This window comes from Arthrobacter sp. 49Tsu3.1M3 (assembly GCF_900168135.1).
Lineage (GTDB): Bacteria > Actinomycetota > Actinomycetes > Actinomycetales > Micrococcaceae > Arthrobacter.
The window spans coordinates 509596-566412 of the sequence record NZ_FUZD01000001.1; the positions used below are offsets into that span (position 1 = coordinate 509596).

The window sequence follows — 56817 nt, forward strand, 5'->3', positions numbered from 1 at the left end:
GGGCTGGTCAACAATGCAGGCATCACTCAGCGGAGCCGGTTGCTGGATGCCTCTGCGGCTGACCTTCAGCGCGTCTATGAGGTGAACGTTGCCGGAGCCCTGCTCGGCATCCAGGCCCTCGCACCGCTGATGGTCAGTGGCTCTTCGATTGTGAACGTGGGGTCCGTGGCAGGCCTGACCGCGCACTATCCGGTGGCCTACACCGCCAGCAAGTGGGCGTACCGGGGCCTCTCCCAGGTGGCGGCCATGGAACTCGGCCCGCGTGGGATCCGGGTTAATACCGTCCACCCGGGCTTCATCGAAACGCCCATGACGGCGAGCGCTAAGGCCGAGTTCAGGCAGGCGACCATGGCCGAGACCCCGCTGGCGCGCACTGGAAGCGTCGAGGAAGTGGCAGGCGTCGTGTTGTTCTTCCTCAGCCCGCTCTCTTCGTTCGTGACCGGTGCCGAGATTCCGGTGGACGGCGGCCAGTCAGGCCACGGCGGAGCAATGTCGGTCTCCGACGCCATGCGCTGACTTGGTGCACGATTCCAACTAGCCTGGCAGGACGGCCGACCAGCCGCCGTCGACCATCAGGTTGGCGCCCGTCACGTAGGACGCTTCGTCGGAGGCCAGGAACAGCGCACATTTGGCCACTTCTTCCGGCGTGCCGACCCGGCCCAGCGGGATGCTGCCGGCGATGGACCGCATGGGGTGGTCGGCGGCCAGGAGGTTGCCCTCGGTGGCTGCGGTGCGGATCATTCCGGGGCTGAGAGTATTGACGCGCAGTCCATGCGGAGCCCCTTCGGCCGCGAGCTGCCTGGTCATGGCCACCACGGCCCCTTTGGTGGCGGTGTGGGCCAGCCGGCCGTTCGTCATGGATCCGGTAACTCCTGCCGTGGATCCCACCAGCACGATGGCGGCGTTCTGCGCCTGGATCAGCTGCGGCCAGAAGTATTTAACCGGCAGGAACACCACGTCCATCTCATGTTCAACATTCCACTTCCAGTCGGCGAACGTGAGCTGCTCCACCGGGGCGAAGCGGGTGACCGCCGCGTTGGCGTACAGGATGTGGACCTGGCCGTGGTTAGCGGCTACGTCCTGCGCCCATGCCGCCACAGCGGCCTCGTCCGTGAGGTCAACCTGGCTGCTGCTCATCCGGCCCCCGGCTGCGGTGACCTGGCGGACGGTGGCCCCGGCGCCGTCGTCGTCCATGTCGCAGCCGACCACTAAAGCCCCTGCCTCCGCGAAGGCGAGCGCCGCCGCCCTGCCTTGGCCGCTGGCAGTTCCGGTGATGACGGCGGTTTTGCCGGCCAGGCGCTGGCTGGAGACTGGCATAGGGGGATCCTTCCGAAAGTGTGTTTCTTCGACTTTCGCAGGGATGGTCCGGACGGGGAATGGCGCATTAATTCTAGGTGGTATCCGCCGCACGGATAGTCACCGGGTGTGCGCTGACGGGGAAAAGTTCGTGCAGCCGTGAACACGCCCGCTGGACCACGGAACGCAGCCAGACGCTGGCAGGGTCCTCCGCCTGGGACGGGTGCCAGTACATCGCTTCTACCAGGGACGCTTCAGCGTCTTCGGAGAACTCCAGCACGACGATATCCGCGCCGCGCTGGGCCCGCGCTGCCAGCATCCCCGGGACCAGTGCCACGAGGTCTGTCCCCTCCACCAGCAGTGGCAGGGACAGGAACCCGGCCACCACAGCCACCACGCGGCGCTGAATGCCCCGCGACTCGAACAGCTTGTCCGCCGGTGTGCTGATTCCCTCCCCGAAATAGCCGACGGCGTGCGGAACTGTGGCCAGGTCCTCAAGGCTGAGCCGGGGCTGCTGGAGCAGGAGATTCCCGGTGTCAGCCACAGCCACGAAACTGTCCCGGAAGAGCTGCTTGCTCGCGCCCTGCATCTGGTACCCCGTGGGCCCGACGAGCAGGTCGATTTTCGAGTAATCAGCCATCTGGCCCTGGATCCCGGACTTGGCTGTGGGAACGAAATCCACTGACACGCCGGGGGCCTCCTCGCGCAGGATCCCCCGCAGCGGACCGACAATCAGCGCCGCCGCGTAGTCCGAGGCTGCGATGATGAATTCCCGCTCGCTCGTGGCGGCGTCAAAGCCCGACCGCACCCGGGTGGCCCGCTGGATGTGAAGCATGGCTTCATCAACCAGCGGGACCAGGGACTGTGCGAAGGGCGTGAGGTCATAGGTGCGGCCGTTCCGGACCAGGAGTTCGTCGTCGAAATGGCGCCGGAGCCTGGCCATGGCTGCGCTCGTGGCTGGCTGGCTGAGCTGGAGCCGTTCAGCCGCCCTGGAAACGTTCCGCAGTTCAAGCAGGACCTGAAGTTGGGGCAACAGGTTCAGGTCCAGGTTCTTCATACCCATAGGTTATCCGTGCCTAGGTTAGCCGTGAGGCGGGCCCGGACGCCGGGGCAGCGCCTGGCGTCCGATGCGCTGCCGGTTCAGGCGCCCACGGAACCAAGCCTTTCAGTAACCTTCCGGGCGCCGCGGACGGCGATAGCCACGCTCATCAGCGTGGGATTCATGGCCGTTGCCGTCGGAATGAGCGCGTTTCCGCCCACCACCAGGTTGTCGTAGCCCCACACGCGTGACCATGGATCCGCCACCGAGGTGCCGTCGTCGGTTTCACCCATGCGCAGGGTGCCCTGGTAGTGCAGGCTCGAACCGTTGGGCATGAGGCGCGGCTCGGCAACGAAAGCGCCAAGGGCCTTGCCGGCACGCCGCAGCCGCTCAGTGGCTTCGGCGATTTCCGCATCTTCCCGTTCAGTGAGCGCGTACTCGATGCTCATGTTCGGGAAGCCGCGGTAGTCCGGTTCGTTGTCATCAAAAGTGACGGCGTCCTCGTAGCGCGGGTGCTTGCGCATCCCGTAGCCCATGTTGACGTAGCCCCAGCGGTTCTCGGAGTACTGGGCTCCCGGCTCCATCGGAAACGGAGTCGATTCGGAATACATCACCTGGACCGAGAAGGGGTGCTCCGGCTCAGAGAACGGGATGCGGTTCACTGCCGCAACAGGGTCTGCCGGGTTCAGTGCGCGCCGGGCGAGTTCGGCGTCGAGGTCCTCCTCCGTGGCGAAGCGGCGCATCTTTTCGGCGTCCAGCGCCACCGTGGAAATGACCACGGGATGCTCGGTCAGGTAGTGGCCGAGTGCCTTCGGCCGTACACCGGAGGCCCAGAGGAGCTGCGGGGAGCGGAAGGCATCCCCAGCCACCACTACGACGTCCGCGGCCACAAATGACTTCTCTCCCGTGCGCAGGTCCTGGACGGTGACCCCGGTAACCCGGTGTCCGTCCAGCTCCACGCGGCGGACCAGGGTGAGGTCCCGGAGTTCGAACTGCTTTGAGAGCGGGCTGTCCTGATCGAGGAGCGGGCCGAGGACTACGTCGGCGCCCGCCCAGCGTACGGAGCCGTCCGGCTGCGGGTCGCCGGCAACCGGAAGGGTGCCAACGCCGTATCCTTCCGGCAGTTCCGCGCCGAACTCTTCGTCAAGCAGGGACCTGATGGCTTCACCGACGGTGGAGTCTGCGAACGCGGCACTGTGGACGTGCAGCAGCTCCTTTGCCTGGCCGATCAGCTCATCCCACTCCTCGTTGGCGATGAACGGAATTTTCTCGCTGAAAGCCGGAGACGGCGTTGCGCAGGTCCAGTGCGCACCTTGGCCGCCGACGTTGGTGGCCGCAGCCGCTGCGGGAAAAGAGGGGGCGTGGGCCGAGCCGGCTCCACCGAAATCGAGCAGATGCGTGCCCTGGCGGGCGGTGAACATTCCCTCGGTGACCGTCGCCGCCGGGATGCCTAGCGATTCACGGTAGGCGCCTGCCTGCGGTCCCTGCGACATTTCCCGTGCCCGGGCCTTCTCCTCGGGATCGGCGATGTTCCGGACGCTCTCGCCGGGAAGGTCCGTCAGCTGTGGTCCTGCTTCGAACATCACGACGCGGGCATCAGGGACCCGCTCGAGGAGCACCCGAGCATAGGTGGAACCGATGGGCCCGCTGCCGACGATGGCAATGGTGGGATTGGACATGATGTCTCCTTCGAAAAATTCAGGCCGAAAGGGTTTCGGAAGTTTTTTGGGGGGCGGGAACCGGTTCGTCTGAAAGCCGGCCGTGCGGGAGCAGGACCGCTGCGACAATGCCCACGGCGTACGTGGCCGCCAGGGCGATAAAGACGGGGGTGAAGACAGCACCATAGATCTGCGCGACGGTGGCCTGGACGTCCGGGGCCGCCCCGTGGACCAGCTGCGGCGTAAGTGTGGAAGCGTCAAGGCCTGCCGGTAGAAGGGCCGGCACCCCGAAGCCGATCACCCCGCCGATGACCGCGGTTGCCACGGTTGAACCCACCTGCCGCACCAGGTTGACAGTCGCCGTGATGGCACCGGTCTGGCTGGCCGGAGCGGCGCCCTGGACCACGGCGACGATCAGGCTCATGAACGCGCCGGTGCCCATACCAACCACACCCATAACGATCATGGGAACCCACAGCGGAAGCCCGGCAGGCAGCATGGCCATCACAGAAAGTCCGGCCGCTCCCAGCGAGGTGCCCAGGATGGGGAAGATGCGGTATCGCCCGGTCCGGGTGGCCAGCCATCCAGTGAGAAGGTTGCTGATCAGCATGCCGAAAACCGTTGCGATGGGGACGAGCCCGGACACCGTTGCGGTGGTCTGGTAGGCCATTTGGATGTAGGTCGGCATGTAGGCAGTGATGGAGAAAAGCCCGACGCCGATGATCGCCGACAAGGCAGTGCCCGCCGCAATGGTCCGGTTGGTGAAGAAGTGGAACGGCACGATGGGTTCAGGAGTCCGCCGCTCAATAAAGTAGAAGGCGACAAAGCCCAGGACGCTCACTGCGAGCGCCGCCGTGGCAGGGCCGGCGCTCCGTTCAGCAGCCCACGTGACGGCGAGCACGAGGGCCACGAGGGCAGTGGTGAACACAGCCGCCCCGGCGACGTCGAAGTGGCGCGGCATGGGTCCCGGTTCCAGATGCGGAACAGCGACCAACGCGAGGCCCAGCGCCGCTGCGCCGACCGGAATATTGATCCAGAAGACCCACGCCCAGCCCCAGTTATCGGTGATGGCGCCACCAAGGACGGGGCCGACGAGGATCGCGATAGGAAAAGCCGCACCAATGATGGCCATGTAGCGCGGCCGTTCGCGCTGCGTGGTGACCCGGGCAATGATGGTCTGGGACATCAGCTGCAGGCCCGCGGAGCTCATCCCCTGCAGGACACGCGCCGCGATGAGCCATGCCATGTCCTGAGCGAAACCGCAGGCCAGGGAGGCGGCCAGGAACATGACCAGTGAACCGAGGAAGATCCGCCGCGCTCCCAGCACATCCCCCAATTTGCCGAGCACGGGCAGCAGCACGGTGCTGGCGAGGGTATACCCCACAACAACCCAGCTCATCAGGTTCAGTGCGCCCAGCTCACCGGCGATGGTGGCCAGGGATGTGGACACCACAGTATGGTCCAGGGCACCGAGGAAAGAGACCGTGAGGAGGGAGATAACAAGGAGACGGAGCCTCAAAGGCGAAAGTGGCATAGTGATCTACCCGAACGATCGGGCCGTCGACGCGACGTGTTGTGCCTCCGGCGCACCATCACGACGGAGAACGGGTCCGAAGGACCCCGGCGTCGTCACCCACAATACCCTACTTTAGTCGAAAAGCAACTAAAGAATGCTGAAATTAGACATGTTGGTGGCGATTTCCTTTTCATGTGCCGTGCAGAGCCCAAGTGAGGGCGGTGTCCTCGAGCAGGTCATCCAGATCGGTGACGGGCCGGCCCGACGAACACGCAACAAGAGCCCGCCGGAGCGCAAGGCGCGCTGACGATTCAAAGCGCTCCGGCGCCCTCAGTAGCCCGCCCTCGGTGGACGTCTCCACCCGCGTCAGCCCGGCGAGTTGGTCCACTGTTACTTCCGTCCTTACCTCACCGAGCGCCAACAGTTGGAGCAGGCCTCCGGAATGAAGGCCCCCGGCCTCTGCCCCCGCAAGAGTGGTGGGGATAGATCCGCCGGCGGGACCGGCTGAGTCCAGGAGTGCGATGCTGCCATGGGCCGCAGCAGTGCCCGATCGAAGCGTCAACGATCCCTGGACCAGGAACCGCGCCCAGCCGAGGCCGTCGCGGATTACCGCATCAAGGCCCAGCGCGGGGGCGGCGCACTCAACAGTGACGATCCGGGCCGGACTGCCTCGTCGTGCCCGAACCGCATCGGCAACAACGTCGGGGCGCAGGCGGGGGCGCTCAACGATGACCGGGAGGTCGGTTGGCCACGCGTTTGATTCAAGCGCTTCCTGCGGAAGCATTTCCGGGTCTGCAATCAGAACAGCTGCTGCCCCTCCCGCCCGGGCTGCGAGCATGCCCTGCCACCAATCGCCGGATCCAGGCACTACCGCCACCGCGCCGCTGAAATCATTCCTCAGTGCAGCGCTGAGGCGTAGTTCGGCGACAGCGGCAACGTAGGCAGGAAGTGCTGTGCAGACGCCGAACCCTCGATCTGCGGGATTCACTGAGGCACTCCTTCAAGAAATTTCGCGGCGGCAGCGTCGGCGAGGTCAACTGCATACTGCGCGTCGGCCAGCAGTTCGTCGTACTCCACCGGGGCCACACCCTCCAGGAGCGATGCAAGAAGACGCCACTCCGCCGCATAGCCGTCCTCCGGATCCCGCCGGTACTCCGTCCACTGCCCGTCCACGCTTCGCACGCGGGTGGCGGCGCTTCCGGCATGGACAAAGGCGGGTGGGAAGTTCACCTCGATCCGGTCGTGGGAGGTGGCAACGCTCATCCGCCAGAGCGCATCCGGCCCTTGCGGAAGCATGGTCAGCGCCAACTGGACCAGTATCCCGCTCGCCCGGTATCCCACTAAGTAGCCGATCGGCGGTGCGACTCTTGCGTACACCACCTCCTCGAGGTCAGGCGCAATGTCCCTAATGGCGGGAAGATCATGGATCGCGAGACCCGTCAGAAGCTGCCTCAGGACGTCGGCCGCCACTGCAGGATCGTTCAGATCAGGACGCCCCCGGCGCCCAGATTGAAAAGGGCCTCCTTCTGCGACCACGCGGTGGTACCTGTCGTTCGGCGGGAGCGCCAGCGTCACGGAGATTGTCCGCACCCGGCCCTGGAGGGCGACAAGATGATGCTTTGCCCGCCCCCATGCTGCATCAAACAAGTGATTGGTTCCCACCAAGAGGATGGTGCCTGCGGCCCGACATGCGGCAATGACCACTTCGGACTCTTCCACGCTGGTGGCCAACGGCTTTTCGCAGAAGATTGCCCGCTTGCCCGCGGCAATTGCCGCCAGGATCTGGCGGCCATGTTCACCGGGCGGACTGCACACGGCCACCACGTCCACCTCCCCGTCCGTGAGCAGCTCCGCCTCCCCTTCCGACCAGCGGACACCAAGTTGCTCAGCCAGACTCTGGGCGCGCCCGCTTCCCGCATCGGCGATATGCACCACCCTGAACAGCTCGTTCAGCCCACCCAGCACCGGCAGGTGAAGAGCCGCGACACCCGGCCCGGCACCAAGAACACCAACGTTCCAAGGCATCGTTGCCTCCCCTCTTAGGTGCCTATTATTCATAAGTACGGAAAGTTTTAGCTATAGTCACATCAGGCCGCACCTTAGTCGGCTCAAATGTGTGAGAATTGTTGCCATGACGACAGACTCCACCCTCCGCTTTGGAGCACAGACGGATGAACTGACGAGCCTGCTGCGGATCGTCAACCTGGTGCGCACGGGCGAGGCCACCACGCGCCCTGAAATCGGCAAGGTCACCGGCTTGGGCAGGGGCGTTGTTAGTCAGCGTGTGGATCAGGCCATCCAGATGGGCTTCCTCGGTGATGGCGAGTTCGGAGCCTCGTCCGGGGGCCGCGCGCCCCGGACTCTGCGCTTCCGCGCGGAGCAGGGACGGATCGTGATCTGCGCCCTCGGAGCGGCCCATCTGAGGGTTGGCGTAGCGGCCCTCGACGGCGACATCCTGGAACACACGCACCGCACCTGGGATATCGCGCAGGGTCCGGAGAAGACCATCGACGCGGTGATGTCCCTGATCGACGACATCCTGAAGAGAGATGCCAAGGTGCCTGTATGGGGTGTGGTCGTGGGGCTTCCCGGCCCGGTGGACTTTGCCTCCGGGCAGCCCGTGGCGCCTCCGATCATGCCGGGGTGGAACGGTTACGATGTCCGCACGCCTTTCGAGGAACGGTTCAATGCACCGGTATGGGTCGATAACGACTCCAACCTGCTTGCCCTCGGCGAACGTGCCCGGCGGCGCGACTCCCTGGCGGACCTCATCTACTGCAAGATCGGCTCAGGAGTTGGAGCGGGCCTGCTGTCCAAGGGCAGGATTCACCGCGGTGCCAACGGGGCCGCCGGCGACATCGGGCACGTCCGGGTTTCCGATTCCGACGCACAATGCCGCTGCGGCAAGATCGGCTGCCTGGAAGCGGTTGCCGGCGGCTGGGCCCTCGTCCGGGATGCCGAACAGGCCATCAAGGAAGGTGCTGGCAGTTCCCTGGCCCCGAAGGCCAAAAAGGGAGCGCTGACCCTCGAGGACATCACCCTGGCGGCCCACGACGGGGACCCCCTGGCCATCACCCTCATCCAGAAGTCGGCACGGGTGGCAGGCGAGACCATTTCAGCCCTGGTGAACATGTTCAATCCAGGAGTCATTGTGATCGGCGGTGCCATCGCGTCCGCCGGCGAAGTGTTCCTGGCCGAGGTGCGCCAGCGGGTCTATGAACTGTCGCTGCCGCTCGCCACCCGCGACCTTACCATCACGCTCTCGGTCAACGATGAGCGCGAACCGCTGCGCGGCGGAGCTGAACTGGCCCGCGAGCAGCTGTTCGACGTCACCTTTCCCCGCTGGTTCGCGGAAGGCCGGCCGTCCCCGGAACGGGCCGCCGTTCCCGCTTAGAGTCCACTGCGCGGCCTGGGCATTGCTGCTCAGGCCACGTCGCGGGACACGCTGGGCACCGGCGCCCCGTCAAGCTCCAGCCTGGCCTCCAAGTGAAACGGCAGGACCAGCGGCGAGCCGGGACCTGCCTGCAGGTAGGGCACCAGCAATTGGAAGCCGATGGCCAAGGCATGCACACCGCCGCGCAGTTTGCGTCTGCCGGCCAGGACCAGCCGGTCCTGCACGAACCACCAACCGGGCTCGGCCTGCAGCGAATCTGCCGGCACATTGCGGGCACCCAGTACCACCGCCAACTCCCCTGCTGCCAGCGGAACGCCGTCGATCTCAACCCAGAGGCCAGCCACGCCGGACAAGGGCATCGAGCGGATCCAGGGAAGGCCCACGCGAAGCTCAAAGCCTTCGGATGCGGCCGTCAGTGCATCTTCGCGCAAAGCGGTTTGCAACATAGCTTTAGTCCTTTATCCTAAAAGTGACATAAGTTTGGCATTAAGAAGCATAATTGGGAAGGCAGTCTATGGCCCCCGCAATTCCAATGAGCTGGACGCTCTGTGCCAGCTCGTTCAACTGGATTCCGGAAATCACGGCCGCCCGGCGGACGGCCCAGGACATCGTCACAGGCATCGCGGATTCCGTGACGAAGACGATAGAGCTTGAACCGGGACTGCTGTGGCGGTCCTTCCCCGCTCCGGAGGACGCCGAGGTGGACAGACTGCGGGATTCGCTGGCCGCAAAAGGGGGGCGCGTCAGCATAGTCGGCGCCAGCCTGGACGACTTCAGATCGCCAACCGAACGCCGTTCGCTTCAGGAGCGCCTGGACTTCCTGGTCCCCCAGCTGCACGCAGCCCGGCGGGTGCGTGCCGGCGGAGTCCGGTTGCCGATCGGACAGGCGGGCACCGAACTGCTCACGTTGCTGCAGCCGCTGCTGCATGAGCTCGACCTGGTCCTGTACGAAGAGATCCAGGGACAACAGACTCCCAGGAGCCCCGCCGTGGCGCCCGCCCTGGAGGCGATAGCGGAGCTTGCGGATGACCATGTGCGGCTGCTCGTGGATATCAGCATGCTGATGCCGGCTCTTCCCGTGAGCTATCTCGAAGAGCTCAAACGGGGAGGCGTTCCCGCGGGGCTCCTGCTGCGCCTTGACCACGACTGGCGGGACCCAGCCACGCTCGACGCCGTGATGGGCATGCTCCGCTCAGGGAAGGTTCCGCCGCGCATCCATAAGCTCTTCATGAACCTGCTTATCCGGTTCGGCCGCAGCGATGCCGCAGACCTCCAGGGCGTCCTCCCCTTGGTGGGTGCCTTCCATTTAAAGTTCTGGGACCTGGACGACGACGGCGGCCGGGTTTCGCAGCCGCTGCGGGACCTTGGCCGCCTGCTCGGCAGGAACGGTTTCACGGGCACGCTGACCAGCGAATGGGGTGGCCACGAGTGGCTGCAGGATGACCCGACGGAGATGACGCGCAGGCATTTGGCACTGGCGGAGACTTGTCTGGCGGGGTCAGCGCCGGCCGGCCGGGCTGCGGTCTGATCAAAGCTCAAACTACAACTGAACGGCAGAACGGCCGGCCCCGAAGTACCCGGGACCGGCCGTTCTGCTGTGTGCTACTTCGTGCTGAAAGCGGCGTCGAAAGCCGCTGCTGGGGGTTCGTAGCTCGAGAACCGGCGGACAAACGCCAGCGCTTCCGGGGCGCCCTCCAGCCGGTCCATGCCGGCGTCTTCCCACTCCACGGACAGCGGACCGCGGTAGTCGATGGCATTCAGCATCCGGAACGCATCCTCCCACGGCACGTCTCCGTGGCCTGTGGAGATGAAGTCCCAGCCACGGCGCGGATCAGCCCAGGTAAGGTGGGATGACAGGCGGCCATTGCGGCCATTGACCAGCCGTTTCTTCGTGTCCTTGCAGTGCACATGGTAGATGCGTTCCTTGAAGTCCCACAGGAACCCCACCGGATCGATGTCCTGCCACACCATGTGGCTCGGGTCCCAGTTCAGGCCAAAGGCCTCGCGGTGACCGATCGCCTCCAGGGTGCGCTGCGTTGTCCAGTAGTCGTACGCGATCTCGGACGGATGCACCTCGTGGGCGAACCGTACACCGCACTCGTCGAAGACGTCGAGGATAGGATTCCACCGGTCCGCAAAATCCTGGTAGCCGGCCTCGATCATTTTTTCGGAGGCAGGCGGGAACATCGCCACGTACTTCCAGATGGACGATCCCGTGAAACCGGTCACCGTCTTCACGCCGAGCTTGGCGGCGAGCCGCGCGGTGTTCTTCAGTTCCTCGGCAGCACGGCGGCGGACGCCTTCAGGCTCGCCGTCGCCCCAAACGACGTCCGGCAGGATGCCGCGGTGCCGTTCGTCGATCGGGTCGTCGCAGACAGCCTGGCCTTTGAGGTGGTTGGAGATGGTCCACACCTTGAGGCCGTGCCGTTCAAGGATGTCCAGCTTGCCCTGCACGTAGGCGTCGTCATCCCAGCGCCAGGGATCCAGGTGGTCACCCCAGCAGGCGATCTCCAGGCCGTCATAGCCCCACTCGCCGGCGAGCCGGGCCACCTCCTCGAACGGCAAGTCGGCCCACTGGCCGGTAAACAGTGTGATTGGTCGAGCCATCTGCTCCCCCTCCTCAGCCGGCCAGCACGGGAACGCCGGAGGCGACGCGTGTCCAGGCGGAATCATTGTCAGAACTGCGCTCGACGGCGTCGAGCACCCGCTGCACCCCCAGCCCGTCAGCGAACGACGGGTGTGGGTCGGTGCCGGCCACGATGCCTTCCACGAGGTCTTTGACCTGGTGGGAGAATCCGTGCTCGTACCCGAGCATGTGGCCTGCGGGCCACCACGCGGAAACGTAGGGGTGCTCCGCTTCCGTGACCAGGATCTTCCTGAAGCCCTGGCGGTCCGCGGGTGCCGTGCGGTCGTAGAACCGGACGCTGTTGAGGTCTTCAAGGTCGAAGGCCAGGGCGCCCTTGTCGCCCGAGACCTCGATTTCCAGCGCGTTTTTCCGGCCGGTGGCGAATCGTGAGGCCTCAAAAGACGCCAGCGCCCCGGTTTCGAAACGTCCGGTGAAGATGGCGATATCGTCCACGGTCACCTGACCGTAGCCGGTCCCGGCAGTGCCGGGCAGCCCGGAACTTGAGGCCGCAAGAGGCCGTTCCTTCACGATGGTGTCGATGACGCCGGACACCTTGGCCAGGTTCAGCCCGGTGACGAACTGGGCCAGGTCAATGGCATGGGCGCCGATGTCCCCCAGCGCCCCGGAACCGGCGTGTTCCTTCTGCAGGCGCCAGGCCAGCGGCATCTCGGGGTCCACGAGCCAGTCCTGCCGGTAGGAGGCGCGCACGTGGTTGATCGTCCCCACTGCGCCTTCGGCGATGAGGTTGCGGAGGAAGGTGACGGCCGGGACACGGCGGTAGGTGAATCCCACCATCGCCCGGATGCCCCTGGCGGCCGCGCGCTCCGCGGCCTCGGCCATCGCTTCTGCTTCTGCCACCGTGTTGGCCAGCGGTTTTTCGCACAGGACGTGCTTCCCGGCTTCGAGCGCGGCGATCGCGATTTCGGCGTGGGAGTCGCCGGGGGTGACGATGTCGACGACGTCGATGTCGTCCCGGGCGATCACTTCCCGCCAGTCTGTGGCGGATTCGGCCCAGCCCCACTTTTTGGCAGCGGCGGCCACCGCTTCGGCGTTGCGGCCCACGACCACCGCCATTTCCGGCCCGGCGGGGAGGTCGAACATCCGCGGCGCGGTGCGCCAGCCCTGGGAGTGGGCGGCGCCCATGAATCCATGGCCGATCATGGCCACACGCAAGGTGTTCATGCGAGCACTACCTTCCGCTCGACGGCCACGCGGTTGCCGACGTAACGCATGGGTGCGATCTGCATGTAGAGCAGACGGAGGGTGAGGATGACTTCGACCTCGATCTCCTCGCCGGCATCGGGGACGCGGTCCAGCGGGATGATGACGTCGGGCTTGTCCGCAACGAACCACAGGGTTTCCCATTGCTCTGGCAGCTCAGCTATGGAGTAGGACTTCCCCTGCAATTCGAAACGGAGGGACTCTTTTGGTATCTGCACGCCGTTAACTGTTGCGGCGACGTCGTCAACAGCAGACAGCCAGAGGCTGCGGTACCAGGGCAGCTGCACCGACACGGCGATGCCCTCGGGGTGCCTGCGGACGTTGGTGTCCTGGAACAGGGAATTGTGAGTTGCCATGGCTTTCCTTACTTAACAGTCTCGACCAGGGTCGCGTGGGATTCGGGTGCATTTGGGACAACGGCCGCTTCAATGGCACGCCGCATCAGCGTGTGCTGCTTCTTGACGAGGTCGATGGGATCGGATTCGCCGAGGTCCGCGAACGCGTGCCCCTCCCACTCGCTGGACAGGTAGCCCTTGTAGCCGCCCTTGACGAACTGGCGCACAATGCGGGGAATGTCCATTGCGGGTTCGTTGCCGTCCTGGTCGATGTCGTAGAACTTTGCGTGGACATGGAAGATCTGCGGCATGATGTCCAGCCACTCCTCCGGGGGTACCAGGCCGTGCATGTTGAAGGCCAGCCGGGTGAACGGGCCCAGGCGTGCCGGGTCGAAGTTGTTGGCGTTCAGGTAGTCCTCGAACTCCTGGTTGCGCTCCTGCATGGGCAGCGGTTTGCGCCAGATGTCCTGCATGACGGCGAAGTGCTCCTCGGGCAGACCCATCTGCGTCAGCGTGCGGAACAGGGTCGGGGAAAGGCTGTGCATGGTGGAGCTGAAGTCGGCGGTGAAGCCGAGGCGGTCGCTCCCCAGTTCCTCATACATTTCCCGGATCTGCAGGATCTTGGGATCGTTCGGGCCCTGTGGCGCGTGGATTTCGTAGCCGAGCTTCTGATCGTACTTCTCGGCCAGGGGAAGCAGCCGGCGGAGCAGTTCCTTGCCCGCGGAGCGGATCACCACGCGGTGGAAACCGAGCTTGTTGGCCGTGCGCAGCTGCGCGGCGAAAAAGTCGTACTCCTCGTCCGGCGTCATGTCCCGGTCCTTGCGGCGGCCCATGTCCAGATTGGTGCCCACGGCGCTGGGGGTGAGGCCGTAGCGGTCCATGCTGTCGCGCCACAGGCGGATGAAGTCGTCGTCCACCTCGGGGTAGGTGCGCAGCATCTGGGCGATGTTGAACTCGACGCCAGGGCCGAGGCCTTCATCGGCAGCGGCCTTGATCAGCGTCTCAGGCGTGTAAAGCCCGGCGGCGAACTCGGAGGTGAGCGAATAGAGGGTGATACCAAGCTCGATGCCCGAGCCTGCGATGCCTTCTGACATATCTTCTGATTCCTTCGTTTGTCAGCCGCGGACGGGCTGGGCGAGGTGGCTATTGAGGATGCGGCGCGCTTCGGAGGCGTCAGTGATCATGGCCGAACCGGCATTGGCCGCGGCTGAACGCTGGACGGCCTGCTCGCCGCGGATGATGTCGAACGGGTCCTGCCAGTTGTTCCAGTGCCAGCCTTCGTATTCGCTGGAGATGGCACCGGAGTAGCCGTTTTCAACCAGTTGCCGAATGAGGCCCCGGACCGGCACCGAGGGCTCTTCGCCGGTCTCGTCGATGCCGAAGAACTTGCCGTGGACATGGCGGACCCACGGCATGATCTCCAGCCAGGTGTCCAGCGGTGCGGGACCGAACAGCCCGGTTCCGTTGATGGCGAAGTCAATGCCGAGTTCCGGCCGGCCGTTGCGGGCCGCCAGACCGATGAACGCACCGAAGCGCTCACCGTGAACCTTCTGGGTGTTGGGCGGTCCTTCGGCATAGAAGCCGTTCCACAGGTCAACCACCTGCCGGAGCAGATCCTCCGAGGCGCCGCGCCGGCGGTACGCCTCCAGCAGGGAGGGCGCAAAGCCAGTGACGGTGGCACCCCAGTCTGCAGTGAAGCCAAGCAGCGGGGAATTGAGTTTCTCGTAGCGGTCGCGCAGGGCAAGGACACGCTCGTGGGCGCCGTGCTGGTCAGCATGGACTTCGAGGGCCAAAGTAACGCCATACTTTTCGGCCACCGGCAGCAGGCTTTCCATGGCGTCAGGAGTCAGGGAGATCTGCACCCGGGCGATCGGGAAGCCGAGCCTGGCGGCAACCTCGATCTGCTTGCGCATGTATTCGACCAGTTCGTCGTGGTTCATGAGCCTGTCACGGCGGATGCCCGTGTCAACATTGACTGCAAGCGAGGTGGGAACCAGGTCCACCTCGGATACAAGATCCCGGAACTGCCCAACAAAGGCGTCATCGATCCGGTCCGGGAAGCCGCGCAGGCTGGAGAATCCGATGACTTCGAGCCCGGGGCCGAATCCTTCGTCCGCCACCTTGCGGATCAGGCCTTCGAGGTCATACTGCCGGGCGTGGAAGGCCCGGGTGAAGCTGTAGAGAGTGACGCCCTGGATCGGCGTGCCGAGGCTGGTCATCGCTGTGCCACCTTCATGGTCTTGGTGTCGTGCTCTTCGATGTGCAGCACGCCGTGGTCGGTGATGATGTACGGGATATAGAGCTTGAGGTCCACCCGGACCTCGTGCTCGGTCTGGTGGTCCGCTACGGGAAGGTCGCCAGAGAGGACGGCCGAGTCCAGGGGGAACCACCATTCGCCGGTCTCGTCTACGAGTTCCTCGAAGCTGAACGTGCGGTTGTTCATGGTCCAGCGCAGCGAGCCCTCCGGGGCGGCGACGCCGTCCACTGTCAGCGCCGCTCCGGCGATGCAGGAGCCCGGCAGCGCCCGGTACCACGGAATGCGGACTTCGACGGCGGTGCGGCCGTCCTCGATGGTGAGTGTTCCCTGCTCGATAATGCGGTCGGCGATCATCGAGACCTCCTTGTCTGCGGCATGCCTTGCCTGCACTTAGGCGAAGCGGCCGGTAGCCACTTCTTCTTTATTTAGACAGTCTATTGTCTGATTTGGACATAAGTAAAGAATCTGCGAGTTCTTCCGCGATTGTGCGTGCCCCGCGCACTGCGAGCGCCACGGCCGTGAGGGTGGGATTGCATGCGGTGGCCGTGGGGATGACGCCGTTGCCGGCCACGAAGAGGCCAGGGGCCTGCCAGACCTGGCTGTCCGGAGAGCACACGCTCTCGCCGTCGTCCGCTGCGCCCATCCGGGTTGTGCCCTGGTAGTGCAGGGATGCGCCCGGAGGAAGGACGAACGGGCGCTCGTCAAGAGGTTCGCCTACGGCCCTGCCCAGTCGCACAATCTCCTGCTTTGCGCGTTCCAGCACCCCGCGGTCCCGCTCCGTGAGGCGGTAGTGGATGCGCATGGCGGGCATTCCGTACGAGTCGCGGGCGTCGTCGTCGAACGCCACCCGGTCTTCCCGCTGGAGGTCCTTGGCGCAGAACAGACCCAGCCCGACTATCGATCCCGGGACGACAGGGTCATCCTCGGCCAACGGGATAGGGGACGCATCCAGCTGCATAATCTGGCCATGGAAGGGCGCGTCGTCAGTGTACGGAACCCACGCCACCCCGCTTTGCTCGCTGAGCGCGCCGTCCGCAGCTGCCGGGCCGTGCTCGGCCTTGACATCACGCAGCCTGCTCGCGAACACCACCTGCGCCTGGTCGTTGAGATATCGGCCCAGCGCGGCGGGCCTGATGCCGGACGCCCACAGAAGTTGCGGCGTGCGCAGGGCATCCGCCCCCACCACAACGTATCGGGCGGCCACCTGGTGGATTTCTCCGCTGCGCCGGTCCTGGACTTCTATGCCGGCAGCCCTGCCGTGGTCATCGACGAGCACCCGGGTCACCAACGACTCGTCAAAAAGCTCAAACTGCGGGTTTTCCCGGGTCGCGCCTCCCATCACGACGTCGGAACCTGACCATACAAGGCCGCCGTCCTCCCGGCGGTGCACGGCCAGTGGCATGGGCTGGACGCGTTGGGCCCGGTCCCGGCCCTCATCCACAGCTGCCGCGAGGCGTCCGCGGACGAGGTCAGAGAATGGTGCACCGTCAAAGGCGTGGGTGGTCACCCCCAGCAGTCGCTCGGCGTCGTCAAGAAGCTGCTCCAGATCAGGCAGGAACGCGATGCGCTCCTGGCCGCCCGGGCGCGGGCAGGCGGCGGTCCAGTGGGCCGCCATGCCACCCACGTTGCTGGACATGGCGGCAACGGGCATCCCGTCTTCTCCAGGGAAGGCGTAGCCATCCGGCAGCAAGTAGGTGCCGGGCCGGGCTCGGCGCTCCCCGCTTTTGACGGCGCCGGGTGAGTTCACCGTTTCGGCACCGGCGCCCGGGCCCTCCGATGCCCGCTGGGCGAGGCTGCGGCGCTCCGGGTCCTCGATGTTCTTAACGTGAGCCCCGGGCGGGTTGCTGACCGTGGGGCCGACTTCGAACATGGCGATGGTGGCGCCGGGGGCTTCCTCGCTGAGGATCCGCGCGTATGCCGATGCTGTGGGGCCGCTGCCGACGATGGCGACGTCGACTGCAGCGGGATACCGGTTACTCCTCACCGTCCCGCCACCAGTTCCTGGATGCGCCGGACGGACTTCGCCGAGTCGATCGTGGGATAGTACTCGAGCCCGATGGGGCCGGCATACCCGCTGTTCCTCAGGTCCGTGAGCCGGGCGTGCCAGTCGATGGATCCCGAGCCGGGTTCGCCGCGCCCCGGCGCATCAGCGATCTGAACATACTTGATGAGTTCGCCTGCGTTGGCGAGCTCGGCGGTCACGTCCTCGCCCTCGACAGTGGAGTGATAGAGGTCGTAGAGGACGCCGAAGTATGGCGAGGCCACTCCCCGGGCGACATAGACGGCTTCCGAGGTCCGGTCAAGGAGGGCTCCCGGGTGGTCAACCCTGACGTTCACCGGCTCGAGGACCAGGGTGATGCCCGAACCCTCGATGTGCGCTGCGCCCTTGGTGAAGATCTCGATCAGTTCGTCCAGCTGGTCCTGTCGCTTCCGGCCGCCGAAGCCAGTGCCGCTGCCCACGACCATCCGGGGGCAGCCAAGCTGCTGGGCCACTTCGACGCCGGCGTCCAGCCCGGTGTAGAAAGCATCGTGATTGCGGGGCGGGATCATGAACTGCATACGCGGTTCCGCCAGTTGGGAGGTGAGTTGGACTCCGGTTTCCTCGAGTGCGTCCTTCAGGGCCGGAATGTCTTTGCCCGTTGGACCCCACATTTCGACTGCGTCGAAGCCGGCTGCTGCCGCCGCGCGAACCCGGTCAGCAGCACTTTCGCCTGCTTCGGCGAACAAAAGGTCGATATTTGGCGAAAGTTGGAACATGGATGTCTCCTAGAGAATTGAAATGGTGGTTTAAAACATGGGGTGGTCGTGGACCGGATGCTCAGGAACCGGCTGAAGGACGTCCCAATGCTCAACAATCCGCCCGTTTTCGAAGCGGTAAATGTCTGCGACGGCTGCGTCGGGACGCCCGGGCCCTGAGGCGCGTACATGCACCAACGCCAGGTCACCGTCCACCAGGATGCGCTGAACCTCAAACCGGGAGCCCGGCGATCCGTCGAACTTCGGCGTCAGCATTCTTACTGCCGCCTCAGGCCCGTCAGGAATGGTCGGGTTGTGCTGCCGGTAGGTGCCGGCCACAAGGAAGTCGAAGGCTTCACGCACCCGTTTTTGGGTGTAGAAGATCTCCACGAAGCGCTCGAACGCTGCGCGGTTGTCAACCATCGCGGGTCAGCCCTTCAGGCCGCCGGAGAAGCCCTGGATGAACCGCTTCTGCGCGAACAGGAACAGCGCCAGGATGGGAATCATGGAGACGATCACTATCGCGAAGATCGAGTTCCACTGGGAGACCAGGGAGCCGATGTAGTAGTACATGGCCACCGGAAGCGTCTGGTTGGCGGAGCCGCCCAGGAAGATCAGCGACGTGAAGAAGTCGTTCCACACGATGAGCCCGGCGAAGATGGTGACCGTTCCCGTGGCTGGGGCCATCATGGGGAACACCACCTTGGAGAAAATCTGGGATTTGCTGGCGCCGTCGATGGTGGCCGCTTCTTCGTAGTCCGTGCCAAGGCCGCGAAAGAAGTTTGCGTAGAGGAAGATCGACAGCGGCAGGAGCATGCCCGTGTACAGGATGATCAGGCCCCAAGCGGATCCCGTGAGTCCAAGGGCCCGTGCACCCATGTAGAGAGGGACTGCGCCGAGCTGGCCGGGGAGGATGATGGCGATCAGGAAGAGGTAATACGCGCCCTTGCTCCAGCGTCGGGTGCTGCGGGAGATGACGTATCCGGTGATGGAACCGAGTGCGATGAGCCCCACGATGCTGCCCGCGGTAATGATGGCGCTGTTGACCAGGCCCATCACCACGTTGGAGTTGCCGGTGGCAGTGAGGACGTCGACAAAGTTGCTGAAGTCGGGGCTTGTTGGCGGAGCCAGGGCCGAGGTGGTGAACAGCTCACTGTCCGGCTTCAGGGCAGTTGTCACGAGGAAGTAGAACGGCGCGAGGAACAGCAGGGCGAGCGCCCACAGGCTGACTTCGCGGAGCAGGGTGAGTTTGGTGTAGCGGAACATGGCTTAGTCCTCAGGGTTCGAACGCGTCAGCCGCTGCTGGAGAACGGCGAAGATCAGGATGATGGCGGCCAGCACCAGGGCCAGGGCGGCACCGCCCCCGAAGTTCCCGAGCGCAAAGGCCTGCTTGTAAACCAGCGTGGCCAGTGTTTCCGTCGCTCCGGCCGGTCCGCCGCCGGTGAGCGCCATGATGGGATCGAAGACGCGCAGCCCCTGGACGATTCCCAGCGTGGTGGCAATGGCGACGGCGGGGCGGATGGCGGGCAGGGTAACGTTGCGGAACCGCTGCCACAGGTTGGCGCCGTCAATGGCCGCCGCTTCTTCCACTTCCACGGGGACACCGGCCAGGCCGGCCATAAAGATCACCATGGCAAAGCCGGTGGAAGACCAGACCAGCACCACCAGGACAGTCCAGATGGCCCACTGGGGGTCGGCCAGCCACGGCTTGGCCTGGTCGCCCGCGCCTATTGCCGTGAGGAAAGCATTGAGCGGACCCTCGAAGTCGAAGATGTATTTCCAGATGTAGGCCGTGGCTAGCGGGCTGAGCACTACCGGCATGAAGAAGAGGGTTCGGAGGATGTAGCGCGTCTTGAGGACGCGGTTCAGGCCCAGCGCAATGACCAACCCGGCGATGTTGCCCAGGAGCACCGAGCCAAAGGCCAGAAAGAGGGTATTGGAAAGGGCTCCGAGTTTTGTGGGGTCCTTGAAGATGGCCTCAAAGTTTGCCCACCCCGTGATTTTGAACGAGCCGATGCCCGTCCAGTTGGTAAAGGCGAAGAATCCGCCGATACCGGTGGCCACGTAGTGGATGGCAAACACCAAGGCGATCCCGGGCAGCGCCCACCACCAGTGTCCGAACTGCGTAGGCCTCCGCCGGGGACGGGTGTTCTCACCCACCCCCGGCGTACGCTTGCCTCGCCGGGGTGCTTCAGCTGCTTCGCTTTTCGGTTGCATCGTCGCAGTCATTGGTATTCCTTGCTTGTCCCTTTGAGTCGTCGGAACGTTGATGGTGAAGAACGTTACTGTTCCCAGGCAGCGTCCATGGCCTGCAGGACTTGGTCAGGGCTCTTCTGTCCGGTGATGATGCCCTGGACCCCCGTGGCCAGTGCGTCGTAGACGGCGGAATTCGGCCACTGGATGTTGGGCAGGGGGCCGTACTTGCCGTCCTTGATCAGGACGCCGACGTTCTTATAGGCACCGCCGTCGAAATCGTACTTGTCGAGTCCGCTGACCGGCAGGGCACCGTCGATTTCTGCGAAGGCCTTGGTCTGCTCCGGCTGGGCGGCCCAGTCGAGGAAGGCCTTGGCAGCGTCCTTGTTCTTGGAGGCTGCGTTGATGGAATAGGCGTAGTTTGCGCTGGCGAATACGTAGCTCTTACCTGAGCCCTGTTCCGCCGGGAACGGCCGTACGGCGAACTGGGAGCCCCCAGCGGCGGACTGCAGCTGCTTCCAGCTTGGGGCCGGGATGAAGCCGCTCACGGACGTTCCGCTGGCAAGTCCCTTGGTGATGGCGTCGAAGCCGCCGCCGGCAGCACCTTTTTGGAAGCAGCCCGCGTCCTTCAAGGTATTGACTGCCTCGAGGGCTGACTTCCAACCGTCCGAGCCGGCGAAGGTGGTTTCCTTGGCAGCGCGCTTATCGTTCCATTTCGGGTCTTCCGCGTAGACGCGCGAGGCGGCCAGGGACATCGCCATCAGCCCTGTGTTGGGAGGGGCTGCTCCGGCGAGGGCAAAGAGGGATTTACCGGAGGACTCCAGAGCCTTGCACTGCTGCTGGAGGGAGGAAAAGTCGGCAGGGAAGCCACCGGCTGCATCTGCAGCCGTCTCATTACTCACCAGGGCAGAGATCGTAATTTCCGTGGCCTGGCCGTACACCTTGCCGTCGGTTCCAAAGGTGCTGTCGCTTCCCTCGGGGAGTAGATTCTTCGCGGCATCATCAAGCGGTTCAAGGAAACCTGCCTGGACGAGCGGCAGGATGCTGCGGCCGGTGCCGGAGCCGGGCGAGGTCACTACGACGTCTGAGGCGTTTCCGGCCTGGAGCTGTGTGCGCAAGGTCTGGTCGTAGGAGTCGTTCGGTTGGGGATTGAAGGTGATTTTCACGTTCGGGTGAGACTTCATGTAATTTTCTGCCAACACCTGGAAGGGGCTCTCGATGGTGTTGGATGTCGCGAAGGACAGTGAAAATTCCTGGGAACCGCCCGAAGAGGAGCTGCTGCCGGTGGAGGCCGAGCAACCGGTAAGAATGAGTGCTGCGACGGTGGGGACGGCGAGGGCGCCGACCTTCAGGCCCGAATAGCGGCGGTGCTGTGTCATGTCCAGCCTTTCTGACTTCATTGTCCAAAAATCCGGGTGTCGTGACCCCGGTCACTCACAAGTATGCAGGAGATGTGCCTAAAACACACATAAGTCTTCGCTATGACGGACATAAGTTTAACGGAGGTCCGCGGAAGATCTATTCGGATGCCTGATGACTTCGCCTACGTTATAGCCCTCGCTGATAAGGTCACTTGAAACGGTTCCACTTTCAAAGGATCGCTGCGCCGTGACGAAACATGTCCTGCTTTCCCGTCTCGACCTCAACCTGCTGATCTCGCTGGATGCCCTCATTACCGAGCGAAGCGTTACTAGGGCGGCCGAGCGGCTTCACCTAAGCCAGCCTGCGCTCAGCGCCTCGCTGGCCCGGCTCCGGTCCCACTTTGGGGACCCGATCCTGGCCCGCCGCGGTAATGCTTACGAGCTCACGCCCTTCGCCCTCCGGCTCGCGGAGCACACCACCACCGCGCTTGAGGCCGCACGCCGCGTCTTCGAAAGCCAGGCCACCTGGGAGCCCACAGAATCCGAGCGCGAGTTCTCCATCTACGGCTCGGATTATGGCTTCACTACCATTGGCCGGGTTGCGTCCGAGCTTGCAGCCGAGCGCGCCCCCGGGGTCCGGTTCCGGTTCATGCTGCACAATCCGATGGTGGTTGAGGATGCAGCCAACCGCCTTCGATCGGTGGACGGCATGGTGATTCCCCATGGATTCCTCACCGGGCTCCCCTACCTGGACCTGTGGAGGGACGGGTGGGTGGCCGTGGTCTCCACGTCCAATGAAGCCGTCGGCGAGCAAATCACCATGGAAAACATCGCTGAACTTCCCTGGGTGATGACCTATCAGACGCGCTCAGCCTCAACATCGGCGGAACGGCAGATCCAGCAGCTGGGTGTTGAGCCCCGTGTGGACGTAGTCGTTGAAAGTTTCCAGTCCTTACCTCACTTTGTGGTTGGGACCAACCGGATCGCGCTCATCCAGGCGGCACTGGTGCCGTTCGCTCTGCGCGTGGGCGGGGTTCGGATCCTGCCGCTGCCCTTCGATGCCACGCCGCTGGTTAATGCATTGTGGTGGCACCCCGTGCACAACCGCGACTCCGAGCATGAGTGGATGAGGGGCCTCTTCAAAGAGGCTGCTGACATCGTGGCAGCCGCCGCAACCAAGGAAGCCACTTAAACGCCTCGATGCCCGGCCGGCTAAGCGGACGGGCATCGAGGCTACGGGGCTTCGGCTTTGCAGGTCAGGCTGATGCCAGCGCTGTTCGCATGCTCTTGCGGATGAGGTCGTGCTGCTGACGGACGAGCAGCAGCGGATCCACTTCACCGAGCTCGGCGAAGGCATGGCCTTCCCATTCGCTGGACCAGTAGCCGCGGTAGCCGCCTTCGACGAATACGCGGACCAATTCCGGATAGTCAATGGCCGGCTCGTTGCCCTGCTCATCAATATCGTAGAACTTTGCGTGGACGTGCATGATTTGCGGCATGATGTCAGCCCACTCCTTCGGGCTGACGTGGCCGTGCATGTTGAAGGCCAGGTGTGCGAAGGATCCAAGCCGGGCAGGATCAAAGTCGCGTCCCCGCAGGTACGCAATGAACTCCTCCTGCCGCACCCGCATCGGGGCCTCGGTGCCCCAGACAGCCTGCAGCCTTTCCACAGCTTCATCGTCCAGCCCGGCACGGCGAACCGCGCGCAGGAGAGTGGGAGACATGCTGTGCATGGTTGAGGAGAAGTCAGCCACGAAGCCCAACAGCGGTGAATCAAGCTCGGCGTAGACGTCGCGGACCTTCATGATCTCCGGCGAGTTGGGCCCCAGCGGTGCATGGATCTCGTAGGCAAGTTTGAGTTCGAGGTCCTCGGCGAGGGGCAGCAGCCGGCGAAGCAGCTCCGGCTTCGCGCTTTGGATGCGGACGAGCGGGAACCCGAGCTTCTTGGCCCCGTGGAAGAGTGTCTGCGTGAACTCGTACTCCTCATCCGGGGTCATGTCGCGGTCACGGCGGCGTCCCATGTCCAGATTGGCGCCGAAGGAGCTGGCGGTGAAGCCGTGCTTGTCGAAGGCCTCCTGCCAGGAGCGCACGAAGTTATCAGTCACGTTGGGATAGGTAGGCAGGACCTGCGATGCCACAATCTCGATCCCGGGTCCGATGCCCAGCTCGGCCACGCGGTTCAGCAGTCCGTCGAAGTCGTACCAGCCGGCCCGGTATTCGGCACTCGCCGAGTACAGGGTGAGCCCCAGCGAGAACGGATCGTCCTGCGCTTTCGGCGGGGGCGGCGTGACCGCCGTCGTCAGTTCCGGCGCCGCCGCAGCCCTGTCCGTGACGGTCAGCTCCAAAGTCTGGTTCACGAAGTTGGGAACGTACATGCCGGGGCCGCCGTCCTGGCCAGGAGCAATCTGCATGTACGGCAGGCGCAACTCACCGATGAGCCGGACGGTGTGCTGCTCGCCCAAGGCAACAGGGCTCTCCGTTTTGGCGATAAGCAAGGGATGTTCCTGGAGGTACCAGAGAGTTTCGCTTTGGGCGGGCAGGTCCGGGAGCGCATAGCGGACACCACCCAGTTCCAGGGACAAGTTCTCGGCGGGGATATCCTGGCCGTCGACGGTGAGCCGCAGGCTGGAGACCGAGGAGAGCCACAGGCTCCGGTACCACGGAAGCGTCAGGGCCAGCGCGAGGCCCTCGGAATGGGTGCGGAGGCTTGCATCGTCAAGAAGTCCGTTTGGCATTGTTGTTCTCTTTGCTGGGAGGTGGGATGGGTCAGGTGAGTTCGCCGGCGATGCGGCGGATCAGGGCATGCTGGCGGCGCACTTGCTCGATGGCACGCCAGGGAGTGCGTTCGCCTTCGTATTCGCTGGAGAGGTAGCCCGTGTAACCGGAATCCTTGAGGGCCTTGAGCACTGGCAGCCAGGGAATCTGCTGGTCTTCCAGCTGCTCGTTGATGTCGTGGAACTTCGCCTGGACGAACACAACGTACTGTGCGATGTCAGCGAAGTCGGCGGGATCGACGCCAATGCCGTCAAGGAAGGCGGGCCGCGTCTCGCGGGTTTCCCCTTCGCGCAGCGGGATGGGCCGGTCCTGGAAGATCCCGGTGTCGATGAGGAGTCCGAAGTTCTTGGTTCCCGTGCGCTCGATGAGCGCGATGTAGTCCTCGACGACGGGGTGCTTGATGGGCGTGGGCGAGTGGATTTCCGGGCAGATGATGATCCCCAGCTCGTGGGCCAGATCAAGGGAGCGTTCCACTGACCCGGTCCAGATGGGGTCCGGGACCAGGTCGCTGGACACAACGCCGATCTTGGGGCGCACGAACCGGAACCCCAATTGGTTGGCAAGCCGCAGGTCCCGCTGCAGGGCTTCGGCGCCCTCGGCAACAGTCATGGTCCGTCCCGGGTGTAGACGGGTGTCAATCCAGGAGCCGTAGTTCGTGGGCTCCAGCGAGTACTTCTCCAGGAGGCCGAACCAGTTGTCGATCCAGGCGTGGGACGGTTCCGGATAGTTGGGGATGTGGCCCTCCCCGAGGATCTCGACGCCGGTGGCGCCCACATCCGCGACGGCGGCCAGCACCGTTTCCAGATCCATGACCGTGCCGTAGTCGCCCATGAAGCTGTACAGGGAAACGCCGTAGCGGAACGAGCCTTCGCGGCCTTCAGGCGCGAGCGTCGCTAGGCGGCTGGTCCGGTGCACGGTGGGCTGGTGCTCCAGCGGGATGTAGGACATGCGCAACCGCAGCTCGATGGAGACCTCGTGGACCCCCTGCGGCAGGCCGCCCTCGAGGGGAATGGTGATGACTGCCGCCTCCTCGAGGGGCCAGCGGACGCCATCGCTCTCCCAGAGTTGCTGCAGGGTGTAGGTGCGCCCGCCAAAGGTCCAAAGCGGAACGTCAGGTCCGACGTCGACGATATTGCCAACGCGAACCGCAACGCCGTCGATGAGGGACGCGGCCATACCCCGGTAGGAAGGCATCCGGACCCGGAACTGAAAACCGGTCACGCGTCCGCCTTCGGTGACGTTGCGGAATCCGACGGACTGGATGAGGTCTCTTTCGAGAAGCATCATTGCTCACTCTCTGTAGGTTCCTCATCAGCTTACAACATTATGTCGGTTTTATACCTAAGTACGTCCAACCTTGACCTAAGCCGTCCCTGCGGCTGCGGACTTCCGCGGAGGCCGGCCGAATAACCGCACGTGCAGCACGTGCTCTTCGCCCGGACGGAAGACGCGCCGAAGTGGTTACGCATCGAGCGGTCACAGCCTCCCCCACGCCTTCGGGAACATTCAAATGAGCGCGCGCCTAACGCCTACTTGACAATGTTTCTGAGTCCACTCATTATTGAATTAACTCATTTTTGCCTACGCACGTCTTAGAGGAGCAGCACGCCATGAGGGCATTCGTCATCACCAAGTACAAGGAGCCGCTGAGCGCAGCCGACGTCCCCGAGCCGACCGTCGGCGACCGCGATGTGCTGGTCCAGGTCCAGGCAGCTGGCCTCAACCAATTGGACGAAAAGATCCGGCTGGGTGAGTTCAGGCAGATCCTTCCGTACAAGCTCCAGCTAATCCTCGGCAACGATGTCGCCGGCACAGTCATCCGTGTCGGGGCGAAGGTGCGCGGATTCAAGCCCGGCGACGAGGTCTTCGCCCGCCCCGACAAAGACCGCATCGGCACGTTCGCCGAGCGCATCGCCATCTCCGAGGCCGATCTGGCGCTGAAACCCGCCTCGATCAGCATGGAGGAGGCCGGCTCGCTACCGCTGGTTGCACTAACGGCGTGGCAGGCCCTCGTTGAGCAAGGCAACGTACTGCCGGGGCAGAAAGTTCTCATTCACGCCGGGGCCGGCGGGGTCGGGTCGATCGCGATCCAACTCGCCAAGCACCTCGGCGCCACCGTCGCGACCACCGCAAGCGCCTCCAACGCCGACTTCGTGCGCGACCTCGGCGCGGACACGGTGATCGACTACCGTACGCAGGACTTCGAGCAGCTCCTCGCCGGGTACGATCTGGTGCTCGACAGCCTCGGCGGGGAGAACCTCGTGAAGTCACTGCGCATCCTGAAGCCCGGCGGGAAAGCGATCGGAATCGCCGGTCCGCCGGACCCGGCGTTCGCGCGCAACGCCGGCCTGAACCCTGTGCTGCGCCTGGCCATCGCCGGGCTCAGCAGCAGGATCCGGCGACAGGCAAAGAAGCTCGGCGTCAGCTACGAGTTCCTCTTCATGCGTGCCAGCGGCGATCAGTTGCGCCAGATCACGGCTTTGGTTGACGACGGCGTGCTGCGCCCGGTCGTGGGAAAGGTCTTCGACTTCGCCCAGACCCCACAGGCGCTCGAGTCGCTGGCCAACGGCGGTTTCCGCGGCAAAGCCGTCGTCACCCTTCCCTCCTGAGCCGCCGGCACCATTCACCGCTCAGACCACTCAGGAGGACTACCAGCATGAGCAGCTTCGACACCCCAACCGGCTCCGCCGTCACCTCCTACGCTAAGGCCGCCACACGCACCATCACCGCCGGAGGCGCCACCTACGCCTACCGTGAGCTGGGGCCCAAGACCGGCATCCCCGTCGTGTTTTTCGCGCACCTTGCCGCGACCCTGGACAACTGGGACCCCCGCATCATCGAGCCCATCGCGAAGAACCGCCACGTCATCACCTTCAACCAGCGCGGAGTCGGCGCCTCCACCGGACAGGTTCCAGACAGCATCGAGGCGATGGCCGACGACGCCCACACCATCATCAAGGCCCTCGGGTTCGACACGATCGACGTTTTCTCCTTCTCAATGGGCGGCATGATCGCCCAGGACCTCCTCCTCAATCATCCCGACCTTGTCCGCAAGCTCATTCTGACCGGCACCGGCCCGCGGGGCGGCAAGGACATCGACAGGGTCGTCAGCACGACCTACTGGGACGTACTCCGCGCGAGCCTGACGCGCGCGGACCCAAAGGAGTTCCTGTTCTTTAACCGCAACGCCACCGGCAAGCCGGCCGCGAAGGCGTTCATCAAGCGACTGCAGGAGCGCACGGTTGACCGCGACAAGCCGATCAGCACCAAAGCCTTCCAGGCGCAGCTGAAGGCAATCCAGAAGTTTGGCCGCTCCGCGCCGTCGGACCTGTCACAGCTCACCCACTCCACCCTCATCGCCAACGGCGACAACGACGGCATGGTGCCGTCGATCCTGTCCGGGGACCTGCACCGGCGTATCAAGGGATCCGAGCTGATCATCTACCCCGACTCGGGCCATGGCGGCATCTTCCAGTTCCACGACAGGTTCTCCCCCGTCGCCGTAGAATTCCTCGCCCACTGACCAGCACGTACCTGACAAGATCCCGCCACCAGAGCAGGGAGGCACGGTGGGTGCTGCCCTCCCGTGAATATGGGCGGGCACAGTCATTGGCGTGGGGCCTCGTCGCACCGGCCAGCTCGAACAGAGCCCGCACAAACGCGTCAGCAGGGCGATCAAACGTACCGCCATCCCTGACGCGGCCCTGGCTCGTGACTACCCCGGCGTGTCAGGCCAACCCCGGACCCGCCGTTGTTCAGACACTCCCCACCCGTTCCGTCGTCTCTTGTTGGAGGCATCGTAGGCCGCGGCGTCCTTGGGCAGGTGTGGTGCCACCGCGCTCACTTTTGGTGAACGCGGTGGCGCCGCGCCGCCGCCGTACAGGGTGCCCGGGTCCAGCTCGTTCAGCGGTGCGCCGGTGCGCCGGTGCTGAACAATGTCGTGGTTCGCCAGCGCGAATCGGCCCAACGGCGCGATGCCCGCGAGCCCGGCGTCGATGTCGTCGGCGATCTGCGCGCGTTCGCGCCCATACCGGACGACAAGGATGGCAGCAGGCCACGTATCGCGGAAGGACCGAAGCAGTTCGTCGTCCCCGAGGTGTGATGGGAAACCGGCCGCTTCCACCCGGGCGGACCGTTGCAGCCCGCCAACCGCATGGGAGAATTAGCGAAGAGTTCAACCCGTTACAGTAATGACTATATTCATAATTGAGTGCAGTCAGAATATATTCCCGGAGGATCCATATGTCTCTCGCCCCCCAGCCGGTCGGACGGCGTGAACGGAACAAGCAACAAAAGCTGGACCGTATCACCGCGGCAGCCAGCGAGCTGTTCGCCGAGCACGGCATCGAGGATGTCACGACCCAGCAGATCGCCGACAAGGCGGACATTGGCACCGGGACCCTGTTTCTCTACGCCAAGTCCAAAGGTGAACTCCTGCTGCTCGTGCAGAACGCACACTACGCCGAAGCACTCCAGCGGGGTCGGGCGGATGCCGAGACCATATCGGATATCCTCGATGCGGTGATGGCCATCGTCCAGCCGATCGTGGAATGCAACCGCGCCCAGGTCGACAACGGACGCACTTACCTGCGGGAGATGGTCTTCGGCGATCCCGAGGAGCCTCGACACAGCGAAGCTCTGTCCATCGTCGCGCAGACCGAGGAGGCGACCGCTGCCGTCCTGGGCAGGCGCGGGCAGGCCGGTGCTGATAATGCCGCAACGATGGCCCGCATCGTCACCGCGATCATGTTCCTTAGCATGGCGGCGAGCGTGAACGCCGCCTTGAGCATCGACGATATTGTTCGGGACATCCGGGCCCAGGTCGCCGTGTTGCTGTCTCGCTGACGCAATCCAGTGCTCGCCCTAACGCCCGGTGTCCACCAGGCGCCTGCCGTCGTGGATCGACAGGCGCCATTCGTGAAGGACCTCATGGCCAAGGTAGGAGCCAGGGACCGCACTTCGTCAGCGAAGTCAGGCACGGACGACCCCGGGGCCCCGGTCGGGCTCGTCGTCGATGCCTTCGTCGGGAAGCAGTCCGCGTTGGTCGAGCACGTACAACAAGATGAAGGCCGGCACGATCAACAGCACGGCGAGACCGGCCGCGACCAGCACGGCCGTGATCGTGCCCGACGGCGCAGCGGCCGCCGAGACCGTGAGAGTTTCGGGCAGCGGGTAGTCCCACTGTGCCACGCCCCAGGCCAGGACGAGGGCGCCGGCCGCGGCGATCGCAGCCAGCCGCCCTCCGCGGTGGGGTCGGCCTCGGAGCAGGAAAAGCGCGCTAAGCCCGGCGACCGCCGAGATGATCACCAGCGGCAGGGCGCGTGAGGTGAGTCCTCCGAAGACGTAGCTGGCTTGGCTGCGTACGACGAAGAGACCGACCAGCGCGACGGTTCCGGCCACGGCCCCAGCCGCCACGGCGCGGACGCGGAAGTAGCCGACCATCGCCTCGTCGGAGAGGGCGATGGGCATCCCAGGTGAGCAGTACCGCGGAGACGTAGGCCGTCACGGATACGGCGAGCAGACCCATGGCGACCGACGTCGGGTTGACCCAGCTGTACAGCGGATCGCCCGCCCGACCGCCGGCCGGAACCTGGCCGGATGCGATGCCTCCCGCGATGGCGCCGAAGCAGTAGGGCACGAGCACCGAGGAGACGGCGAAGACGGCGCCGAAGCTGCGGCGGGCTCGCTGCCGAAACACCGCCTTCCGGAAGGCGAAGCTGGCACCGCGCAGGACGACGCCGAGGGCCGCGATGGCCAGGGGCACGAACATGGTCAAAGTGATTGACGCGTAGGCCTCGGAGAAACACGTCCAGAGCACGACGAAGAAGATCAGCCACACGTGGTTCGCTTCCCACACGGGCCCGATCGAGTGGTCGATTACCTCGCGGGGCCGCTCCCCACGCTTCGCGCCACCAGCGGTCAGGTCCCAGAAGCCGGCACCGAAGTCAGCGCCGCCGAAGATCGCGTAGATCGTGATGGCAGCGAACAAGAGCAGGGCTGCGGCGGTATCCATGGGTGGCCCCTAGGTCTCTTTCACCGGCTCGCGCGGTCCGTACGGGGGTCGACAAGCGGGGTGTGCTCCGTCAGCACTACGACACGGACGCGCTGGACGCCTCCACCTTGCTGGCCGCCATCTTCGGATTCCTGCCCCCGGATGACAAGCGGCTCCGGGCCAGTGTGCTCGCCATCGCCGACGAGCTGACAGAGCACGGCTTCGTGCTGCGCTACCGCACCGGCGAGACTGATGACGGCATGTCCGGAAAGGAGGGCACTTTCCTGATCTGCTCGTTCTGGCTCGTGTCCGCGCTGGCGATCATCGGCGAGGAGCAGCGGGCCCGTGACCTGATGGAGACGCTGTTGTGGGTCGCCTCGCCGCTCGGGCTCTTCGCCGAGGAGTTCGCTGTCGCCACCGGCAGGCACCTCGGCAACTTCCCGCAGGCGTTCTCCCACCTCGCGCTGATCGAGGCAGAAGCTCGGATCATCGTTGTCGAGCTGCTCCAGGAGTTCTCGTGATGAGGTGAACCGTGCTGCGGGTCGATCCACAGGACCGCGACCCGCCCGATTGCGAATGTTCATGAGATGCGGGGTTAGGAAACGGCGCACGCCGACGCCATTCGTTCCTCCCGGACCCCGGACCCCGGACGTCCGGCTGCTGTCGCCCTGAGGGCCTGTGCACAGCTTCCAGTCCGCGGCGCCTCGCGTGCGGCCCTTGCCATCCCCGCGCCTGTTCGGGATGATGCCTAGGCGCGGCACTTTAGTGCCTAAGCCGAAAGGGGCGCCGATGCTGCAGGCATTTGGCTGGGGCCTGATTGCCGGGTCCTCCTACTTCCTGGGTGGACTGCTCGCCCTGCGGTGGCGCGTTGGCAACAGCGTCCTGCTCGGCATCCTGACCGGGCTCGGTGCCGGCGCCCTGCTCTCGGCCGTCGCCTACAAGCTCGTCGCCGAGGCCGGACGGCTGGCCGGTGGAAGCGGCTATGTCGGGGTGGGACTGATCGGCGGGGCCATGGCGACGGCGTGGGTAGTGACGGGTGCCGTGCGCGGCCGGCGGCTGTCCGAACCTCCCGTCCACGAACCCAAGTTCCTTGTAATCGGGCTATCCGTGGTCGCCGAAGCGATTGTTATCACCGGGGCGCTACTCAGTGGCTACGGCATCAGTGCCGCAGTGCTCGCCGCTGTCTTCCTCTGCGGCGTGCCCGAGGCCATGGCCGACACCGGACCGCTGCGCAAATCAGGCATGACCACCCGCCACGTCATGTCCGCCTGGCTGGCCATGACGTTCTTGTGCGCCGCATCGGTGGCCGTCTTCACGGTGCTGCTGCGGGCAGCCCCGCCAGAGGTGGTGGCCTTCGCGCTGGCCTTCGCCGGCGGCGGCATCCTGACGAACGTAACGACCCGCATGATCCCGGAGGGGCTCCGCGACGCCGGCGCCGCCACCGGCATCGCGATCGCCGTCGGCTTCGGCCTCTCTTTCGCCCTAGTGGAGATCCTCGGCGGGCACTGAGGCCGCGGCCGGTTTCATCCCTCTTCCCCAGCCCTTCCGATATCTGTGCCCAACTTACGCACCCTCGAATTTCGACTGTCTGAGCAGCCGAACGACAAACTGCACTCCCCGCTGAAGACGCGCGGTTCTTCTTTGCGCTGACAGGGCTTGGCCTTCTCGAACCGGTCCGCACCATTGGGGGACCGGAGGAATCGCGGTCAGCGCCTCGTCGCGTACCTGGTCAGGACCACCCCGCCGGGAAACGTCCGCGTTTCCACCAGGTTCAGGTTCATCCAGCTGTCCAGCGCCGTGAAGAACGGCGTGCCGCCGCCCACCAGGACCGGAAAGGTGGCCAGCGCGTATTCGTCGATCAGCCCGGCCCGCATGGCCGCCCCGGCGAGCGTTGCGCCGCCGACGCTCATCGGACCGCCGTCCCCGGCCTTGAGCCGGGTGATCTCGGCGATCGCGTCGCCGGTGACCAGGCGGGTATTCCAGTCGACCTTGTTGATCGTCGAGGAGAACACGACCTTCGGCGTGTCCCGCCAGTTCCGCGCGAACTCGATCTCCGCCGCGGTGGCGTTGGGCTGCTGGTCGCCAGTCGGCCAGTAGGAACTCATGGTCTCCCAGAGCTTGCGCCCGTAGAGCGACAGGCTGCTAGCCCGCTCCTGGTCGAGCCACCACTGAAACAGTTCCTCGCTCGGCCCGCCCCAGCCAATGTCGTCGCCGGCCGCGGCGATGTAGCCGTCCAGTGTCAGGTTCATGCCGTAAATCAGTTTCCGCATGGTGCCAGCCCTCCCTCAGTCGGTCTCCAGCGTATAGATCGGACGCGGCGCGGGAAACCCATCGGTGCGCTATCTGACTCGCCGCGGGTCCATCAGGTCCTGCTGCTCCCCCTCTTCACCACCGGACCTTGTCGCGGGAATGCCCGGGCGTGGACCCGGGCCAGGACCTCGACTCCGAGGCCCCCAGCGGCCCCGCACGCCACGGCCGCCAGCAGCAACCCGCCGGGTGGACGGGAAAGCAGGAAGAATTCCTGCACGAGCGGGAGGTTGAGCGCGACCAGCAGGGAGGCGCTCATGGCCAACACCACGGCCAGACGCGCCGCGTTGAGGGGGCGCGACACAGCCGAGAGGATCCACAGTCCGACCATGGACAGCGTCAGCACAGAGGCGCTGCTGACTTGTTCGGACGTAGCCGTGCCGGTCAGCGGCGCGAATGCGTTCAGTGTGAGCAGGGCAGCCGTGACGATCAGTCCGGCGGGGACGGAGAACCATAGGGAGCGGCGCAGGAATCCGGGCTGATAGCGGCGCGGGTTCGGCATGAGCGCCAAGAAGAAGGCCGGGATTCCGATCGTCAGGCCGTCCGTGAAGGATAACTGGCGGGGAAGAAACGGAAACGTCCACTGCAGGAGCCCGAAGGTCACCGCGATGGCGGTCGCATAGACCGTTTTGCTGAGGAAGAGGCTGGAGACCCGCTCAATATTGGCGATGACCTGCCGGCCCTCAGCGAGGACTCCGGGAAGCCGGTCGAAGCGGCCGTCGAGCAATACCAGGCGCGCGACTGCCTTGGTGGCGGGCGCCGCGGAGTCCATGGCGATGCCAAGGTCGGCCGTCTTGAGCGCGAGGGCATCGTTGACGCCGTCGCCGGTCATGGCCACAGTATGTCCCCGGCGCTGGAGCGCCTCGACCATCGCCCTCTTCTGGGCTGGCGTCACTCGGCCAAACACCATGTTTGATTCCATCACCTCCTCCAGATGCAGCGGGTCCTCGGGCAGTGAGCGTGCGTCGAAGCCCTCCGTGACCTCCAGGCCAACCCTGCGGGCAATGGCGGCAACGGTGCGGGGATCGTCGCCGGAAATGATCTTCAACCCGACGCCTTCGGTCCGGAAGAACTTGAGGGTCTGCCGGGCATCGGAGCGCGGCTGTTCCCGGAAGGTCAGCAGCGCCACAGGGTGGAGCGACGCCGGCAGCTGCTCCACCGTCCCATTGGCTGGCAACTGATCCGCGCCGGCCAGGAGCAGGGTCCGCAGCCCTGATGCGGCCAGTTCGCCGGCCTGGCGCAAGACGTCGCTCTGGCGCGGTACTGCGCCGTCGGGCGCCGGGATCGACGGCTTCAGACGTGCGGCTGTGTCGTCGTCCTGCACAAGCATCATTTCCGGTGCTCCGAGAATCCAGGTGCGCGCACCGCCGGCGCTCCCTTTGAAGCTGACTCCGCTCCACTTCCGGGCGGAGGAGAACGGCACGGACCGGACGGGTTGAAGGCCGCCGTCATCCTCAAAGGCCGTACTCAGGCAGCGTGCCGTGGCGTTTGCTTCGGGTTCGGCGCCAAACCATGCGAGGGCCTGCTCCCATCCCGGTTGCGGCGCCAGCGGGTGAACCGCGTCGAAGACCAGCCCTCCTTCTGTGAGAGTGCCGGTCTTGTCCATGCACAGTACGTCCACGCGTGCCAGTCCCTCGACAGCCGCGAGTTCCTGGATCAGTACGTTGTGTTTAGCCAGCCGGAGTCCGCCCACGGCGAAGGCCACGCTCGTCAGCAGCACTAGTCCCAGCGGGACTATCGCGATCATGCTGGCAATGAGTCCCACGAGTGCGGGCGTCCAGGCACCGGCGGAAATGGCGGTCTGCCAGCCGCCGCGCGCCTGGATCTCGCCGTTGAGCACGATGAGGGCCACGGGCAGCAGGATCCAGGCGATCCAGCGCATTACACGGTTGAGGCTGTTGCGGATCTCGGAGTTCACCAGTGAGAAGCGTCGCGCATCTGCCGTCAGCCGGCTCGCGAACGACGCCGATCCGACCCGGACAACCCGGGCGTTGCCGTGGCCGGCCACGACGATCGATCCGGAGAGTACTTCCGTCCCCGCATCCTTACCCACCGGGTCTGCTTCGCCCGTGAGGAGCGATTCGTCCACCTCCAGGCCGGACGACTCCAGTACGGCAGCGTCGGCAGTGATCTGATCCCCGGCCCGCAACGCCAGGAGGTCATCTTCTACGACGTCGGCCGTGGCGATTTCGTGGATCTGACCCTCGCGCAACACCCGCGCGAGCGGGGCGTTGAGGACAGCCAGCCGGTCCAGTGACTTCTTCGCCCTGTATTCCTCGACGACGCCGATCACGGCATTGCTGACAGCGGCGAGGCCGAACAGGGCATCCTGCCATTGCCCCAGGAGCAACAGCAGCAGGAAGCTCGTGCCGACGATTGCGTTGAAGAGCGTGAAGACGTTGGCCCGGAAGATCTGCCACAGGCTCCGGCTAGTGGTGTCCGGCACGCGGTTGGTAAGCCCGCGCTCGACCCGTGTAGCCACCTCCCGCTGCGACAGCCCCTTGGCTGCCGCCTGGCGCCTGGCGGCCGGCCGGCGTTTGGCGGCCGGGGACGCACGCCGATGCAGAAAGGCTCGTCTCCTGCGCCGGCGGTATGCCTTCACTCTCCGATGGTATCCGCCGTAGTGCCACAATGTGACGCATTGCGGCTTTCATCAACTCCGCGGTGGCAACGGGGATCCGACGATGATTTCGAATGCCCGCGGATCTTGAAGCAGGGCCCGCGAGCCACATCGAATGAGGCCACCATACGCGCTGAGCCGGGCGTGTGAGCCTTAGTGCCGCCTCTGCCGGGCACCAGCATGTGCACCTTCATGAGCCGCCGCACGAACAAGGCGCCTATAGCGGAATGGCTGACTCCCGCCGGACAAGCGTTGTTGTTCCACTGGGCGGATCAGGCAGCGGATGACCCTCCGCGAGGTGCAGGGCGATGGCCGCCGTGTATATGCCCAGCCGTTCCATGTCGACCGCAACGCTGGAGATGGACGGCATGAATCGTTCCGCGAGAGGTGAGTTGTCGTGGCCTACGACGGAGAGATCCTCGGGAACCCTGATGCCGCTTCGGACGGCACCGGCGATGACGTCGGCTGCCGTCTCGTCGTTGTAGGCAATCACGGCGGTGACTCCCGCTTCCCGCCACTCAGCCGCAGCAGCTGCTCCTGAGTCATCCTGGTAGTTGACCTGGCGGACAATGGGCTGGGGAATACCCGCTTCGGTGCAGACCCTATTCACCAATTGGAGCCGCTCCTGGATAAAGTCCCGGAGCCGCGGATCCGGTGGGCAGGCATACCCCAGCCGCTGGTGGCCAAGGCTCAGGAGGTGCTCGGCCTGGAGTCGGGGCCCGGAGGCGAAGTCAGTCGATGCCGGGGCCGCTGTTGCGTCCGGTGAAGGGATGATGTTGGTGATGCCAAGGGATTTCATGTCTGCGATGTCTTCTTTGGAGAAGGTGGCGTACCCGATGACGACGGCCGGCTCCAGGATCGCCCAGAGTGGTGTGGCAGTGCTTTCGGGGAGCGGCGTGAAGGTGACCAGGACATAGCCATGTGCTGCCAGGGCGTGGGTCAGCACCTCCAGGTTTGTCCGCAGGCTGTGCTCCAACGGCCAGTCGGGCAGAACGAGAAGAACGATCTTATTGCGTCCGCTTCGGAGAGCCCGCGCGGCCTGGTGCGGCTTGTAGTTGAGCTGTTGGGCGGCGGCCAGAACGCGTGCCCGGGTTTCCTCGGAGATCGTCTGGCCCTTGGTCCGGTTCAGAACGAAACCCACCGTGGCGGGTGAAACGCCTGCCTTGCGGGCAACATCCGCCGCAGTGGTACGCCGTCCCACGGTTGTCGTCACACCCATCTCCTTGAATCGTTACAAAAAGTTCTTGCCACCCTCAGTATGCCTTGCTAGCATCCTACCCATCACTAGTACGTACTAGTGCACTTCCCCCCTACGAATTTTCGACAATGGAGTCCGAATGATTTCTCCTGAGACGCCGCCGGTGTCCACTGCTACCGAATCCCCTGCCACGGGGTTGCTGGGGGCCGAAGAAGCACTCTTCCTTACAGCGCCGTCGGAAGAGTCCGACCTCCCCAAAGTCTCCGCCAAATACATCTGGCTGATGGTTCTGGCCCAACTGGGTGTCTTCATTGCATTCATCACTCCCATAGCCATCTCCCTGGCTGTCAAGGTCAGCCAGGTCACGCCGGGCCAGGAGCAGAACCTCGGATACATCCTCGGCGCCGGATCGCTGGTGGTCATGCTGACCGGACCAATGCTGGGCACCCTCAGCGACCGCACACGGACCAGTCTCGGCCGACGCCGGCCCTTCATCATCGCCGGCACCGCACTCGGACTCGTTTCCCTCATAGTCATGGCCACGGCGGACAGCATTGTGGTGCTGGCACTTGGCTGGGTGCTGGCCCAGTTGGGCTGGGGCCAGGCGCTGGCAGGCCTGAACTCCTCCCAGGCGGACCGGCTGCCGGAATCCCAGCGAGGCAAGGTCTCGGGCCTGGTCGGCTTCGCCAACCAGATCGGCCCCGTGGTCGGTGTCGTGTCCGCCGGGTCACTCATGACCAACAACATGCTGCTGTTCGTCGTCCCGGGCATAGTCGGCGTCGTGACCTGCCTCCTGTTCGTCCTCTTCGTCCGCGAAGAATCAAGCAAGAGCCTGGTGTTCGAAGACCGTTTGAGTCTCCGGCTCATCGCTTCGAAGTACCTCTACAACCCGAGGCAGTACCCGGACTTCAGCTGGAACTGGCTCGCCCGTTTCCTGTTCTACTTCGGCCTGACGCTGAACACCACATTCACCGCGTTCTTCATGGCTTCCCGGCTCGGCGTCTCCCTGCAGGAGATTGCCGGGGTCATCGCCACCATCGGCGGCATCGGCATCCTCGCCACCACGGTCGGAGCGATCGGCGGCGGCTTCCTCTCCGACAGGATCCGCCGGCGGAGGCCCATTGTGCTGGCCGCAGCCATCATCTTCGCCTCAGGCATCGTTGCCATGGCCTTCGCTCACGACATGCCCATCATCGTCGTCGGCTCCGTGCTGACCTCGATCGGCATCGGTGGATTCTCCGCCGTGGACCAGGCCCTGCTCCTGGATGTCCTCCCCGAGAAGAAGACCAATGCCGGCCGCTTCCTGGGCATCACCGGATTCGCCACCTCAATCCCCCAGGCCGCGGCCCCGCTAATCGCGCCGCTGTTCCTCACCATTGGCGCCACGGCGGCTGAGAAGAACTACACGCTGCTCTACCTCGTGGCAGCGGGCATCACCCTGCTCGGCGGAGTCGTCGTCCTCCGCATCAAGTCCGTCCGCTAAACAATCCTCGAAAGACTCCCATGACTGCTTCCCTCCCCTGGACCGCCAGGTTCATCGCGCCACTCACCACCTCCGATACAACCGACGGGCCACACCCCGCACCCCTCTTCCGCCGCGACTTCAAGGCGTCGAAGGTACAACGCGCCGTACTTCACGTAACTGCGCTCGGGTGCGTTGAGGCCTACCTCAACGGGCAGCGCGTCGGCGATGAAGTCCTGGCCCCGGGCTGGACGACCTACCGGCACCGGCTCAACTACAGCACCTACGACGTCACCGATCTGCTCTACGACGGCGCCAACACGCTCGGTGCAATGGTCGGCGAAGGATGGGCCCGGGGACGGCTCGGCTGGGAGGGGGCCGGTCCCACAAAGAACATCTTCGCGGACCGGCCGGGTCTGTTCATGCAACTCGAACTCGACTATGGCGGCTACAGCGAAATAGTGGCCACCGACAAGGAATTTCTGACGGCACCGGGTCCGGTCGTTGCCGACAGCATCTACGACGGCGAAAACTACGACGCCCGTCAGGAACAGACCGGCTGGTCCGCCCCGGGATTCGACGACTCCGGCTGGGCGGGCGTCGAGGTCATCGACTGGGACCTGGAGACCCTGGAGGCCCCGACGAAGGAACCGGTCCGGCGCATCCAGGAAGTCGCGGTCCAGCGGCTCATCACGACGCCGTCAGGCAAGACCGTCGCCGATTTCGGCCAGAACCTGGTCGGCTGGATCCGGCTCAGCGCCGAGGGAAACACCGGCGCCACGATTACGCTCCGCCACGCCGAAGTCATGGAAGACGGCGAGCTGGGAACCCGGCCCTTGCGCACCGCGAAGGCAACCGACACGTACACCCTTCGCGGTGGCGGCGTGGAGACCTGGGAACCACGCTTCACCTTCCATGGGTTCCGTTACGTCGAAATCGAGGGATACCCCGGACAGCTGACCGCGGACAAGCTCAACGCCGTCGTCATCCACACCGAGATGACACGGACCGGCTGGTTCGAATCCTCCAACCCGCTCCTAAACCAGCTGCACAGCAACACCGTCTGGTCGATGAAGGGAAACTTCGTCAGCCTCCCCACCGACTGCCCGCAGCGCGACGAACGGCTGGGATGGACCGGAGACATCAACGTCTTCGGGCCCACCGCGGCATATCTGTACGATGTCCGCGGTGTGCTTGGATCCTGGCTGCGGGACCTCGCTTTGGAACAAGCGCACAAAGGATATGTGCCCATGGTCATCCCCGATTTCCAGACCCACGCCGCACCCATGACCACCGCCGTCTGGTCAGATGCCGCCGTCCTGCTGCCCTGGACCCTCTACCAGGCCTACGGCGACAGGCAGATCCTCAATGACGCTTACACCTCCATGAGGGACTTCACCACCCAGGTTGAAGGCCTACTGAACCCCAACGGCCTTTGGGATGCCGGCTTCCAGTTCGGCGACTGGCTCGATCCGGACGCCCCGCCGGAAAACCCCGCCAACGGCAAGACGGAACCCCATCTGGTCGCCGCCGCCTACTTCTGCCGCGTCACCCATGTCATGGCCCAAGCAGCCGGGATCCTCGGGCACTTGGAAGATCAGACCAGGTTTGCACTGCTGGCCGAGAAGGTGAAGCAGGCCTTTCGGGACGAGTACGTCGCAGCGTCGGGGCGTCTGGTCAACGGCTCCGCCACGGCCTACGCCCTCGCCATCACCTTCGACATCCTCAACGATGCCCAGAAGGAACGGGCTGGCGAGGAGCTGGCCACTCTGGTCGCGAAGGCGAAGTACACCATCTCCACCGGATTCGTGGGCACCCCCGTACTCTGTGATGCCCTCACCCAGACCGGGCACCTGGATGATGCCTACAAACTTCTGCTGCAGACAGAGTGCCCGTCGTTCCTCTACCCGGTCACCATGGGCGCCAGCACAATCTGGGAACGGTGGGATGCCATGCGCCCCGACGGCAGCATAAACCCCGGCGGCATGACCTCCTTCAACCACTACGCGCTTGGCGCGGTGGCTGACTGGATGCACCGCACCGTCGCCGGCCTTGCTCCCGCGGAACCCGGCTACAAGCGAATCCGCATCGCACCCAAACCGGGAGGAGACCTCACCAGCGCCTCCGCACGCCACCTCACCCCTTACGGCGAAGCCTCTGCGTCCTGGCAGATCCAGGAGGACACCGTGAGCCTGGATGTCACTGTCCCCGAAGGAACGAGCGCCGAAGTCGTCCTTCCGCTGCACCCGGACAGCGTCGTCCTTGAAGTCGGACCTGGAACCCACTCCTGGAGCTACCAGGTGCCCCAGGGTTACAACGAACGGCCCGTCTACAGTCTGGACACCACATTCGGAGTCCTGGCCCAGGACCCCAATGTCTGGGAAAGCTTCGCAGCAACTTTCGCCACGTTCTTCCCCGGCGTCCCGCTGGACGGCAACAGCCCGGACGCCAAAAGCCTCACCATCAAGGACATGCTCGGCATGATCCCGATGAGCCCCGCCGGCTTCTCCGAAGCCATCGAAAACGTCCTGAAATCTGCAAACGAGGTAACCGCATGAACCACCAGACCACCGACGCGAACGAGGCATCCACCGAGAGCCTTAGCCTTAAAGAGAAGGCCGCCCTCCTGTCCGGCCGCGATTTTTGGTCCGCTGCACCCGTTCCAGGGGTCCCCTCCATCGTCATGGTGGACGGGCCCCACGGCGTACGACGCCAGGAAGGCACGGCCGATAACCTCGGATTCCACAGCAGCATGCCCTCCACCTGCTTCCCGCCCGGGACGGCCCTGGGGTCGAGCTGGGATCCGGACCTCGTGGAGGAAGTCGGCCGCGCCCTGGGACGGGAAGCACGGGCGTTGTCCGTCAACGTCCTCCTCGGCCCGGCAATCAATATCAAGCGCTCCCCCCTGTGCGGGCGCAACTTCGAATACCTCTCCGAAGACCCCCTCGTCACCGGGGTCCTCGGCGCTGCCTATGTGCGCGGTGTCCAGAGCCAGGGCGTCGGCGCCTCCGTGAAGCACTTCGCGGCCAACAACCAGGAAACGGACCGGATGCGGGTCAGCTCCGACGTGGACGAGCGGACGCTGCGGGAAATCTACTTTCCCGCCTTTGAACGGGTCGTCCGCGACAGCGACCCGGCCACCATCATGTGCTCCTACAACCGCATCAACGGCACCTACGCCTCCGAAAACCGGTGGCTCCTCACCGACGTCCTCCGCACGGAATGGGGCTTCCGCGGAGCCGTCGTCTCGGACTGGGGAGCCGTCAGCAACCGCATTGCCGCCCTGAAGGCGGGCCTTGACCTGGAAATGCCCGGCACCGACGGCGCCACTGTCGCGGAAGTTATCGCCGCCGTCGAGGACGGCAGCCTTGCGTCAGAATACGTCGATGCCAGTGCCGCGAGGATCGCCGCCCTGCAGCGGCGGACAGCTTTGGGGGACGACGAGACCGCCTTTGACGCCGACGAGCACCACGCCCTCGCCCGCCGGGCCGCCGCCTCCTCGATCGTCCTGCTGCGCAACGAAAACAACACGCTGCCGCTTCAGCCGGGAAACGCTGTGGCAGTCCTGGGCGAGTTCGCCGCGAAGCCCCGCTACCAAGGGGGCGGCAGCTCGCACGTCAACGCCACCCGCGTCGACGTCCCGCTCGACGAACTCCGGCGCGCCCTGGGCGAGGATCGCGTGCACTACGCGCCGGGATACGGCTCCGCCGGGACGGTATCAAATGCCGCCCTGCTCCGGACCGAGGCGACCGATCTGGCCCGCGGCGCGGACATCAGCATCGTCTTCGTCGGACTGGAGGAGAAGGAAGAATCCGAGGGTTTCGACCGCGCCAACCTTGATCTTCCGGCCGACCACGTCGCCCTCATCCAGGCGGTGGCGTCAGTGAGCGCCCGCACCGTCGTCGTCCTGTCCAACGGCGGCGTGGTGATCCTGGAACCCTGGCACGACCGCGTCGACGCCATAGTCGAAGGATGGGCCCTCGGCCAGGCAGGCGGCGGGGCCATTGCCGACGTTCTCACCGGCCGCACCAACCCCTCCGGACGGCTCGCCGAGACCATCCCCTGCCGGCTGAACGACACTGCTTCCTTCATCAACTTCCCCGGAGAGGCCGGCCACGTCCGCTATGGAGAAGGTGTCCTCGTCGGCTACCGGTTCCACGAAACTGTCGGCGTGCCCGCACGGTACCCCTTCGGGCACGGCCTGAGCTACACGACCTTCAGCTACTCGAACCTCAGTGCCAGGAGCGTGGGCCTCGACGAAGCCACGGTGGAGGTCACCGTCACGAACACCGGGGACCGCGTCGGCGCTGATGTTGTGCAGATGTACGTGGGTGCTCCCGCAGGACCGGTCCGGACCCCCGCGCGTGAACTGCGGGCCTTCCGAAAAGTCACCCTCGACCCCGGTGAATCCAGGACCGTAACCTTCGATCTGGACCGCCGGGCCTTCGCCTACTACGACATCACCGACCACCGATGGGCCGTCACGCCTGGCCGGTACTCCATTGAAGTGGGCCGGTCCTCCCGCGCCATCACTAGCCGGTCCACGATTACGCTCGACGGCGACGCTGGGCGCCCCTCACCCCTGAGCCTGACCTCCACCGTCGAGGAATGGTTCACCCACCCCGTCGTCGGCCCCCTGCTCATCGAGGGCATCACCGCATCCCTGACGGAGGAGCAGCGGCAGGCCGCGGAGGGAATGCAGGACGGGCTCAAGATGGCCTACTCCATGCCGATGAACCAGTTCGCCAAGTTCCCCGGCGTCACCATCCCCCTCGAATCCCTCCATCAGTTGATCGAAGCAAGCAAGGAACCCTCATTTCAGTGAAACCGATGCAGAAACAGAAAAAACGGATCTTTCTCACCGGCGCCACCGGAAACTGGGGGCAATACATCCTGCGGGAATTTGCCCAACGCGCCGACCGCTTCGACATCGTGGCCCTGGTCCTCCCCACGAAGAAGGACACCGGCGTCATCGGCCAGTTCACCGGCATGGACAACCTCAACGTTGTCTATGGGGACATCACGGACTACCCCACCGTCCTGTCCTGCGTCACCGGAGCCGACTACGTCCTGCACACCGGCGCCGTCGTATCACCCTTTGCCGACGACCACCCCGAACTCACCCACGCAGTCAACGTCGGCGGTGCCCGGAACGTCATCAAGGCTGTGCAAGCCCAGCCCGACCCGGACGCCGTCCGCCTGGTGACGATCGGCACCGTCGCCCAAAGCGGGGACCGAAACCCGCCCCACCACTGGGGCCGGGTCGGGGATCCCCTGCGCGTCTCGCACTACGACGAATACGGCCAGAGCAAGGTCATCGCCGAACGAGAACTGATCGACTCCGGACTCAAGCACTGGGTATCGCTTCGCCAGACCGGCATCTTCCACCCCGGAATCCTCGAAACCCGCGACCCGATCATGACCCACTCCACCTTCAGCGGAGTCATGGAATGGGTATCCGTCGAAGACGCCTCCCGCCTACTGGCCAACATCTGCGAAGAAGACGTCCCCGAAGAATTCTGGGGCGGCATCTATAACATCGGCGGCGGGGACGGCTGGCGGCTCACCAACTGGGAACTGCAGACCCGAATGACCGCCGCCATGGGCGTGAAAGACGTCCGCAAGTGGTACGACCGGAACTGGTTCGCAACCACCAACTTTCACGGCATGTGGTACTCAGATTCGGACCTGCTCGAGAAGCTCGTCCCCTTCCGAGGAGACTCATTCGCGGATGCCCTTGCCCGCGCCATAGCGGCCGGACCGGCCAGCGTCCGGCTCGCCGGAAAAATCCCAGCTGCGGTAATCAAACACCTCGTGATGAAGCCCCTGACCAAGAAGCCCCGCGGAACAATGGCATGGATCGAAAACAACGATCACGCAAGGATCAACGCATACTTCGGCTCACGGGAGGCATGGGAGAGCCTCGGCGACTGGTCCACTTTTATCCCTCCCCGGCCCGACAAGGAACCCCGGCTCCTGGACCACGGCTACGACGAATCCAAGCCCCGCTCCCAATGGTCCATCACAGACATGACAGAAGCGGCAGAATTCCGCGGCGGCCACTTACTCTCCGAGACCATGGCAACTGGTGACATCTCCGCACCATTGACCTGGCAATGCGCCTCAGGCCATACCTTCCGTGGCAGCCCCCGGCTGATCCTTGCAGCCGGACACTGGTGCCCTGAATGCGTCAAAGACCCGACTGGGTATGCCAGCCAGGCCGCGGCCAACCGGTTCCTCGCCCAGCTTGAACCCGCCCCGGCCGTCAACGTCTGAGACACGGCCGGCCAATACACCTCGAACATAAGAAGGAGCTCACCATGCCACCACGCGCCGGATCCGAAGACGCAGCCCGAACGGGGCGGATCCTCGAACCCGTCACCGACACCGCGTTCCCAGGTCCCAACGGGCCCGTGCCGGCCCGTCTGTACGGTGCAACAGGCGCCACCACCCCGACGCTCGTTTGGCTCCACGGCGGCGCGTTCTCTCACGGGGACCTGAACGCGGCGGAGAGTCACGACGTCGGCCTCGGCTTGGCTGCCAGAGGGATCCACATCATCTCGGTGGATTACCGCCGCGTGCCTCCATGGAGCCCATTTCGCAAACCCCGCCCCGGGAAGCTACCCGGAGTCCGGTTCCCCATGCCCCTCGAAGACGTCGCAGCGGCCTTCAAAGCGGTGGCACGCGCCGCGGCCGATGGCGGTGCGCAAACCACCCGGATTGCACTTGGCGGCGCAAGCGCAGGCGCGTGCCTGGCCGCCGCCGCCACCTACGATCTCCGACACTCGACACCAGCGCCCTCGGCCTTGGTGCTCGCCTATCCCAGCGTCCACGCACAACTGCCACCGCTGCCCCCGGAGCTTCGAAAGAAACTCCGGGGGCCCCGCGGTCTCTGGCAGTTCACGCCGGCAACGGTGGAGCGAATGAACCGAAACTACGCCGGATCGCTTCAAAGCATGAACGACCCCCGCGCCTTCCCGGGCGGGGCAGACTTGTCACAGTTCCCACATACCCTGATCCTCAATGCCGAATTCGACACACTTCGCGCATCTGGCGACGCTTTCGCTTCCGAACTGGGAGCCCACCACGTGCCCGTCGAGAACGAATATCTACCAGGAACCCGGCACGGCTTCCTAAACAAACCAGGAACAGATGCAATGGACGCCGGGCTCGACCGCATCGCATCGTGGCTCCAGGCACCGGCCCCGTCCCGATGAGCCGGCGAAAGGAACGCCAGCGCATCCCGCCCTGAGGCCACACAAATACAGCTATGCCGACATTCATGCCCGGATCTCGCCTTTGGCCGGACAAACGGGCGCCAACCTCTCCCCCAGGCCGCCAGAGTTAGCTGCGAATAGGCCAGGTTCGTGACGCGTCACAAGTTCCTTGCACCAGTAGCACCAACCGGTCGTTATTCAGGTTTGTGAGTTGCTAACAGTGCCGTCACGGCCGCAATATCCTGTGGGGTCGTTCGACAGCACCCGCCAATGAGCCGGGCACCAAGTTCACGCCAGATTGGCGTTCCCTCCGCAAGGCTTGCGGGCTGTTTGCTATCGGGGTCTGAAGGGCCCGCCGCGGCCGGCCCCCACGTTTTGGTGACTGCGTCATAGCTTTCGCCCGAATTCGGATATGCGATCAGGGGCGTATCAGTGGCTCTGCCCAGGGCCTCCAGCGATGGGGAGACCAGCTCCAGCGGCACGCAGTTCACGCCGATCGCTGCCACGAGCGGCTCAGCCGTAAATAGCTTTGCCGCCTGAGCCAGCGGCGTGCCGTCGCTGATGTGGCCGCCGTCCCGTAGCGTGAAGGAGAGCCAGGCTTCGACATCGAACTCTTTCATGAGTGCTAACAAGGCCTCGGCCTCCGGCAATGAAGGCAGCGTCTCACAGGCAAGAAAGTCCGCTCCGGCCTCCACCAGCGCCGCGATTCGAGGCCGGTGGAACTCCAAAAACTCGTTTCGGCTGAGGACATAGTCGCCCCGGTATTCCGATCCGTCTGCAAGGTACGCGCCGTAGGGCCCGACCGATCCTGCAACCAGCAGAGGGCCCGCATCCTGGTTTTCGGCCAGGTACTCGCGGCCTGCCTCGTCAGCCAGGCGCACACTCAGGGCCACCCGATCCAAGGCCTCTTCCTCGCCGATGCCGCGCCGCGCAAATCCCCCGGGTGTGGCTTGATAGCTCGCCGTGATGGCGACGGCGGCTCCGGCGCGGAAGTAATCGTGGTGTACGCGCTTGACCAGTTGCGGTTGTTCCAGAAGGACTTTCGCCGACCACAAAGGGTCTTCCAGATCGCAGCCGTGCGCTTCAAGCTGGGTGGCGAGTGCACCGTCCACGGTCAGGTTCGCTCCGGCGTCGAGCATGCGGGAAAGCATGGTGTTACTGGGCATAGTTAAGGGCTCCAAGCGGTTCGGTTCGTTCTTGTCTGCCGGGCAGTTGCGGCCCTCGTGGCCAAGGCAATGCAAGGTAGCACAACGTGCAATGCCAAAAAGCGCAGTGCAGCCCGGGACTTGCAGATGACGGTCAGCAGCCGCTTGCTGCAACCGGTGCCGCGCGGCCCAGTCACGCCCAAAGTCTGGCGGATGTGCCGAATGAACGCAAACCCCTGCTCCAAATGTTGTGCGTAATAAGCATTTATTCATGCTTGTAATGACCGTCACACTGTGCCAACATGGCTTTCAGATACCTTCGCGACCCGCCCAGGAAGAGGCTTCCCTTGAAGATTGAAATGAAATCAGTACGCAAGTTGCGCGTGCACTGGCCCATAGCTTCGGAATCGTTCTCGCGGCTCACCAAGGGAGACGTAGAAGCATTCAAGGACGAGGCGGGCATCGGAGCCCTGCTCCAGGCTTTGTCCGATTCCCCCGAATTAGGGGATTTTGGCAACTACCGACATGTTTTCGAATCCTCTGTAGGTTTCGAGGGGTTCACCTGCACTGAAGGCGCGAACCCGACGTTGGGTCAGGTGGGGCGGCAGACAATCTCCCCGACCTTCGTCTTCACAACGTATTTCGATGCGCTGCTCGATGACGCCGCCGTGGAACGATTCGTCCAGCGCGTGGTGGATATCCATCCCTGGGAGGTGCCGGTCATCGAACTGACGGGGCCAATCAGCGTCTCCAGCACCGCGCTTCCGGCATTCCATGCGAACGGGGCCGCATCATGATTGAAGCCACCACGGCCGGACTTTGGGACGATCTGCAGCCGCTGCTTGCCGGCCGATCATTCACCGACCTGACGCACGCCTTCCACCCCGGCCAGCCGCATTTTTCGGCATTCCCGAACGAAAAAAGGGAGGCTGTGTTCGATCTGGAGAAAGGCGACGGTTTCACCGCTCACCGGTATTCGATCATCGGGCAATGGGGAACGCACGTTGATCCGCCCTCGCATTTCATCCGAGGAGGACGAACGTTGGACCAGATTCCCGTGGAGGACATGGTCCTTCCCCTGGTTATCCTCGATATCACCTCGCGTGTTATCGAAAATGCGGATGCCACGCCCACGATGGAGGACATTCAGGCATGGGAGCACCGCAATGGCGCCATCGCGCCCGGTGCCTTTGTGGCGCTGCGGACAGGATGGAGCCATCGTTGGCCCGACACGGGTGCCATGGCAAACAGGGATGATGAAGGTGTCAGCCACACGCCGGGATGGTCGCAGGAAGTCCTCTCCTTCCTCATCGAGGAGCGCTCGGTGACTGCCGTCGGCCATGAGCAGACGGACACAGACCCAGGGAGTGCCACATCCCGCCAGGATTTCACCTTGGAGACCTATGTCCTGGCCCAGAACCGGTGGCAGATCGAGCTGATGGCCAACCTGGACGGACTTCCTGAAGCGGGCGCGATCCTCATTGCGAGCTGGCCGAAGCCGCTCCAAGGCAGCGGTTTTCCAGCCCGGGTCTTCGCCATCCACTAAGACCCGTTGATCCAGTGACTAGAATCGGTTCCATGTCTAAGACGTCCAGCATGGGCCGGGGAATCATGGCTGTCCTAGCGGTGGGCGCCCGCAACCCAGGAGGGCTGCCTGGCGGAACGGTCGCTGACATAGCCGCCGATCTGGGCAAAGACCGCAGCCAGGTTTCTCGCAGCCTCCGGACCGCCGAGCAGGAGGGGTTTCTGGCCCGCGGCGAACATCGGTCCTACACCCTGAACTGGTCACTCCTGACAGACGCGCAGCTGTTGACAGAGCAGCGGCTGCAGAGCGACGGCGTGACCGCACTGGAAGGCTTGGCCGGCGAAACTGATGAAGGATGCTTCCTTGGCATCCTGCGCGGCGAAAGTACGGTCACTATCGGCGAACGTGTTCCGGCAAGCAGCAACATGGTCGGTTCCTGGCTGGGCCGGCCCTACCCGGCCTACTGCAGTGACGCCGGCCAGGCCCTGATGTGGGAAGCGTCGGATGCCGAGGTCCGAACCGTTTTTTCCGGCGTTGACTTCATGCGTCATGGTCCCAACACACCGCTCGACGTCGATGACTTCCTGTCGCGTCTGCGCGGGGCGCGGTCCCGGGGGTACTCAATTGTCGATGAGGAAGCCGAGCCCGGACTGTATTCCCTGGCCGTTCCGATTCGGGACTTCAAGGGCGACGTGGTCGCAGCGCTTCAGGTTGTAGGCACCAAGACCCGCCTGGAGCCGCGGCGGGAACTCTGCGCCACGGCTCTCCTGTCCTGGGGAAAGTGGCTTGAATCGGCGTTGGGCCACACGTCGGCACCGAACGGGCTCTAGCTGGCAAGTCCCTTACGGGCGGCGTCGCCCCGGACGCCGCCCTCGCAGGACCCCAGCCGTTCGGCTGCGGCCGTGAGGGCCTCGGCAATGTCACTAGTCCTGGATGTGATCTTGTCCCGGCCCCCCAGGACGCTGAGCGCGGCAAGAATGGATCCGTCAGCGCTGCGGACCGGAACGGCGAGCTCGCAGACGCCGTGCTCGAATTCCTCCTCCGCGACAATGAAACCCCGAGCCCTGTCCCGGTCCATCAATTCGGCAAGTTCTTGGGGGGAATGGGCCGCTCCCGGACCGCCTACGCCGATGAAGTTAACGTCCCGAAGGAGGGCTTGGACGGCCGGCTGCCGCTCGTCCCAGAGCAGGGCCCGGCCGGACCCGGTACACCATACGGGCGTCACCATGCCGGGTTTCACGAAGCTTCCGGGGACTGCGTCATTGCTGGAGGCACGCAGGAGAATGACGCGGAAGCCCTCGCGGACGGAAACTCTGGCTCTAAGGCCGAACGAAGCCACCAAAGCCTCAAGTTCGGCTCTTGATTCGTGGACCCATCCGGCATTCAGCGCTGCGGCCAGACTGAAAAAACGTGGGCCGGTTCGGAAGGGTCCTCGTTCGACACGTTCCAGCAGTCCCAGCTCGCATAATTCCTGCGTCAGCCGCGAGACACGGCTTTGTTCCATATCCAGCTCGGATGCGAGCTGGGAAACGCCGAGTAGCCGCCTGCCCCACTTCTCCCGGTCTGCGACCAGCCGGACTATTCGAAGTCCTTGGGCCATGGACGACGCTTCCGAGGAAGAATCCATGATCCGTGCTCCTTCCGCCCGATAACTACGCCTATTCTCACATGTCTTCATTGATAACGAGGACGCGGTTTCCTTGTCCCCACACAGGGTAGTGGTCCGGCAGTATTGCTGAATTCGCTGCTTCGAGTTCTGCCGGAGCGATTGCGGCGCTTCCCTGCCGACCGAACAGCACGACTTCGTCTCCCGGGGAGACGTTCTTCCCGGGGAGCTCCGGTGAGCTGGAGCAGCGCCAACGCCTGGCTTGAAAACGCACAAGGGCCGTGTCGATGTGGCTGTTGTCGTCCTGGGAAAATGCGTCGTGATCCCGGGTTCCGGACGTTTGACTCGAAAGCGGCGGCGCCATTCTCCAGCCAACTGCCCGCGTCCTGGGCCGAACTGCGCATTTGTTGCATCAGGTCTTGTGAACTCATGGCTATATCCGTTGGACTGCTTCACGGCCGGGCACGAATGTCCCGGCCGTGAAGCAGAGTATGCGGTAGTTGATGATGGCCCTAGGCCAACTGGCTTTCGCGCGCCTTGCGTCCGTACTTGAAGTAGAAGAAGGCATAGCAGGCGCCAACAAAAGAGACTCCGAAATAGAGGGCTGCTACCTGGTTCGGGTCGTAGGCGATGCCGATGAGCGAAATAAGGCAGAGCGAGAAGGCCAGGATCGGCACCAGCGGGAACAGCGGCGCTTTGTACGGAAGGGCAGCAACATCGCCGCCCCTCCTGACGAAGGACCTCCTGTGGAAAAAGTGCGAGGCGGTGATGGACATCCAGACCCCGACGACGGCGAATCCTGCCACCGAAACGAGCGCCAGGTAGACCGTTTCGGGCGCTACGACGCTGCTGATAAGAGATGCCAGGCCTCCGAGCATGCTGACTGACAGCGCGATCATGGGGATCCCGCGTCGGGTCAGTTTCTTTAGCGCCCGCGGCGCGTGCCCCTCGTCGGCAAGGGAGTAAAGCATCCGTGCGCAGGAGAAGAGACCGCTGTTTCCGGCGGAGAGGAGTGCGGTGATGATGACGAAATTCATGATGTCGGCGGCAAAAGGAATGCCTATGGATGAGAAGACCGTCACGAACGGGCTTTCATCCAGTCCGACCTGCTCGAACGGGATGGTGGCGGCGATGACGGCGATCGCCCCGACGAAGAAGATCAGCAGGCGGATGACTGTGCTCCGCATCGCTTTCGGGATGCTGGTGGCAGGGTCGGCTGTTTCGCCTGCCGCCACGCCGATGAGTTCAGAGCCTGAGAAGGCGTAGAAGACGGCCAGGGCAGTGACAAGGACGCCGGCGAAGCCGTTCGGGAAGAGGCCGCCGGATGTGTTGAAGTTCTCCAGCAGGAACGGGTGGTTGACCCCCTCGCTAAGCGGGTGAACTCCGAAGAGCGCCGCGCCGCCGAGGACGATGAGGACCACGATGGCGCCGACCTTGACGATGGCAAACCAGAACTCAGACTCGCCGAAGAACTTCGAGGAAATGGCGTTGAAGCCGAAGAGGACCGAGGCGAAGATGACGCACCAGACCCAGACCTCGACCCCGGGGAACCAGCGCTGCATCAGGAGGCCTGAGGCCGTGAACTCCGATCCGATGGCCACTGCCCAACAGAGCCAGTAGAGCCAGGCCGTGACGAAGCCGGTGGCAGGCCCGATCGACCTCGCAGCGTAGATGTGGAACGCGCCTGAGACCGGATACGCGATGGCAAGTTCGCCGAGGCAGGCCATTACCAGGTACACAACGAAGGCACCGATGAGATAAGCGATGACGGCCCCGAGTGGGCCGGCCTGGGAAATGGTGTAGCCCGAGCTAAGGAACAGCCCGGAACCGATCACCCCACCCATGGCGATCATGACCAGATGCCGTGCCCCCATGGACCGCCGGAGCCCGGAATCGGTCGACGGGGGAATCGTGGGCTGCGGTTCCAGCTGGACAGGTGTTGACGGTTCCATGGTTTCTCCCAGGTGAGTGGACAGGTCTGATGCGAAAGGTGCGCATGTCGTCCCGGTGGGCGGGACGGGCCGCCTCGGACTGTGCAACGGCGGTAGTGATGAAAGTAACACGAAAACGAGATTTTGGTCATTAAAAACATTTCACCATGCCTATGTTGCACTTAGTTACATCCGGGCGTCGATGTCGAATCGGCAGGGACATGGTCACTTCGCCCTGTTTTTCGGTCACAATCACATGCACCGACGGACATGGAATGCGGTGAGCATTGGAAGACCGATGTAACTGATTGAAGGAGCACCATGACCACCTACGACATTGCGCTGATCGGCTTCGGCGGCGTCAACCGGACACTGGCCGAACTGATCGCAACACGCGGCGAGACACTTCATACCGAGCTGGGCTTCGGCCTGCGGGTCGTGGCCATCACCGACCTCCGCCTCGGCTCCCTGGTCCAGGCCGAGGGCATTGACCTTTCCATCCCCCTCAAACTGGACGGTGGCAGCGAAACCTTCGCCGAATACGGCGGATCCGCGGACACCAATAATGAATCCGTCATCCGCAACTGCACCGCGGACATCATCTGCGAGGCTACCTTCACCAATCCCGAGGACGGCGAGCCGGCAGTCTCGCACGTGCGATGGGCACTCGAATCCGGCAAGAGCGTCTGCACCACGAACAAGGGCCCCGTTGCCCTCCGTGGCGCTGAGCTGACCTCCCTGGCCGAACAGAACGGCGTGCACTTCGAGTTCGAGGGTGCCGTTATGAGCGGCACTCCCGTCATCCGCCTGGCCAAGAGGATGTTCGCGGGGCTGAAGCTGAAGGGTTTCGAAGGCATTCTCAACGGCACCAGCAACTACGTGCTCGGGCGGATGGAAGCCGGGCTGGGCCTCGAGGCGGCTATCAGCGAGGCGCAGGAACTCGGCTATGCCGAGGCAAACCCCGCAGCAGACATTGAAGGCTACGACGTTCAGCTCAAGGTCCTCATCCTCGCCAACGAACTGCTCGACGCAGGCATGGAACTCCAGGACGTTCAGCGGCAGGGGATTTCAGCTGTGACGCCGGAGAATATCCGGAAGGCAGCCCGCGAGGGACGCCGATGGAAGCTCGTCGGTGCTGCACGGCGGAACCTGGACGGGTCAGTGACGGCAGGCGTATCCCCCGTCGCACTCCCCCTCGACCACGGGCTGGCCGGCATTTCAGGCGCAACCAACGCCGTGTCCTTCGACACCGACCTTCTGGGCGCCGTAACCGTCTCAGGACCGGGAGCCGGCCGCGTGGAAACCGCCTACGCCCTGCTCTCCGACATCATCGCCATGCACGCCGTCCGGACGGGAGCAGCCGCAAATGCTTGAATCCACACTGTATTCGACGGAAACCGTGCTCCCTCAGTTCCGGGACGTCAGGAGCCCCTACGACGGCAGGGTGGTCGGCGCGGTTTCCCTGACCGAAGCCACCGCCGGCGAAGCCGTGATTGAAACAGCCCGCATCGGCGCCCGGAAAGCACGGGCGCTGTCCCGCAATGCCCGCGGGAAGATACTCGACGGCGCCGCAACAGAGATCGAGCAGCGCCACGAGGAGTTCGCGCAAACCATTGTGTCTGAGGCCGGGAAAACGATCCGCCAGGCCCGGAAGGAAGTCCTGCGGGCGGTCAACACGCTCCGCCTCTCCGCTGCCGAAGCGCGCCGAAACGCAGGCGAAGTCATCCCCTTTGACTCGTACGAGGGCTCAGAGGACCGGACCGGGTGGTACTCCCGCGAACCCTTGGGCATCATTGCCGCGATCACTCCGTTCAACGACCCCCTCAACCTGGTGGCTCACAAGATCGGGCCGGCCATCGCCGGAGGAAACGCCGTGATCCTCAAACCCTCGGCCCTGACTCCGCTGTCAGCCCAACTGCTCACGGACGCCCTCGTCAGCTCCGGGCTGCCGCCGGAGACCCTCACGATTGTTCACGGCGACCGGGAAGTAGCCGAGTCAATCATCAGGTCCCGGGACGTACGAATGGTGTCCTTCACCGGGGGGTTCTCCACGGGTGAGAGCATCGCCCGCACGGCAGGCCTGAAGAAGCTTTCGATGGATCTCGGTGGAAACGCACCCGTGATCGTCCTGGACGATGCCGACATCGAGAACGCGGTGGAATCCTGCGTCTCCGGAGCGTTTTGGGCCGCCGGACAGAACTGCGTGGGGGTGCAGCGGATCCTCGTAGCCGCCCCGGTGTACAGCGCGTTCCGCCGGCGCTTCCTGGAGGAAACGGCACGGTTGGTAGCCGGAGATCCATCGGATGAACGGACGGATGTCGGGCCCATGATCAGCCCCGCCGCCATGCAGGAGCTCCAGACGAAGCTGGAAGGGGCCCTCGGTGCCGGCGCTGTCCTGCTCGCTGGCAATGTCAAGGACGGAAATGTGCTTCAGCCGACCGTTCTGGAAGCCGTCCCGGCGGACAGCAGGCTGTGGAAGGAGGAGGTTTTCGGGCCGGTGGTGATGCTTCATAAATTCACCACCTTCGAAGAGGCCATCGACGTCGCCAACGCCATCGAGTTCAGTCTCCATGCGGGCATATTCACCGACTCCCTGGCCAGGGCCATGGATGCGGCCCGCAAGCTCGAAGCAGGCGGCGTCATGATCAACGATTCCTCTGACTACCGGTTCGACGGCATGCCATTCGGTGGGGCCAAGTACGGGAGCATGGGCCGGGAGGGCGTCCATTTCGCGTATGAGGAGATGACGCAGCCAAAGGTCATTTGCATCAAGAACTGATCGACCTGGAGGGCGCGACCGGGCCCTGCGCCCTCCAGTTCCTCCGAGCAAACGGCACTCAACCACGCCACCACCCACACGTCCACACAGAGGATGGAAAATAATGACCTGCCGCATCGAGACGGATTCGCTCGGGAGCGTTCCTGTACCGGCCACAGCCTTTTGGGGAGCGCACACCGCCCGGGCCTTGGAAAACTTCACCATCAGCGGGATTCCCATCTCCCGCCACCCGCACCTGGTGCGTGCGCTGGCGATGATCAAGAACGCTGCGGCGCAGGCCAACTGCGAATTGGGCATCCTTGACCCGCGGGAGGCGACAGCGATCCGCGAAGCGTGCCAGGAAATCCAGGACGGACATCACCACGAACAGTTCTGTGTGGACGTCATTCAGGGCGGTGCCGGTACGAGTACGAACATGAATGCCAACGAGGTGATCGCGAATCTTGCGCTGGAAAGACTGGGCCACCGCCGCGGTGACTACCAGCTCCTGCACCCCATTGATCACGTTAACCGGTGCCAATCCACCAATGACACCTATCCCACGGCGATCAAACTGGCACTGATTTTCGCCACCGAAGAGCTCCACCGCGAGTTGGGCAAGCTCGCCGAATCCGCCCGCAGCAAGGGTGCTGAATTCGCCGACGTGGTGAAGATGGGCAGGACACAGCTTCAGGACGCCGTCCCGATGACCCTTGGGCAGGAGTTCAATGCCTTCGCCGCGACGCTGGAAGAAGACCGCTCCAGGCTGATGGAATCCACAGCTCTGCTGCTCGAGTGCAGCCTGGGCGCCACCGCCATCGGGACCGGCATCACCGCCGAGCCGGGGTATCAGGAACGCGTGCTTCTGGCGCTCTCCGAGGTCTCCGGCGTCCCGGTCGTTCCCGCCGCCGACCTCATCGAAGCGACGTCCGACGTTGGTGTTTTCATGCACTTGTCGGGCATGCTGAAGCGCACGGCCATAAAGCTGTCCAAAATCAGCAGCGACCTACGGTTGCTGTCGAGCGGTCCACAGAACGGCTTCGGCGAGATTATCCTGCCCCCGCGCCAGGCCGGGTCATCAATCATGCCGGGAAAAGTCAACCCTGTCATCCCGGAGGCCATGAATCAGATCGCCTTCGCAGTCGCCGGAGCTGACACTACAGTCACGATGGCTGCAGACAACGGACAACTCCAGCTCAATGCCTTCGAACCTGTCATTGCCCATTTCCTTCTTCAAAGCATTTCGTGGCTCGAAAAAGGATCGCACGCCCTTCGTCGATACTGCATGGAGGGTATTGAAGCGAACACCGGACACCTCGCCCGCCAGACGTCAGTCTCGGTGGGTCTCGCAACGGCCCTAATACCGGCCATCGGGTACGCCGCAGCAGCAGCGGTCGCAAAGGAAGCCCTTCAGGACGGGTCAACCATTCTGGACGTGGTCACCAGCAGGAACCTCTTGGACCGGGAGGCAGCCCGGTCGCTGATTGAAACCGCCGTGCTGCCAGTCATGAGTACGGACGTATGCGGGCTCTGATCACTTCACTCCGTGGCCCGGACACCTCCGGCGCCCCGCCTGATGTAACTGGACAGCGTCATGGCCGTCACCGTGTCCGTGACGCCGGGAATGGCCGCGATCTGCTCCCAGATTTCCTGAACCCTCTCCAGCGACCGGGCCTCGACCCTCACCAGAAGGTCAAAGTCACCGCTCACGACGTCGCACAGAACCACTTCGGGAATGGACCGTAAAACGGAGATGACATCAGCCCCGCGCACCCGGTCCTTCCGGTAAACCATCAGGAAAGCGGACACCGGGCCCTGGCCCGGTGGCCCGGCAACAATCGTGTACCCCTGGATATACCCCTGCCGCTCCATCCGTTCGATCCGCTGGCGCACAGCATTCCGCGACAGGAGGACTTTGGTCGCCAGCTCTGCGTGGCTCATGCGGGCGTTCTTCGTCAGCTCCGCAAGAATCCTCTGATCTATCTGATCAAGACTCACTCGATCCATGCCTCCCCTTCACCGCGATAATCCCCCGGGTACAACCGGAATGGAACCAAACTTCAAGACCGAAAGACCCCGAAAAGAATGACACACCTGCACCAAGCCCCGTCCGCTCTCACTGGCCTAAGCTGCATCCTGTTCGACATGGACGGAACGCTGCTGGACTCAGCACCCGGCGTTACAGCAAGCGCTGCCCAGGCCTTGGCCGCTGTAGGCGCACCGGTCCCATCGATGGACACACTGCGCCGATTCGTCGGACCACCGATGATCGAGTCCTTCAGAACTGTCTCCCAACTGGACGAAAAAACCGCCCAAAAGGCCCTCCAACACTACCGCAAGGCATACGCCGAGCATGGCGCCGAACAGTCCAGCCCATACGACGGGATCATCGATCTACTAGAACGCCTACATTCGGCCGGCATTCCGATGGCCGTAGCCACGTCCAAGGTTGAAGATCAAGCAATAAGACTGGCACGAATGTTCGGAATTGATTGCCACTTCATCAACGTTTGCGGAGCGTCAGATACCGAGGGAAGAGCGAGCAAGGCAGACGTCATCGCCGAATTGCTGCTTCGGCTTCATTCCACAGGCGTAGACATCTCCAGTCCCGCAATGGTCGGAGACCGAAGTTACGACGTCGCGGGAGCA

51 protein-coding genes and 1 pseudogene (2 of these 52 cut by a window edge) are annotated in these 56817 nt (G+C 64.3%); 21 read left to right on the top strand and 31 right to left on the bottom strand.

The window, feature by feature from the left end; all coding sequences use genetic code 11:
- Window positions 1-516: the 3' portion of an SDR family NAD(P)-dependent oxidoreductase gene (locus B5X90_RS02455; protein WP_179129017.1), read on the top strand. The gene continues 261 nt to the left of window position 1, outside the view; 516 of the gene's 777 nt are visible here — the last part of the coding sequence; the start codon falls outside the window, past its left edge; it ends in the stop codon at window positions 514-516.
- 18 nt (window positions 517-534) lie between these two features.
- Here B5X90_RS02455 and B5X90_RS02460 read toward each other — a convergent pair whose 3' ends face one another.
- The 6 genes from B5X90_RS02460 to B5X90_RS02485 form a co-directional block, all read right to left on the bottom strand.
- Complete coding sequence (locus B5X90_RS02460) at window positions 535-1317, bottom strand: SDR family NAD(P)-dependent oxidoreductase (protein WP_079549896.1); 783 nt, start codon at window positions 1315-1317, stop codon at window positions 535-537.
- Window positions 1318-1390: 73 nt separating this feature from the next.
- A complete protein-coding gene (locus tag B5X90_RS02465; protein WP_079549897.1) occupies window positions 1391-2353 on the bottom strand; it encodes a LysR family transcriptional regulator in 963 nt (320 codons plus the stop codon).
- An 83-nt stretch (window positions 2354-2436) separates the two neighbouring features.
- Window positions 2437-4014, bottom strand: a complete 1578-nt coding sequence (locus tag B5X90_RS02470) for a GMC oxidoreductase (protein ID WP_079549898.1) — start codon at window positions 4012-4014, stop codon at window positions 2437-2439.
- A 19-nt stretch (window positions 4015-4033) separates the two neighbouring features.
- Window positions 4034-5527: an MFS transporter gene (locus B5X90_RS02475; RefSeq protein ID WP_079549899.1), complete on the bottom strand. Its 1494-nt coding sequence runs from the start codon at window positions 5525-5527 to the stop codon at window positions 4034-4036.
- Between the two features lie 172 nt (window positions 5528-5699).
- The gene (locus B5X90_RS02480) at window positions 5700-6497 is read right to left on the bottom strand and encodes a hypothetical protein (protein WP_079549900.1); all 798 of its coding nucleotides are present in this window, start codon (window positions 6495-6497) and stop codon (window positions 5700-5702) included.
- Window positions 6494-7534, bottom strand: coding sequence for a Gfo/Idh/MocA family protein (locus B5X90_RS02485; protein ID WP_079549901.1), 1041 nt, complete (start codon window positions 7532-7534; stop codon window positions 6494-6496). The genes B5X90_RS02480 and B5X90_RS02485 overlap by 4 nt, the downstream gene beginning before the upstream one ends.
- 106 nt (window positions 7535-7640) lie before the next feature.
- On the opposite strand from B5X90_RS02485, the gene B5X90_RS02490 reads away from it, so the two are divergent.
- Window positions 7641-8903: an ROK family protein gene (locus tag B5X90_RS02490; RefSeq protein WP_079549902.1), complete on the top strand. Its 1263-nt coding sequence runs from the start codon at window positions 7641-7643 to the stop codon at window positions 8901-8903.
- Window positions 8904-8932: 29 nt separating this feature from the next.
- On the opposite strand, the gene B5X90_RS02495 is transcribed toward B5X90_RS02490, so the two are convergent.
- Window positions 8933-9349 carry a hypothetical protein gene (locus tag B5X90_RS02495; RefSeq protein ID WP_079549903.1) on the bottom strand — a complete coding sequence of 139 codons (417 nt, stop codon included), beginning with the start codon at window positions 9347-9349 and terminating at the stop codon, window positions 8933-8935.
- Between the two features lie 68 nt (window positions 9350-9417).
- Here B5X90_RS02495 and B5X90_RS02500 point away from each other — a divergent pair, with 68 nt between their 5' ends.
- Complete coding sequence (locus B5X90_RS02500) at window positions 9418-10431, top strand: restriction endonuclease subunit R (protein WP_079549904.1); 1014 nt, start codon at window positions 9418-9420, stop codon at window positions 10429-10431.
- Between the two features lie 74 nt (window positions 10432-10505).
- Here the strand turns inward: B5X90_RS02500 and B5X90_RS02505 are convergent, their stop codons facing one another.
- The 12 genes from B5X90_RS02505 to B5X90_RS02560 form a co-directional block, all read right to left on the bottom strand.
- On the bottom strand, window positions 10506-11510 hold the full coding sequence (locus tag B5X90_RS02505; RefSeq protein ID WP_079549905.1) for a sugar phosphate isomerase/epimerase family protein: 1005 nt from the start codon (window positions 11508-11510) through the stop codon (window positions 10506-10508).
- Window positions 11511-11523: 13 nt separating this feature from the next.
- Complete coding sequence (locus B5X90_RS02510; RefSeq protein ID WP_179129018.1) at window positions 11524-12711, bottom strand: Gfo/Idh/MocA family protein; 1188 nt, start codon at window positions 12709-12711, stop codon at window positions 11524-11526.
- Window positions 12708-13106, bottom strand: a complete 399-nt coding sequence (locus tag B5X90_RS02515) for a C-glycoside deglycosidase beta subunit domain-containing protein (protein WP_079549906.1) — start codon at window positions 13104-13106, stop codon at window positions 12708-12710. Before B5X90_RS02515 ends, B5X90_RS02510 begins: the two co-directional genes overlap by 4 nt.
- Window positions 13107-13114: 8 nt before the next feature.
- On the bottom strand, window positions 13115-14179 hold the full coding sequence (locus B5X90_RS02520; protein WP_079549907.1) for a sugar phosphate isomerase/epimerase family protein: 1065 nt from the start codon (window positions 14177-14179) through the stop codon (window positions 13115-13117).
- Window positions 14180-14200: 21 nt separating this feature from the next.
- Window positions 14201-15304, bottom strand: coding sequence for a sugar phosphate isomerase/epimerase family protein (locus tag B5X90_RS02525; RefSeq protein ID WP_079549908.1), 1104 nt, complete (start codon window positions 15302-15304; stop codon window positions 14201-14203).
- Window positions 15301-15696 carry a C-glycoside deglycosidase beta subunit domain-containing protein gene (locus tag B5X90_RS02530; protein ID WP_079549909.1) on the bottom strand — a complete coding sequence of 132 codons (396 nt, stop codon included), beginning with the start codon at window positions 15694-15696 and terminating at the stop codon, window positions 15301-15303. The genes B5X90_RS02525 and B5X90_RS02530 overlap by 4 nt, the downstream gene beginning before the upstream one ends.
- A gap of 67 nt (window positions 15697-15763) precedes the next feature.
- A complete protein-coding gene (locus B5X90_RS02535; protein ID WP_079549910.1) occupies window positions 15764-17326 on the bottom strand; it encodes a GMC oxidoreductase in 1563 nt (520 codons plus the stop codon).
- Window positions 17323-18099: a TIM barrel protein gene (locus B5X90_RS02540; protein WP_079549911.1), complete on the bottom strand. Its 777-nt coding sequence runs from the start codon at window positions 18097-18099 to the stop codon at window positions 17323-17325. The genes B5X90_RS02535 and B5X90_RS02540 overlap by 4 nt, the downstream gene beginning before the upstream one ends.
- Before the next feature lie 30 nt (window positions 18100-18129).
- Entirely contained in the window at window positions 18130-18501 is a 372-nt protein-coding gene (locus tag B5X90_RS02545; protein ID WP_079549912.1) for a nuclear transport factor 2 family protein, read from the bottom strand.
- A 6-nt stretch (window positions 18502-18507) separates the two neighbouring features.
- On the bottom strand, window positions 18508-19344 hold the full coding sequence (locus B5X90_RS02550; RefSeq protein WP_079549913.1) for a carbohydrate ABC transporter permease: 837 nt from the start codon (window positions 19342-19344) through the stop codon (window positions 18508-18510).
- Between the two features lie 3 nt (window positions 19345-19347).
- The gene (locus tag B5X90_RS02555) at window positions 19348-20307 is read right to left on the bottom strand and encodes a carbohydrate ABC transporter permease (protein ID WP_079549914.1); all 960 of its coding nucleotides are present in this window, start codon (window positions 20305-20307) and stop codon (window positions 19348-19350) included.
- Window positions 20308-20360: 53 nt separating this feature from the next.
- The gene (locus B5X90_RS02560; RefSeq protein WP_079550007.1) at window positions 20361-21650 is read right to left on the bottom strand and encodes an ABC transporter substrate-binding protein; all 1290 of its coding nucleotides are present in this window, start codon (window positions 21648-21650) and stop codon (window positions 20361-20363) included.
- 229 nt (window positions 21651-21879) lie between these two features.
- Between B5X90_RS02560 and B5X90_RS02565 the strand changes: the two genes are divergently transcribed.
- Window positions 21880-22824 (top strand): LysR family transcriptional regulator, encoded by a 945-nt coding sequence (locus B5X90_RS02565; protein ID WP_079549915.1) that lies wholly within the window; start codon window positions 21880-21882, stop codon window positions 22822-22824.
- 64 nt (window positions 22825-22888) lie between these two features.
- Here B5X90_RS02565 and B5X90_RS02570 read toward each other — a convergent pair whose 3' ends face one another.
- Both B5X90_RS02570 and B5X90_RS02575 read right to left on the bottom strand, forming a co-directional pair.
- Window positions 22889-24367 carry a C-glycoside deglycosidase beta subunit domain-containing protein gene (locus B5X90_RS02570; RefSeq protein WP_079549916.1) on the bottom strand — a complete coding sequence of 493 codons (1479 nt, stop codon included), beginning with the start codon at window positions 24365-24367 and terminating at the stop codon, window positions 22889-22891.
- 31 nt (window positions 24368-24398) lie between these two features.
- Entirely contained in the window at window positions 24399-25691 is a 1293-nt protein-coding gene (locus B5X90_RS02575) for a C-glycoside deglycosidase beta subunit domain-containing protein (RefSeq protein WP_079550008.1), read from the bottom strand.
- Window positions 25692-26017: 326 nt separating this feature from the next.
- Here B5X90_RS02575 and B5X90_RS02580 point away from each other — a divergent pair, with 326 nt between their 5' ends.
- A complete protein-coding gene (locus B5X90_RS02580) occupies window positions 26018-27016 on the top strand; it encodes an NADP-dependent oxidoreductase (protein WP_079549917.1) in 999 nt (332 codons plus the stop codon).
- A gap of 47 nt (window positions 27017-27063) precedes the next feature.
- Window positions 27064-27930: an alpha/beta fold hydrolase gene (locus tag B5X90_RS02585; RefSeq protein ID WP_079549918.1), complete on the top strand. Its 867-nt coding sequence runs from the start codon at window positions 27064-27066 to the stop codon at window positions 27928-27930.
- 192 nt (window positions 27931-28122) lie between these two features.
- Here the strand turns inward: B5X90_RS02585 and B5X90_RS21500 are convergent, their stop codons facing one another.
- Entirely contained in the window at window positions 28123-28530 is a 408-nt protein-coding gene (locus tag B5X90_RS21500) for a hypothetical protein (RefSeq protein WP_256860018.1), read from the bottom strand.
- Window positions 28531-28649: 119 nt separating this feature from the next.
- On the opposite strand from B5X90_RS21500, the gene B5X90_RS02595 reads away from it, so the two are divergent.
- Window positions 28650-29252 carry a TetR/AcrR family transcriptional regulator gene (locus B5X90_RS02595; RefSeq protein WP_079549919.1) on the top strand — a complete coding sequence of 201 codons (603 nt, stop codon included), beginning with the start codon at window positions 28650-28652 and terminating at the stop codon, window positions 29250-29252.
- A 126-nt stretch (window positions 29253-29378) separates the two neighbouring features.
- Here B5X90_RS02595 and B5X90_RS21370 read toward each other — a convergent pair whose 3' ends face one another.
- Both B5X90_RS21370 and B5X90_RS21815 read right to left on the bottom strand, forming a co-directional pair.
- The gene (locus B5X90_RS21370) at window positions 29379-29876 is read right to left on the bottom strand and encodes a cytochrome d ubiquinol oxidase subunit II (protein ID WP_256860019.1); all 498 of its coding nucleotides are present in this window, start codon (window positions 29874-29876) and stop codon (window positions 29379-29381) included.
- A 40-nt stretch (window positions 29877-29916) separates the two neighbouring features.
- A pseudogene (locus B5X90_RS21815) lies at window positions 29917-30420 on the bottom strand (cytochrome d ubiquinol oxidase subunit II); the annotation flags it as partial.
- Window positions 30421-30482: 62 nt separating this feature from the next.
- Here B5X90_RS21815 and B5X90_RS02605 point away from each other — a divergent pair.
- Window positions 30483-30920: a glycoside hydrolase family 15 protein gene (locus B5X90_RS02605; RefSeq protein ID WP_256860020.1), complete on the top strand. Its 438-nt coding sequence runs from the start codon at window positions 30483-30485 to the stop codon at window positions 30918-30920.
- 268 nt (window positions 30921-31188) lie between these two features.
- Window positions 31189-31908, top strand: a complete 720-nt coding sequence (locus tag B5X90_RS02610) for a ZIP family metal transporter (RefSeq protein ID WP_079549920.1) — start codon at window positions 31189-31191, stop codon at window positions 31906-31908.
- A 197-nt stretch (window positions 31909-32105) separates the two neighbouring features.
- On the opposite strand, the gene B5X90_RS02615 is transcribed toward B5X90_RS02610, so the two are convergent.
- From B5X90_RS02615 to B5X90_RS02625, 3 genes are all read right to left on the bottom strand, one after another.
- On the bottom strand, window positions 32106-32669 hold the full coding sequence (locus B5X90_RS02615) for a dihydrofolate reductase family protein (protein ID WP_079549921.1): 564 nt from the start codon (window positions 32667-32669) through the stop codon (window positions 32106-32108).
- A gap of 92 nt (window positions 32670-32761) precedes the next feature.
- Entirely contained in the window at window positions 32762-35188 is a 2427-nt protein-coding gene (locus tag B5X90_RS02620) for an HAD-IC family P-type ATPase (protein WP_079549922.1), read from the bottom strand.
- A gap of 355 nt (window positions 35189-35543) precedes the next feature.
- Window positions 35544-36539, bottom strand: a complete 996-nt coding sequence (locus B5X90_RS02625; protein ID WP_079549923.1) for a LacI family DNA-binding transcriptional regulator — start codon at window positions 36537-36539, stop codon at window positions 35544-35546.
- 124 nt (window positions 36540-36663) lie between these two features.
- Between B5X90_RS02625 and B5X90_RS02630 the strand changes: the two genes are divergently transcribed.
- Genes B5X90_RS02630 through B5X90_RS02650 form a run of 5 tightly spaced genes read left to right on the top strand, consistent with a single transcriptional unit; the run spans window position 36664 to window position 45203 of the window.
- Window positions 36664-38007: an MFS transporter gene (locus B5X90_RS02630; protein ID WP_079549924.1), complete on the top strand. Its 1344-nt coding sequence runs from the start codon at window positions 36664-36666 to the stop codon at window positions 38005-38007.
- Window positions 38008-38027: 20 nt separating this feature from the next.
- Window positions 38028-40544, top strand: coding sequence for a glycoside hydrolase family 78 protein (locus tag B5X90_RS02635; RefSeq protein ID WP_079549925.1), 2517 nt, complete (start codon window positions 38028-38030; stop codon window positions 40542-40544).
- Window positions 40541-42811, top strand: a complete 2271-nt coding sequence (locus tag B5X90_RS02640; protein ID WP_079549926.1) for a glycoside hydrolase family 3 C-terminal domain-containing protein — start codon at window positions 40541-40543, stop codon at window positions 42809-42811. Before B5X90_RS02635 ends, B5X90_RS02640 begins: the two co-directional genes overlap by 4 nt.
- 5 nt (window positions 42812-42816) lie before the next feature.
- Window positions 42817-44262, top strand: a complete 1446-nt coding sequence (locus B5X90_RS02645) for an NAD-dependent epimerase/dehydratase family protein (RefSeq protein WP_079550009.1) — start codon at window positions 42817-42819, stop codon at window positions 44260-44262.
- Window positions 44263-44306: 44 nt separating this feature from the next.
- A complete protein-coding gene (locus B5X90_RS02650; RefSeq protein ID WP_079549927.1) occupies window positions 44307-45203 on the top strand; it encodes an alpha/beta hydrolase in 897 nt (298 codons plus the stop codon).
- A 194-nt stretch (window positions 45204-45397) separates the two neighbouring features.
- Here the strand turns inward: B5X90_RS02650 and mmuM are convergent, their stop codons facing one another.
- Window positions 45398-46369: a homocysteine S-methyltransferase gene (mmuM, locus tag B5X90_RS02655; protein ID WP_079549928.1), complete on the bottom strand. Its 972-nt coding sequence runs from the start codon at window positions 46367-46369 to the stop codon at window positions 45398-45400.
- A gap of 326 nt (window positions 46370-46695) precedes the next feature.
- On the opposite strand from mmuM, the gene B5X90_RS02660 reads away from it, so the two are divergent.
- Genes B5X90_RS02660 through B5X90_RS02670 form a run of 3 tightly spaced genes read left to right on the top strand, consistent with a single transcriptional unit; the run spans window position 46696 to window position 48703 of the window.
- Window positions 46696-47145, top strand: coding sequence for a hypothetical protein (locus tag B5X90_RS02660; RefSeq protein ID WP_079549929.1), 450 nt, complete (start codon window positions 46696-46698; stop codon window positions 47143-47145).
- Window positions 47142-47894 (top strand): cyclase family protein, encoded by a 753-nt coding sequence (locus tag B5X90_RS02665; RefSeq protein WP_079549930.1) that lies wholly within the window; start codon window positions 47142-47144, stop codon window positions 47892-47894. The genes B5X90_RS02660 and B5X90_RS02665 overlap by 4 nt, the downstream gene beginning before the upstream one ends.
- A 32-nt stretch (window positions 47895-47926) precedes the next feature.
- A complete protein-coding gene (locus tag B5X90_RS02670; RefSeq protein ID WP_079549931.1) occupies window positions 47927-48703 on the top strand; it encodes an IclR family transcriptional regulator in 777 nt (258 codons plus the stop codon).
- On the opposite strand, the gene B5X90_RS02675 is transcribed toward B5X90_RS02670, so the two are convergent.
- Together B5X90_RS02675 and B5X90_RS02685 are read right to left on the bottom strand one after the other, a co-directional pair.
- On the bottom strand, window positions 48700-49500 hold the full coding sequence (locus B5X90_RS02675; RefSeq protein ID WP_079549932.1) for an IclR family transcriptional regulator: 801 nt from the start codon (window positions 49498-49500) through the stop codon (window positions 48700-48702). The two genes, B5X90_RS02670 and B5X90_RS02675, sit on opposite strands and share 4 nt — an antisense overlap.
- A gap of 491 nt (window positions 49501-49991) precedes the next feature.
- A complete protein-coding gene (locus tag B5X90_RS02685) occupies window positions 49992-51431 on the bottom strand; it encodes an amino acid permease (RefSeq protein WP_079549934.1) in 1440 nt (479 codons plus the stop codon).
- 300 nt (window positions 51432-51731) lie between these two features.
- Here B5X90_RS02685 and B5X90_RS02690 point away from each other — a divergent pair, with 300 nt between their 5' ends.
- The 3 genes from B5X90_RS02690 to B5X90_RS02700 all read left to right on the top strand — a co-directional run bounded on the left by B5X90_RS02690 (window position 51732) and on the right by B5X90_RS02700 (window position 55702).
- Window positions 51732-52784, top strand: a complete 1053-nt coding sequence (locus tag B5X90_RS02690; RefSeq protein WP_079549935.1) for a homoserine dehydrogenase — start codon at window positions 51732-51734, stop codon at window positions 52782-52784.
- A complete protein-coding gene (locus B5X90_RS02695; protein ID WP_079549936.1) occupies window positions 52777-54189 on the top strand; it encodes an aldehyde dehydrogenase family protein in 1413 nt (470 codons plus the stop codon). Before B5X90_RS02690 ends, B5X90_RS02695 begins: the two co-directional genes overlap by 8 nt.
- Window positions 54190-54292: 103 nt before the next feature.
- Window positions 54293-55702 (top strand): aspartate ammonia-lyase, encoded by a 1410-nt coding sequence (locus B5X90_RS02700; protein WP_079549937.1) that lies wholly within the window; start codon window positions 54293-54295, stop codon window positions 55700-55702.
- A gap of 5 nt (window positions 55703-55707) precedes the next feature.
- On the opposite strand, the gene B5X90_RS02705 is transcribed toward B5X90_RS02700, so the two are convergent.
- Window positions 55708-56175: an Lrp/AsnC family transcriptional regulator gene (locus B5X90_RS02705; protein WP_079549938.1), complete on the bottom strand. Its 468-nt coding sequence runs from the start codon at window positions 56173-56175 to the stop codon at window positions 55708-55710.
- Between the two features lie 78 nt (window positions 56176-56253).
- Between B5X90_RS02705 and B5X90_RS02710 the strand changes: the two genes are divergently transcribed.
- Window positions 56254-56817, top strand: the 5' portion of a protein-coding gene (locus tag B5X90_RS02710; RefSeq protein ID WP_079549939.1) for an HAD hydrolase-like protein. It continues 117 nt past the right edge of the window; 564 of the gene's 681 nt are visible here — the first part of the coding sequence; it begins with the start codon at window positions 56254-56256; its stop codon lies beyond the right edge, outside the window.

Bases quoted from the DNA above. Each gene is read 5' to 3' on its own strand.
- B5X90_RS02675 (WP_079549932.1), bottom strand. From the start codon at position 49,500: ATGGATTCTTCCTCGGAAGCGTCGTCCATGGCCCAAGGACTTCGAATA.
- B5X90_RS02670 (WP_079549931.1), top strand. From the start codon at position 47,927: ATGTCTAAGACGTCCAGCATGGGCCGGGGAATCATGGCTGTCCTAGCG.
- B5X90_RS02575 (WP_079550008.1), bottom strand. From the start codon at position 25,691: ATGCTTCTCGAAAGAGACCTCATCCAGTCCGTCGGATTCCGCAACGTC.
- mmuM (WP_079549928.1), bottom strand. From the start codon at position 46,369: ATGCCCAGTAACACCATGCTTTCCCGCATGCTCGACGCCGGAGCGAAC.
- B5X90_RS02545 (WP_079549912.1), bottom strand. From the start codon at position 18,501: ATGGTTGACAACCGCGCAGCGTTCGAGCGCTTCGTGGAGATCTTCTAC.
- B5X90_RS02570 (WP_079549916.1), bottom strand. From the start codon at position 24,367: ATGCCAAACGGACTTCTTGACGATGCAAGCCTCCGCACCCATTCCGAG.
- B5X90_RS02515 (WP_079549906.1), bottom strand. From the start codon at position 13,106: ATGGCAACTCACAATTCCCTGTTCCAGGACACCAACGTCCGCAGGCAC.
- B5X90_RS02630 (WP_079549924.1), top strand. From the start codon at position 36,664: ATGATTTCTCCTGAGACGCCGCCGGTGTCCACTGCTACCGAATCCCCT.
- B5X90_RS02510 (WP_179129018.1), bottom strand. From the start codon at position 12,711: ATGAACACCTTGCGTGTGGCCATGATCGGCCATGGATTCATGGGCGCC.
- B5X90_RS02645 (WP_079550009.1), top strand. From the start codon at position 42,817: ATGCAGAAACAGAAAAAACGGATCTTTCTCACCGGCGCCACCGGAAAC.
- B5X90_RS02695 (WP_079549936.1), top strand. From the start codon at position 52,777: ATGCTTGAATCCACACTGTATTCGACGGAAACCGTGCTCCCTCAGTTC.
- B5X90_RS02635 (WP_079549925.1), top strand. From the start codon at position 38,028: ATGACTGCTTCCCTCCCCTGGACCGCCAGGTTCATCGCGCCACTCACC.
- B5X90_RS02580 (WP_079549917.1), top strand. From the start codon at position 26,018: ATGAGGGCATTCGTCATCACCAAGTACAAGGAGCCGCTGAGCGCAGCC.
- B5X90_RS02520 (WP_079549907.1), bottom strand. From the start codon at position 14,179: ATGTCAGAAGGCATCGCAGGCTCGGGCATCGAGCTTGGTATCACCCTC.
- B5X90_RS02595 (WP_079549919.1), top strand. From the start codon at position 28,650: ATGTCTCTCGCCCCCCAGCCGGTCGGACGGCGTGAACGGAACAAGCAA.
- B5X90_RS02615 (WP_079549921.1), bottom strand. From the start codon at position 32,669: ATGCGGAAACTGATTTACGGCATGAACCTGACACTGGACGGCTACATC.
- B5X90_RS02560 (WP_079550007.1), bottom strand. From the start codon at position 21,650: ATGACACAGCACCGCCGCTATTCGGGCCTGAAGGTCGGCGCCCTCGCC.
- B5X90_RS02685 (WP_079549934.1), bottom strand. From the start codon at position 51,431: ATGGAACCGTCAACACCTGTCCAGCTGGAACCGCAGCCCACGATTCCC.
- B5X90_RS02610 (WP_079549920.1), top strand. From the start codon at position 31,189: ATGCTGCAGGCATTTGGCTGGGGCCTGATTGCCGGGTCCTCCTACTTC.
- B5X90_RS02465 (WP_079549897.1), bottom strand. From the start codon at position 2,353: ATGAAGAACCTGGACCTGAACCTGTTGCCCCAACTTCAGGTCCTGCTT.
- B5X90_RS02690 (WP_079549935.1), top strand. From the start codon at position 51,732: ATGACCACCTACGACATTGCGCTGATCGGCTTCGGCGGCGTCAACCGG.
- B5X90_RS02485 (WP_079549901.1), bottom strand. From the start codon at position 7,534: ATGCCTTGGAACGTTGGTGTTCTTGGTGCCGGGCCGGGTGTCGCGGCT.
- B5X90_RS02705 (WP_079549938.1), bottom strand. From the start codon at position 56,175: ATGGATCGAGTGAGTCTTGATCAGATAGATCAGAGGATTCTTGCGGAG.
- B5X90_RS02505 (WP_079549905.1), bottom strand. From the start codon at position 11,510: ATGGCTCGACCAATCACACTGTTTACCGGCCAGTGGGCCGACTTGCCG.
- B5X90_RS02500 (WP_079549904.1), top strand. From the start codon at position 9,418: ATGGCCCCCGCAATTCCAATGAGCTGGACGCTCTGTGCCAGCTCGTTC.
- B5X90_RS02525 (WP_079549908.1), bottom strand. From the start codon at position 15,304: ATGACCAGCCTCGGCACGCCGATCCAGGGCGTCACTCTCTACAGCTTC.
- B5X90_RS02460 (WP_079549896.1), bottom strand. From the start codon at position 1,317: ATGCCAGTCTCCAGCCAGCGCCTGGCCGGCAAAACCGCCGTCATCACC.
- B5X90_RS02665 (WP_079549930.1), top strand. From the start codon at position 47,142: ATGATTGAAGCCACCACGGCCGGACTTTGGGACGATCTGCAGCCGCTG.
- B5X90_RS02550 (WP_079549913.1), bottom strand. From the start codon at position 19,344: ATGTTCCGCTACACCAAACTCACCCTGCTCCGCGAAGTCAGCCTGTGG.
- B5X90_RS21370 (WP_256860019.1), bottom strand. From the start codon at position 29,876: ATGCCCATCGCCCTCTCCGACGAGGCGATGGTCGGCTACTTCCGCGTC.
- B5X90_RS02650 (WP_079549927.1), top strand. From the start codon at position 44,307: ATGCCACCACGCGCCGGATCCGAAGACGCAGCCCGAACGGGGCGGATC.
- B5X90_RS02540 (WP_079549911.1), bottom strand. From the start codon at position 18,099: ATGTTCCAACTTTCGCCAAATATCGACCTTTTGTTCGCCGAAGCAGGC.
- B5X90_RS02530 (WP_079549909.1), bottom strand. From the start codon at position 15,696: ATGATCGCCGACCGCATTATCGAGCAGGGAACACTCACCATCGAGGAC.
- B5X90_RS02585 (WP_079549918.1), top strand. From the start codon at position 27,064: ATGAGCAGCTTCGACACCCCAACCGGCTCCGCCGTCACCTCCTACGCT.
- B5X90_RS02640 (WP_079549926.1), top strand. From the start codon at position 40,541: ATGAACCACCAGACCACCGACGCGAACGAGGCATCCACCGAGAGCCTT.
- B5X90_RS02495 (WP_079549903.1), bottom strand. From the start codon at position 9,349: ATGTTGCAAACCGCTTTGCGCGAAGATGCACTGACGGCCGCATCCGAA.
- B5X90_RS02470 (WP_079549898.1), bottom strand. From the start codon at position 4,014: ATGTCCAATCCCACCATTGCCATCGTCGGCAGCGGGCCCATCGGTTCC.
- B5X90_RS02555 (WP_079549914.1), bottom strand. From the start codon at position 20,307: ATGACTGCGACGATGCAACCGAAAAGCGAAGCAGCTGAAGCACCCCGG.
- B5X90_RS02490 (WP_079549902.1), top strand. From the start codon at position 7,641: ATGACGACAGACTCCACCCTCCGCTTTGGAGCACAGACGGATGAACTG.
- B5X90_RS02700 (WP_079549937.1), top strand. From the start codon at position 54,293: ATGACCTGCCGCATCGAGACGGATTCGCTCGGGAGCGTTCCTGTACCG.
- B5X90_RS02475 (WP_079549899.1), bottom strand. From the start codon at position 5,527: ATGCCACTTTCGCCTTTGAGGCTCCGTCTCCTTGTTATCTCCCTCCTC.